The organism is uncultured Pseudoflavonifractor sp., assembly GCA_904419835.1.
Taxonomy (GTDB): domain Bacteria; phylum Bacillota; class Clostridia; order Oscillospirales; family Oscillospiraceae; genus Pseudoflavonifractor.
In genome coordinates this window covers 1-45,052 of record CAJFTA010000010.1, presented here as the reverse complement: position 1 = coordinate 45,052, position 45,052 = coordinate 1, and the positions used below count along the sequence as shown (strand labels likewise).

General features: G+C 64.5%; 42 protein-coding genes, 1 CRISPR repeat array and 2 riboswitches. Of the genes, 40 read left to right on the top strand and 2 right to left on the bottom strand.

What is annotated here, in order from left to right:
• Positions 1 to 11: 11 nt before the first annotated feature.
• From QZY67_RS11925 to QZY67_RS03055, 3 genes are all read left to right on the top strand, one after another.
• On the top strand, positions 12 to 161 hold the full coding sequence (locus QZY67_RS11925) for an IS3 family transposase (RefSeq protein ID WP_366448931.1): 150 nt from the start codon (positions 12 to 14) through the stop codon (positions 159 to 161).
• 70 nt (positions 162 to 231) lie between these two features.
• Positions 232 to 1,616: a CRISPR direct-repeat array (repeat unit 33 nt; unit sequence GTTGCAGACCCCGTGAGGGGAGCGGGTTGTATC).
• Positions 1,617 to 1,931: 315 nt separating this feature from the next.
• A complete protein-coding gene (locus QZY67_RS03060) occupies positions 1,932 to 3,848 on the top strand; it encodes a hypothetical protein (RefSeq protein WP_295368482.1) in 1,917 nt (638 codons plus the stop codon).
• A gap of 21 nt (positions 3,849 to 3,869) precedes the next feature.
• The gene (locus QZY67_RS03055; protein WP_295368480.1) at positions 3,870 to 4,727 is read left to right on the top strand and encodes a PP2C family serine/threonine-protein phosphatase; all 858 of its coding nucleotides are present in this window, start codon (positions 3,870 to 3,872) and stop codon (positions 4,725 to 4,727) included.
• Positions 4,728 to 4,867: 140 nt separating this feature from the next.
• Here the strand turns inward: QZY67_RS03055 and QZY67_RS03050 are convergent, their stop codons facing one another.
• Positions 4,868 to 6,307, bottom strand: coding sequence for a hypothetical protein (locus QZY67_RS03050; protein ID WP_295368479.1), 1,440 nt, complete (start codon positions 6,305 to 6,307; stop codon positions 4,868 to 4,870).
• A 163-nt stretch (positions 6,308 to 6,470) separates the two neighbouring features.
• On the opposite strand from QZY67_RS03050, the gene QZY67_RS03045 reads away from it, so the two are divergent.
• The 35 genes from QZY67_RS03045 to QZY67_RS02875 all read left to right on the top strand — a co-directional run bounded on the left by QZY67_RS03045 (position 6,471) and on the right by QZY67_RS02875 (position 43,002).
• Positions 6,471 to 8,141 (top strand): recombinase family protein, encoded by a 1,671-nt coding sequence (locus QZY67_RS03045; protein WP_295368478.1) that lies wholly within the window; start codon positions 6,471 to 6,473, stop codon positions 8,139 to 8,141.
• 224 nt (positions 8,142 to 8,365) lie between these two features.
• Positions 8,366 to 9,169, top strand: coding sequence for a histidinol-phosphatase HisJ family protein (locus QZY67_RS03040; RefSeq protein WP_294532471.1), 804 nt, complete (start codon positions 8,366 to 8,368; stop codon positions 9,167 to 9,169).
• Positions 9,170 to 9,226: 57 nt separating this feature from the next.
• On the top strand, positions 9,227 to 9,493 hold the full coding sequence (locus QZY67_RS03035; protein ID WP_294532474.1) for an HPr family phosphocarrier protein: 267 nt from the start codon (positions 9,227 to 9,229) through the stop codon (positions 9,491 to 9,493).
• A 160-nt stretch (positions 9,494 to 9,653) separates the two neighbouring features.
• A complete protein-coding gene (deoC, locus tag QZY67_RS03030; RefSeq protein ID WP_295368484.1) occupies positions 9,654 to 10,343 on the top strand; it encodes a deoxyribose-phosphate aldolase in 690 nt (229 codons plus the stop codon).
• Positions 10,344 to 10,655: 312 nt separating this feature from the next.
• Positions 10,656 to 10,839: riboswitch (cobalamin riboswitch) on the top strand.
• 86 nt (positions 10,840 to 10,925) lie between these two features.
• Positions 10,926 to 12,080 carry a cobalt-precorrin-5B (C(1))-methyltransferase CbiD gene (gene cbiD / locus QZY67_RS03025; protein WP_295368476.1) on the top strand — a complete coding sequence of 385 codons (1,155 nt, stop codon included), beginning with the start codon at positions 10,926 to 10,928 and terminating at the stop codon, positions 12,078 to 12,080.
• Positions 12,081 to 12,098: 18 nt separating this feature from the next.
• Positions 12,099 to 12,857, top strand: coding sequence for a precorrin-4 C(11)-methyltransferase (gene cobM, locus QZY67_RS03020; protein WP_295368475.1), 759 nt, complete (start codon positions 12,099 to 12,101; stop codon positions 12,855 to 12,857).
• Positions 12,854 to 13,882, top strand: coding sequence for a cobalamin biosynthesis protein (locus tag QZY67_RS03015; RefSeq protein ID WP_295368474.1), 1,029 nt, complete (start codon positions 12,854 to 12,856; stop codon positions 13,880 to 13,882). The genes cobM and QZY67_RS03015 overlap by 4 nt, the downstream gene beginning before the upstream one ends.
• A 42-nt stretch (positions 13,883 to 13,924) precedes the next feature.
• Positions 13,925 to 14,668, top strand: a complete 744-nt coding sequence (gene cobJ, locus QZY67_RS03010) for a precorrin-3B C(17)-methyltransferase (protein WP_295368473.1) — start codon at positions 13,925 to 13,927, stop codon at positions 14,666 to 14,668.
• 27 nt (positions 14,669 to 14,695) lie between these two features.
• A complete protein-coding gene (gene cobK, locus QZY67_RS03005; RefSeq protein WP_295368472.1) occupies positions 14,696 to 15,442 on the top strand; it encodes a precorrin-6A reductase in 747 nt (248 codons plus the stop codon).
• 26 nt (positions 15,443 to 15,468) lie between these two features.
• Positions 15,469 to 16,683: a precorrin-6y C5,15-methyltransferase (decarboxylating) subunit CbiE gene (gene cbiE, locus QZY67_RS03000; protein ID WP_295368471.1), complete on the top strand. Its 1,215-nt coding sequence runs from the start codon at positions 15,469 to 15,471 to the stop codon at positions 16,681 to 16,683.
• Entirely contained in the window at positions 16,680 to 18,056 is a 1,377-nt protein-coding gene (locus tag QZY67_RS02995) for a cobyrinate a,c-diamide synthase (RefSeq protein WP_295368470.1), read from the top strand. The genes cbiE and QZY67_RS02995 overlap by 4 nt, the downstream gene beginning before the upstream one ends.
• Positions 18,053 to 19,114 (top strand): nicotinate-nucleotide--dimethylbenzimidazole phosphoribosyltransferase, encoded by a 1,062-nt coding sequence (gene cobT, locus QZY67_RS02990; protein ID WP_295368469.1) that lies wholly within the window; start codon positions 18,053 to 18,055, stop codon positions 19,112 to 19,114. Before QZY67_RS02995 ends, cobT begins: the two co-directional genes overlap by 4 nt.
• 196 nt (positions 19,115 to 19,310) lie before the next feature.
• The gene (locus tag QZY67_RS02985; RefSeq protein ID WP_295368468.1) at positions 19,311 to 19,829 is read left to right on the top strand and encodes a bifunctional adenosylcobinamide kinase/adenosylcobinamide-phosphate guanylyltransferase; all 519 of its coding nucleotides are present in this window, start codon (positions 19,311 to 19,313) and stop codon (positions 19,827 to 19,829) included.
• Positions 19,826 to 20,596, top strand: coding sequence for an adenosylcobinamide-GDP ribazoletransferase (locus QZY67_RS02980; protein ID WP_295368467.1), 771 nt, complete (start codon positions 19,826 to 19,828; stop codon positions 20,594 to 20,596). Before QZY67_RS02985 ends, QZY67_RS02980 begins: the two co-directional genes overlap by 4 nt.
• Positions 20,593 to 20,973 carry a bifunctional adenosylcobinamide kinase/adenosylcobinamide-phosphate guanylyltransferase gene (locus tag QZY67_RS02975; RefSeq protein WP_295368466.1) on the top strand — a complete coding sequence of 127 codons (381 nt, stop codon included), beginning with the start codon at positions 20,593 to 20,595 and terminating at the stop codon, positions 20,971 to 20,973. The genes QZY67_RS02980 and QZY67_RS02975 overlap by 4 nt, the downstream gene beginning before the upstream one ends.
• Positions 20,964 to 21,545 (top strand): histidine phosphatase family protein, encoded by a 582-nt coding sequence (locus QZY67_RS02970; protein WP_295368465.1) that lies wholly within the window; start codon positions 20,964 to 20,966, stop codon positions 21,543 to 21,545. Before QZY67_RS02975 ends, QZY67_RS02970 begins: the two co-directional genes overlap by 10 nt.
• Entirely contained in the window at positions 21,542 to 22,516 is a 975-nt protein-coding gene (gene cbiB, locus QZY67_RS02965) for an adenosylcobinamide-phosphate synthase CbiB (protein ID WP_295368464.1), read from the top strand. The genes QZY67_RS02970 and cbiB overlap by 4 nt, the downstream gene beginning before the upstream one ends.
• A gap of 33 nt (positions 22,517 to 22,549) precedes the next feature.
• A complete protein-coding gene (gene cobD, locus QZY67_RS02960; protein ID WP_295368463.1) occupies positions 22,550 to 23,596 on the top strand; it encodes a threonine-phosphate decarboxylase CobD in 1,047 nt (348 codons plus the stop codon).
• A gap of 24 nt (positions 23,597 to 23,620) precedes the next feature.
• Positions 23,621 to 25,120 carry a cobyric acid synthase gene (locus QZY67_RS02955; RefSeq protein WP_295368462.1) on the top strand — a complete coding sequence of 500 codons (1,500 nt, stop codon included), beginning with the start codon at positions 23,621 to 23,623 and terminating at the stop codon, positions 25,118 to 25,120.
• Between the two features lie 2 nt (positions 25,121 to 25,122).
• Positions 25,123 to 25,767: a precorrin-8X methylmutase gene (locus QZY67_RS02950; RefSeq protein WP_295368461.1), complete on the top strand. Its 645-nt coding sequence runs from the start codon at positions 25,123 to 25,125 to the stop codon at positions 25,765 to 25,767.
• 11 nt (positions 25,768 to 25,778) lie between these two features.
• On the top strand, positions 25,779 to 26,570 hold the full coding sequence (locus QZY67_RS02945; protein ID WP_295368460.1) for a sirohydrochlorin cobaltochelatase: 792 nt from the start codon (positions 25,779 to 25,781) through the stop codon (positions 26,568 to 26,570).
• A riboswitch (cobalamin riboswitch) is annotated at positions 26,557 to 26,746 on the top strand. Its footprint overlaps the gene before it by 14 nt.
• Positions 26,747 to 26,793: 47 nt before the next feature.
• On the top strand, positions 26,794 to 27,501 hold the full coding sequence (locus QZY67_RS02940) for an energy-coupling factor ABC transporter permease (protein ID WP_295368483.1): 708 nt from the start codon (positions 26,794 to 26,796) through the stop codon (positions 27,499 to 27,501).
• Positions 27,502 to 27,514: 13 nt separating this feature from the next.
• A complete protein-coding gene (locus QZY67_RS02935; protein WP_295368459.1) occupies positions 27,515 to 27,817 on the top strand; it encodes an energy-coupling factor ABC transporter substrate-binding protein in 303 nt (100 codons plus the stop codon).
• Between the two features lie 2 nt (positions 27,818 to 27,819).
• Positions 27,820 to 28,599 (top strand): cobalt ECF transporter T component CbiQ, encoded by a 780-nt coding sequence (cbiQ, locus tag QZY67_RS02930; RefSeq protein WP_295368458.1) that lies wholly within the window; start codon positions 27,820 to 27,822, stop codon positions 28,597 to 28,599.
• Entirely contained in the window at positions 28,596 to 29,450 is an 855-nt protein-coding gene (locus tag QZY67_RS02925; protein ID WP_295368457.1) for an ATP-binding cassette domain-containing protein, read from the top strand. The genes cbiQ and QZY67_RS02925 overlap by 4 nt, the downstream gene beginning before the upstream one ends.
• On the top strand, positions 29,447 to 30,139 hold the full coding sequence (cobI, locus tag QZY67_RS02920) for a precorrin-2 C(20)-methyltransferase (RefSeq protein WP_295368456.1): 693 nt from the start codon (positions 29,447 to 29,449) through the stop codon (positions 30,137 to 30,139). The genes QZY67_RS02925 and cobI overlap by 4 nt, the downstream gene beginning before the upstream one ends.
• 36 nt (positions 30,140 to 30,175) lie before the next feature.
• A complete protein-coding gene (gene hemA, locus QZY67_RS02915) occupies positions 30,176 to 31,372 on the top strand; it encodes a glutamyl-tRNA reductase (protein WP_295368455.1) in 1,197 nt (398 codons plus the stop codon).
• Position 31,373: 1 nt separating this feature from the next.
• Positions 31,374 to 31,826, top strand: coding sequence for a bifunctional precorrin-2 dehydrogenase/sirohydrochlorin ferrochelatase (locus QZY67_RS02910; protein WP_295368454.1), 453 nt, complete (start codon positions 31,374 to 31,376; stop codon positions 31,824 to 31,826).
• Complete coding sequence (hemC, locus tag QZY67_RS02905; RefSeq protein WP_295368453.1) at positions 31,823 to 32,686, top strand: hydroxymethylbilane synthase; 864 nt, start codon at positions 31,823 to 31,825, stop codon at positions 32,684 to 32,686. Before QZY67_RS02910 ends, hemC begins: the two co-directional genes overlap by 4 nt.
• Positions 32,683 to 34,173 (top strand): uroporphyrinogen-III C-methyltransferase, encoded by a 1,491-nt coding sequence (gene cobA / locus QZY67_RS02900; RefSeq protein ID WP_295368452.1) that lies wholly within the window; start codon positions 32,683 to 32,685, stop codon positions 34,171 to 34,173. Before hemC ends, cobA begins: the two co-directional genes overlap by 4 nt.
• 51 nt (positions 34,174 to 34,224) lie before the next feature.
• The gene (hemB, locus tag QZY67_RS02895; protein WP_295368451.1) at positions 34,225 to 35,208 is read left to right on the top strand and encodes a porphobilinogen synthase; all 984 of its coding nucleotides are present in this window, start codon (positions 34,225 to 34,227) and stop codon (positions 35,206 to 35,208) included.
• Complete coding sequence (gene hemL, locus QZY67_RS02890; protein ID WP_295368450.1) at positions 35,208 to 36,491, top strand: glutamate-1-semialdehyde 2,1-aminomutase; 1,284 nt, start codon at positions 35,208 to 35,210, stop codon at positions 36,489 to 36,491. The genes hemB and hemL overlap by 1 nt, the downstream gene beginning before the upstream one ends.
• Positions 36,492 to 36,681: 190 nt before the next feature.
• The gene (locus QZY67_RS02885) at positions 36,682 to 39,090 is read left to right on the top strand and encodes a SpoIIE family protein phosphatase (protein ID WP_295368449.1); all 2,409 of its coding nucleotides are present in this window, start codon (positions 36,682 to 36,684) and stop codon (positions 39,088 to 39,090) included.
• 394 nt (positions 39,091 to 39,484) lie between these two features.
• On the top strand, positions 39,485 to 41,221 hold the full coding sequence (locus tag QZY67_RS02880; protein WP_295368448.1) for an ABC transporter ATP-binding protein: 1,737 nt from the start codon (positions 39,485 to 39,487) through the stop codon (positions 41,219 to 41,221).
• The gene (locus tag QZY67_RS02875) at positions 41,218 to 43,002 is read left to right on the top strand and encodes an ABC transporter ATP-binding protein (RefSeq protein ID WP_295368447.1); all 1,785 of its coding nucleotides are present in this window, start codon (positions 41,218 to 41,220) and stop codon (positions 43,000 to 43,002) included. The genes QZY67_RS02880 and QZY67_RS02875 overlap by 4 nt, the downstream gene beginning before the upstream one ends.
• 167 nt (positions 43,003 to 43,169) lie before the next feature.
• Here QZY67_RS02875 and QZY67_RS02870 read toward each other — a convergent pair whose 3' ends face one another.
• Positions 43,170 to 43,568 carry a hypothetical protein gene (locus QZY67_RS02870; RefSeq protein ID WP_294532541.1) on the bottom strand — a complete coding sequence of 133 codons (399 nt, stop codon included), beginning with the start codon at positions 43,566 to 43,568 and terminating at the stop codon, positions 43,170 to 43,172.
• Between the two features lie 229 nt (positions 43,569 to 43,797).
• On the opposite strand from QZY67_RS02870, the gene QZY67_RS02865 reads away from it, so the two are divergent.
• Together QZY67_RS02865 and rbr are read left to right on the top strand one after the other, a co-directional pair.
• The gene (locus tag QZY67_RS02865) at positions 43,798 to 44,184 is read left to right on the top strand and encodes a desulfoferrodoxin family protein (protein ID WP_295368446.1); all 387 of its coding nucleotides are present in this window, start codon (positions 43,798 to 43,800) and stop codon (positions 44,182 to 44,184) included.
• 45 nt (positions 44,185 to 44,229) lie between these two features.
• Positions 44,230 to 44,763, top strand: coding sequence for a rubrerythrin (rbr, locus tag QZY67_RS02860; RefSeq protein ID WP_295368445.1), 534 nt, complete (start codon positions 44,230 to 44,232; stop codon positions 44,761 to 44,763).
• The last annotated feature ends 289 nt before the right edge of the window (positions 44,764 to 45,052 follow it).

Below are 45,052 nucleotides of genomic sequence, written 5' to 3'. Positions count from 1 at the left end.
TCAAAAGTGAGCTGCTGTACCTGCAGAAATTCGATTCCCTGGAACACCTCAAGCAGGAACTGGTGGACTATCTGGATTACTACAATAACCGCAGAATCAGGATGAAACGAAAGGGCTTGCCGCCTGCTCTCCACAGACAACAAGCCCTTTCGGTTGCTTGAACAATTTCTTCAAAAATATTGTCTAACTTTTTGGGGTCACTTCAATAATCCGTGGTACCGGGGATTTTTTTCGTTTGACCCCGTGAGGGGAGTGGGTTGCATTCACATGGAAGGCATTCGCTGCTTCCGCAGAGGAAAGTTTCAGACCCCGTGAGGGGAGCGGGTTGTATCGGCCTGAGCGATATCTATACTCAGATTTATGACCCGTTGCAGACCCCGTGAGGGGAGCGGGTTGTATCAGAGGAGATCAACAAAGCCACTGGGCGCAAGCGCATGTTGCAGACCCCGTGAGGGGAGCGGGTTGTATCCCGGAAAAGAAATACGCCGTTATCTACGCCGACCCGTTGCAGACCCCGTGAGGGGAGCGGGTTGTATCACTTTTGCACACGATTTTACACACGGGGAAAAATGGTTGCAGACCCCGTGAGGGGAGCGGGTTGTATCCAATACTGTACTTGCGTCTGTAGAGAGTTTGGGGGGTTGCAGACCCCGTGAGGGGAGCGGGTTGTATCGCGCTAAACCTCTCACTAATGCAAGACCTGAATAGTTGCAGACCCCGTGAGGGGAGCGGGTTGTATCCTGCACATCCGATCTTTCTGTATTCTCCAAAGGATGGTTGCAGACCCCGTGAGGGGAGCGGGTTGTATCTTTGATGTCGGCAAGGATACGGCGGGCGCGCTTGGTTGCAGACCCCGTGAGGGGAGCGGGTTGTATCCAAGTCCGCTCTCATCGCCACCAGTCTGATGGAGTTGCAGACCCCGTGAGGGGAGCGGGTTGTATCATTATGGTTGTGTACTGCATCCAGGTAGTATGGGTTGCAGACCCCGTGAGGGGAGCGGGTTGTATCCTTCTGAGGTCATGTTTGCTATGGCTTGGAAAGGTTGCAGACCCCGTGAGGGGAGCGGGTTGTATCTTGTGGTCGATAGCTGGAATAACATCAAAAAGTATCGTTGCAGACCCCGTGAGGGGAGCGGGTTGTATCCGCATTGGCAATTTGTGCCGGGTGGGCCTCCCCCGTTGCAGACCCCGTGAGGGGAGCGGGTTGTATCGGCAGCGTGGAGAGCAACCGCCAGGCATTTTGAAGTTGCAGACCCCGTGAGGGGAGCGGGTTGTATCGGCTGGAGCGGGGGATGAATCCATCGACTTGTCCGAGTTGCAGACCCCGTGAGGGGAGCGGGTTGTATCCAAGGGCAACCGGTATCGTATAACTGGGGCTGTGTTGCAGACCCCGTGAGGGGAGCGGGTTGTATCGGTAAAGTCATCAAATCCAATGGATTCTTTATAAGTTGCAGACCCCGTGAGGGGAGCGGGTTGTATCGCCCCCTCGTGGTTGGAGTGGAAGCACACTGCGGTGTTGCAGACCCCGTGAGGGGAGCGGGTTGTATCGGTGACGGTGACCAGCATGATGTTCATGATGCCGATGTTGCAGACCCCGTGAGGGGAGCGGGTTGTATCGGCAAAAGCGTACAACCCGGTTGAAATTTTTTAGCGATGCTATACAACCCGTATGTTTTATCATAACACAATTTTTACCATATTACAAGGGGAAGTGAGCATACTCCACAAAATACGGAGCTGATTTTTGTGCCTGCTCCTGTGCGAACCCCCTGCGTGCAGGCACTGATTTCTTCCCCATTTTCAGAGGTTCGCACAAAATACGCTGTGAGCTCTGAATGGGCCGGATTCCGGGCAGAGAATGTAACACAGGGAGACAGCCCTGAAAAAATTTCAGCGCATCCCTGAACGCTCCGTCTCCGGGCAGGAGTAAATATGGAAGGAAGAAAACAGTCGGCCACCGGCCAAGAAAGCGAGGATTTTATGAAGTACTTTACCAAACTTGACCTGAGCACCGCCATGAACCTGACCCCTGAGGCGATGGACGTCCTCCTGCTCAGCTGCGGCATCTCCAGCACCCGGGAAAGCCTGAGCAAGGATGAGGTACGCGCCATTCAGCACTATCTCCAGCAGCAGAGCGACGGCCTGAGCGCCCAGGCCCAGGAGCGGCTGGAGCGCACGGTGGAGCAGTACACCGTCCTGGTGGACACCTGTTCGCTGCTCCACTACCAGTTTTCCGCCTGGATGGAGCACATGCTCCCCATACTGCGGCGCACCGGCAAGCAGCTCGTTATCCCGGGCAGCATTCTCCGGGAGATGGGGCAGCTGGCAGACAAAAAGCCGGAGCTGGCCCAGCCTGTCCGCACCGCCACCGGATGGCTGAACAGGCTGCACCGGGAGGGACTGCTGGCCGTCTACGGAGGCAACAGCGAGACCTTCGGCGACCACCAGCTTCTCGCTGCAGCCACCCAGTTCCATACCAAGAACCGCCTGCTGGTGGTCACGCAGGACAAGGACCTGGCCACCGACCTCATGGGGCTCAACCAGCTCAACTCCGTCCAGGGCAAAAAGGTGTTGGTGCTGCGCATCAACAAGTACGGCTACCTGTCCCGGTTCCACTCGGATGCCAGGCAGAGCGGCAGCAGCTGCAGCTTCTTTCCGCCCGCGCCGCTGGTGGAGGATGACCAGCAGATCCTGCCGCTGACCCAGCTGCCCACCACCGGAGACGAGGTGATCGGTACCTCCGGCACGCTGGTACTGGGGGACGTGCTGGGCCAGGGCGGAGAGGGCACTATCTACGACCTGGGAGACGGAACGGTGGCCAAGCTCTACCACCCGGAAAAGCGCACCGCCGCCCGCAGGGACAAGCTCCGGCTCATGGTGACCGCTCCCATCCGTGAGCAGGGGATCTGCTGGCCCCAGGAGCTGCTGTGCAACACGCAGGGGGAATTCGTGGGCTACCGGATGCTCAGAGCGGCCGGAACCTCCCTCCAGCGCTGCCTGCTGAACCAGAACAGCGTCCAGCGTTACTTCCCCAGCGGGCAGCGGGCGGAGCTGGCGAGGCTGGCCGTCACCATCCTGGAGAAGCTCCAGCTGCTCCACCGCTCCGGGGTGCTCCTGGGGGACATCAACCTGAACAACATCCTCATGGTGTCCCCCAGTGAGGTGTGGCTGGTGGACTGCGACAGCTACCAGGTGGGCGGCTACCCCTGCCCGGTGGGAAAGAGTCCGTTCCTCCCTCCGGAGCTGCTGGGCAAGCATCTCTCTCAGCAGCTGCGCACGCCGGGAAACGAGGCCTTTGCTGTGGCAACGCTGCTGTTCATGCTCATGCTGCCCGGCAAGGCGCCCTATGCCCAGCAGGGGGGCGACAGCATGGAGACCGCCATCCGGGAGGGAAATTTCCCCTATCCGTGCGGGGATAACCACGGCTGTGGTGTGCCGGAAGGCTCCTGGCGCTACCAGTGGAGCCATCTGCCCCTGTACATCAAGCAGTACTTCCACGGCACCTTCCAAAAGGAGGGGCGGTTCTACGCCGAGGAAAAGCGGCTGCCTGTCTCCACCTGGCTGTCCGTCTTCCGGCGGTACCTGGAGCTGCTGGAGACTGGGGCGCTCCAGGGGAAGGACGAGCAGTCGGGCAAAATCTACCCGAACCGCCTGAAGGAGGGCGGGAAACAGCCCCGGCAGGTGAGTCAGCGCCGCATCTGCCAGATGTGCGGGGAGGAGTTCGACCTGAGCCAGGGGGAGGAGAACTTTTACCGCTCCAAGGGGTTCTTTCTCCCCCAGACCTGCCCCAGATGCCGCCAGCTCAAGCGGATGCTGAACCAGAACAGCGCCGACAGCCAGATTGCCTGAGCGAAAAAGGAGGAACCTCACATGTGGAACACACTCATGGCAGCCTGCACCGGCAGAGGGCACCGGCTGCGCCAGCAGCTGGGACAGGACCGCACTGTCCGCCGGACGGAATACGGCGTCACCGCCATCGCACTGGCAGATGGCGCCGGCTCCGCTCCCCTCTCCCATCTGGGGGCGGAGTGTGCCGTTCAGACCGCCTGCCGCCTACTGTGCAGGGAATTTGAGACGCTGTACGCCTCCCCCACGCCCCAGGCCATGCGCCAGTGGATTGTGGAACAGGTACAGGAGGCCATCGCGGAAAAGGCCGCCCTCTACCGGGCGAAGCCTTCGGAACTTGCGTGCACCCTGCTGGCAGTGGCGGTGTGTGGTGACCGCTATCTGCTCTTCCATGTGGGAGACGGGGTGATTGCATACCAAAAGGCGGGGAAATTGCTGGTGGCTTCCCGCCCTTGCAACGGGGAGTTTACCAACACCACCGTCTTTGTCACCTCCCGCTCGGCAGCGCAGACGGCCCGGGTACTGAAAGGAACCCAGGCCGCTCTGGAGGGGTTCGTCCTCATGTCGGACGGCTGTGAGCAGGCGCTCTACCACAAGCGGACCGCCAGTGTGGCGCCTCTGCTGGGGCACATGCTCCAGTGGTCCGAGCTGCTGCAGCCGACTGTCAGCGGGGACATGCTTCACACGGTCCTGGAGCAGCACATTGCTGCCCGCACCACGGATGACTGCAGTTTGGCTGTGATGAGCCGGGCTGGTGAACACTTCGGCCGGTGGGAGCGTCTGACGCCCAGAGAGCAGAGCAGGATCTTCGGCGTTGCGACCCAAAACAAAAACCGCCGCCGCAGAGCATTGCGCCGTATCCGGAAGCAGTGGGGAAGATAGCGCAAATCCGCTCTCGCCAAACGGCAATACCATCCGTCACAAATGAAAAGCACATCCTGTACCGAAATCTGTGATTCTCCGGTACAGGATGTGCTTTTTTAACTGTGCTATATGAATGAAATACTGTGTACTGGCTTTATCTATACAGCCCAGGGTACAGGATATACTGGAGAATATTCGTTCTCTTGGACTTCGTCTTCTAAAGTGCGCTGCTCCTGAGACCAGGAATCTATCCATGTTTGGAGCCAATTATTTTCCTCAGACTTTATAAGAGATTTCTTGGAAAAGTTCTTTGCTCCATACATTACCATAAACCAGATGCTTAATGGATACAGGGAAGATTGTTTAAAAGAAGGCGCCTGCTCATCTAAGAGGGCATCGATTGCGTCCTTTTTTTTCTGATAATACTTTTTCAGCCTACTTTTTTGACGCCTATATTTGTCGCGGAACTTATACAGGGCCTTCCCAAAATACAGGAACCCAGATTTTATAATATCCGAATCGGGTAGTACAAAATCTTTTGGTACATGGATATTTATAACTAAACTATTGGGAATAGGGTTTTCTCCAACGCAAATGGGAACTGCATTTAAAAAGGGGTGGGTGTCCCACTTGCGAGATCGACTGCGTTTGTACTGCTCAAGATCCGTGATGGCTTCCTGTAATTGGGAGCTATTAATACGTTCCAACAAAAAAAGATAAGGTTCAGCGGCACCCGGTTTATCCCTTTCGTCGCTTCTTTTAAAGTAATTGGATGATCGGGATAGGGGCATTGTTATAATTGGATCTGTGCCTAGGCACTTTGTAAGATAGGAGGCCAGTTGTTCGGCAAAGTCTTTATATTTTCCAGGACATACATAGTTGATCATACAACATGGGATCTGTGTCTTTGGCAAGAGCGGCAAGTTCTGCATTAAATGAAGATAGGTGAGCAAGGGCCAAATAATCTTGTCATGCTGTGGATATTGGAGCGATTCGGCAGGTGTCTTGCTTTCGCCGTATTGAGATAACCGCTTGTAAAAGGGCTTTGCAAAATTGCTTGGTATAATATCAGCGATTTCATCCAAATCTTCCAAATTAGGTCGGAGCAGTTTATTCCACAGTTTTATCTGCAATTTGGCGTGGGCCCATTCCGTTGGATCCATGTCCAACAATTCAAACGGGCCATTCTTATGGAATGTGGGCAGATCCATCAGACAAGAAACAATGTGTCCGTCATAGTAGATCTCAAAATATGTGTACCGTTTGATAAAAGCTTTAGATTTGGGAATCAGATAGAGCTGCTTATATTCTACACAGATATAATCGCAGGCAATTTCCTGATCGCGGCGTGGAGCAAATGTGATCGCAGGTGGGTCATTGCTTAACGAACAGACGGTATTTGGCTGATGGGCTGAAAGGAATTCTAAAACTTTGTCTGTGGATGCAGTCCATTTGTAGACTCGAATCAATGCCTGGCGTGGTTTTTCACCTTGACATAATTTATAAAAACGAGAACATAGCTTCTCCAAACGAGATTCCATATCATACCAAAAGTTGGCGTCGTTAAGCGCAACTTTGGCCCGTACTAACCCATCCATCATATCCCTCCTTTTTCTCCATTATAGGGCTTCAGAACAAAACTACAAGGTAAATTTTAAAACTACCTGAAGCAGGAAAAGTGGTCCATGAATATCCGCTTGCCTTTTATATTTGATCAACTTATAATAAGAACATGATTAAACGAACTTCGGAGGATAACCCATGGACATCCACAGCGCGCGCCAGCAGCTCAGGACCCGCACCATCTACGATCTGCCTCTGCGGGTGACCTTCTATGCCCGCGTGTCCAGCGAGTCGGACGAGCAGCTCAACTCCCTGGGCAATCAGATTTCCTACTACCGGGACTACATCAGCCGCAATCCGGCCTGGACCTTTGTGGAGGGGTATATCGACGAGGGCCTGTCCGCCGCAACCACCAAGAAGCGGGAAAACTTTCACCGCATGGTGGAGGATGGAGAGAAGGGGCTGTTTGATTTGGTAATCACCAAGGAGATTACCCGCTTTGCCCGAAATACGCTGGACTCCATCCAGTACACCCGCCGCCTGCTGGCCGCCGGGGTGGGAGTGTTCTTCCAGAACGACAACATCAACACCCTGGACGAGGACAGCGAACTGCGGCTGACCATCATGTCGGGCATTGCCCAGGATGAACTGCGCAAGCTCTCCAGCCGTGTCAAATTCGGACATCAGCAGGCCATCAAAAACAGCGTGGTGCTGGGCAACAGCCGCATCTTCGGCTACCAGAAGGAGAAGGGCCGGCTGATCATTGACGAAGATGAGGCCCCTATGGTGCGGGAGCTGTTTGAACGCTATGCTACCGGTCAGTATTCCATGAAGCAGATTGAGACCCTGTTCTGGGAAAAGGGATACCGGAACCACAACGGAAAAAAGATTGCCCACACCACCATGTCGGGGATGATCTCCAATCCCAAGTACAAGGGCTACTATGTGGGCAACAAGGTGAAGGTCATCGACCTGTTCACCAAGAAACAGAAGTTCCTCCCGCCGGAGGAGTGGGTGATGTTCAAGGATGAGACGGGGGAGATCGTGCCTGCCATTGTCAGTGAGGAGCTGTGGGACCGGGCTAACGAGGTGCTCAAGCGCCGCAGTGAGGACGTGAAGAACCGCCAGGGGATCTGCAACCACCAGAACCTGCTCACCGGCAAGCTGTACTGCACCCACTGCGGAGCGGCCTACTACCGCCGGGACAGCGTGGACCGCAGCGGAAAGAAAAACAGCAAGTGGGTGTGCTCCGGTAAGATCAAGAACGGGGCGGCCTCCTGTCCCTCCTTTCCCATCTATGAGGAGGAACTCAAGCCTCTGCTGTTCTCAGTCTTTCAGGAGAACGAAGCCGACATCGATGCCCTTATTGAGGAGTATATCCAGATGTACCGCTCTCTGGACCAGGGGGGTGAACTGGACAGGCAGATCGCCGCGCTGGAGCAGACCATCGAGACGGTGGAAAAGAAGAAGCAGAAGCTGCTTACCTTCAACGCTCTGGGGGAGCTGTCGGACCAGGACTTTCTGTCCATGAACAAGCAGTGTGCCGCCGAGCTGGAGAAGGCCAGAGAGGAGCTGGCAGGGCTCACCTCCCAGCGGGAGTCGGCGGAGGACTTCCAGGCCCACATCGCCAAGCTCCGCAAGGTGCTGCGGGAGGCGTCCGCCCACGCGGCGGACGGGATGGTGACCAAGGAGTTTGTGGATACCTATGTGGACAAAATCTTTGCCACCCCCCAGGAGGACGGCTCTATGCTGCTCCAGATCAAGATTTTTACCGGGGAGACTACGGACAAATATCTGACCAGTCTCAGAGGTCGTGCGGGTCACACGTTTAAGAAGATGATCCAGGCCTACGAGAACGGCATGCAGTAATCCCGCACTGCTCCCATCCACAGCCGGGAAAAGAAGCATCCCATAAAAACCGGGCGCGCGGCTCAACGCCGCGTGCCCGGTTTTCGCCGTTGAGCACAAAAGAAGACCCGTAATCGGCTGCCTCTTCTGTTTGACGGAGGAGCGGAACATGCGGTATACTACCCTCTGACAGGAGTAAGAAATGTTATGGCGGTTTTTGTGCCGCCGAGAGGAGAATACAAGCCATGTTCCGACCTTACGATATGCATATGCATACCGTTTTTTCCACCGACTCTGAAACGCCCATGGAGGCGCTGGCCGAGGCGGCCATCAGCCGCGGCATCGCCGGCATTGCCATCACCGACCACTATAACCCGGACTACCCCAATCCGGTCCACCGGACCGGACAGCCCACACAGGCCTATCACCGGGCCATGGAGGGCCTGGCGGAGGCGTACGCCGGGCGGGTGGAGGTGCTCAAGGGCATTGAGATGGGCATTCTGCCGGGGGACACCATGGCCCGCTGTGAGGCGGCCGCCAGGGATTATGCCTATGATTTTATTCTGGCGTCCTTCCATGCCACGCCGGAGCGCACCTTTGATGACATGGCCCGGGACCCGGCCTGCAAGGTCGAGGCGGTGTTCCGGCAGTACTATGAGCAGGTTCTCTCCTGCATAAAGCGCTTTAAGGACTACGATGTGCTGGCGCATCTCAACCTGGTGGACCGCTACGCGCCCTACGTGCCGGACGACAGTCTGTACGGGGACTTGGTGGACGAGATCCTCCGCATCGCCGCGGCCGACGGCAAGGGCCTGGAGGTCAACACCGCCAGCTGGCGGTACGGCATGGGAGAGCGGACCACCCCCACCGCGGCCATTCTCCGGCGCTTCCGGGAGCTGGGCGGGGAATATGTCACCGTGGGCTCCGACGCCCACACTCCCAAGTGGCTGGGGGATCACCTGGACGAGGGGTGCCAGCTGCTGCGGGACTCAGGCTGGAAATACTGCACCGTGTACCGGCAGAGAAGACCCTGTCCCATCAGGCTGTGACCTGACGGCGGGACAGGGGCTCCATGATTGAAATAATGGGAGAAAGGGGACTGGGGCATGTACGCCAAACAGATTACCATCCAAAGCAAGAGCGGGCTTCACGCCCGGCCTGCCGCCGACTTTGTCAGCCAAGCTGGGAAGTTCAAGTCGCAGATTGGCATCCAGCGGGCCGGTGAAGCGAGCCGGGCGGACGGGAAATCCATCATTATGCTTCTCGCCCTGTGCCTGGCCCAGGGGGAAGAGGTGATCCTCTCGGCCGACGGCGAGGACGAGGAGGAGGCCGTGGAGACCCTGGCCCAGATTCTGACCGATTGCGGAAGATAAATTTCCGCAAATGGACGGCTGGCCTTGAAAGGAACGCCGGGGGTATGATATCCTTAAATAAAGTCAAACGTACGGGAAGCCGCCGCCTGGACAGCGGCGCGGCAGGCATTTCGTCGCAGGAAAGGAATGAATGGCAGTGGAAATGAACAAGCACAGCAATCTGGACCCCGCGTCCCTCGCCGCCTACATCGATCATACCCTTCTCAAGCCCGAGGCCTCCGCGGCGGACATCAAAAAGGTGTGCGACGAGGCCAAGGAGCACCGCTTTGCCAGTGTGTGCGTCAACCCATCCTACATCCGTTATGTGGCGGAGCAGCTTGCCGGCAGCGGCGTGACGCCCTGCTGCGTCATCGGCTTCCCCTTCGGCACCCAGACCCCCGAAGCCAAGGCTTTTGAGGCCAAGGACGCCGTGGCCAACGGCGCCCGCGAGGTGGACATGGTCATCAATGTGGGCGCCATCAAGTCGGGCGACTGGGACCTGGTGGAGCGGGACATTGCCGGCGTGGTGGAGGCTGCCGGAGGCAAGGCGGGGGTGAAGGTCATTCTGGAGACCTGCCTGCTCACCGACGAGGAGAAGGTGAAGGCCTGCACCGTCAGCAAGAAGGCGGGGGCGGCCTTTGTCAAGACCTCCACCGGCTACTCCAAGGGCGGCGCCACTGTGGAGGATGTGCGCCTCATGCGGCAGACCGTGGGCCCCGAGATGGGGGTGAAGGCCTCCGGCGGCATCCGCACCTATGAGGACGCGGTGGCCATGATTGAGGCCGGCGCCAACCGCCTGGGCGCCAGCGCGGGCATCAAGATTATCGCCGGCCCCTCCGCCGGGGAGAGCGCGGCCGGCGCCGGCTACTGAGCCGAAAAGAACATACAGCGCCGGTGGGGCGGGAGAGCTGTGAAAGCGCGGCTCTCCCGCTTTTTTGCCTGAAGCAGGCATCTCCGCCTCCGCCGAAGGACAGAGGGCTATATCTGGTAGAAAAAGAAGGGGTTTTGGTAAAAAGGGAGGATGGTCTTGCGTTGCGGGAGCGTTTGTGATATGCTAAAAAACAGGTGAGGACCGGAAGGAATTTTGTTTAGAAGGATGAAAGCGGGAACCGTTTTTATTCCTTCGGTTCCACGGCTGTCCCGCCTTGTTCCGCCCCACGGGGCGGATATCGGAACGAGTTGAATAGAACAGTTCGGACACGGTGCGGCGCAAGGCCGCCTAACAGGGAAGACCGGTGAAAATCCGGCGCAGTCTTACCTCTACTGTAAGCGCAGACGAGAGCGTCAGTCCATTGGCCCGGGGCCGAGAAGGGACGCTGGAGGATGAAGCGTAAGCCAGGAGACCTGCCGAAGTCTGGTACGTACTCTGAGGTGGAGGGTACTGGCATACGTCAAACGCGGGCCTTTCCATTGGGAAGGGCCCGTTTTTTGTCTGCCGGTCCCAGGAGGCGCTATGGCAAAGCTGGAACACTATATTGATGTGGGCGACAGGAAGCTGCGCTGCGGCTATACCACCGGCACCTGCGCGGCGGCGGCGGTCCGGGGGGCGGCGGAGCTGCTGCTCACAGGGCGGAGGCTGAGCGCCGTCCGGGTGGACACCCCGGCGGGCATCCCGGTGGAGGCCGAGCTGCTGGAGCTCTCCGCCGGGCCGGGCTGGGCGGCCTGCGCCGTCCGCAAGGACGGGGGCGACGACCCGGACATCACCGACGGCGCCCTGATTTTCGCCCGGGTGGAGCGGACAGGCATCCCCGGCGTGGAGATCGACGGCGGAGAGGGCGTGGGCCGGGTCACCAGGCCCGGCCTGGACCAGCCGGTGGGCGCGGCGGCCATCAACTCCACCCCCCGGCGGATGATCCGGGCGCAGGCCCAGGCCGCGCTGAGGGCGGCGGGCGCGTCCGGCGGGCTGCGGGCCGTCATCTCCGTACCCGAGGGCCGGCGGCTGGCGGGCGGCACCTTCAATCCCCGGCTGGGCATTGAGGGAGGCATCTCCATCCTGGGCACCAGCGGCATCGTCCGGCCCATGAGCGAGGAGGCCCTCATCCGCTCGGTCCGCCTGGAGCTGGATTTGGTGTACGCCGCCGGCGGGGAGGACGTGCTGGTCACCCCGGGCAACTACGGCGAGGACTTTGCCCGGGACGTGCTGGGCCTGAAGCTGGACCGCTGGGCGTTGTGCAGCAACTATGTGGGGGAGGCTATCGACCACGCCCGGGGGCTGGGGTTCCGATCCCTCCTGCTGGTGGGCCACCTGGGCAAGCTGGTGAAGGTGGCGGCGGGCATTATGAACACCCACTCCCGCACCGCCGACGGCCGGGGAGAGACCATGGCCGCCCACACCGCCCTGTGCGGCGGGGACCGGGCCCTGGTGGAGCGGGTCTTTGAGGCCCCCACCACCGACGGCGCGGCGGCGCTGCTGGAGGAGGCCGGCCTGCTGGAGGACGTGACGGCCTCTCTGGCGGCGGCTCTGGACCGGCGGCTCAAGGCCCGGGCGGGGACGGACATGGAGATCGAGGCCATTTTCTTTTCCAACCGGTTTGGCATTCTGGGACAGACCCCCGGCGCGGCGCGGCTGCTGGCGCGCCACCGGGCGGAGCAAAACGAGAGAACATAAAAACGGAGGCTCACTGATATGGTACACTTTATCGGCGCCGGTCCCGGCGCACCCGACCTCATCACCCTGCGGGGCGCCCGGCTGCTGGCCGAGGCCGACGTGATCATCTATGCCGGTTCCCTGGTGAACCCGGCGCTGCTGGAGGGCCGCAAGGAGGGCTGCGCCGTGTACGACAGCGCGTCCATGACACTGGAGGAGGTGCTCTCCGTTATGGAGCAGGCCGAGGGGGAGGGCAAGACCACCGTCCGGCTCCACACCGGCGACCCCTCCCTCTACGGCGCCATCCGGGAGCAGATGGACCAGCTGGACAGGATGGGCGTGTCCTACGACGTGACCCCCGGCGTGTCCTCCTTCTCCGGCGCCGCCGCGGCCCTCAACGCGGAGTATACGCTCCCTGATGTATCACAATCTGTTATCATCACCCGCATGGCGGGCCGCACCCCCGTACCCGAGGGCGAGGCCCTGGCCAAGATGGCCTCCCACGGCTGCACCATGGTGCTCTTCCTGTCCACCGGGCTGCTGGAGGATGTGGAGAGGGAGCTGATGAAGGGCGGCTATGCCCCCGACACCCCGGCGGCCATCGTGTACAAGGCCACCTGGCCCGACCAGAAGGTGTACCGCTGCACTGTGTCCACCCTGGCTGAGACCGCCAAAGCCAACCACGTCACCAAGACCGCCCTTATCACCGTGGGCGGCTTCCTGGGCACGGAGTACGAGCGCTCCAAGCTCTACGACCCCGCCTTCACCCACGGCTGCCGGAAGGGGACCGAGGGATGAAGCTGGCCATGGCCGCCTTCACCGCCCGGGGAGCAGCACTGGGGCGGCGGCTGGCGGCGGCGCTGGCGGCGGAGGGGGAGGAATGTACCCTGTCCGTCCCCGCCCGGCTGGCGGCGGAGCTGGACCTGCCCGCCATGGACAGCCTGGCGGACTGGACGGCCCGGGCATTTGCCCGGGCAGACGGCCTCATCTTCGTGGGGGCCTGCGGCATCGCCGTCCGGGCCATCGCCCCCCATGTGAAGGATAAGTTTACCGACCCGGCTGTGGCGGCGGTGGATGAGGCGGGACGCTGGGCGGTGCCCCTCCTGTCCGGCCACGTGGGGGGCGCCAACGACCTGGCCCGGCGCATCGCCGCCCTCACCGGCGGACAGGCGGCGGTGTCCACCGCCACCGACGTCAACGGCCTCTTCGCCGTGGACCAGTGGGCCGCCCGGCAGGGCTTCGCCATGGAGGACAGAGCGGCTGCCAAGGCGGTCTCCGCCGCTCTCCTTGCCGGGGAGAAGGTGGGCTTTGCCAGCGATTTCCCGGTGGACGGCCCTCTGCCCCGGGGCGTGACGGAGGGAGAAGCAAGCATCGGCTTTTCCGTCACCGCAAAGACGGACCCCCTGCCCTTTGGGAACGGGCTGCGGCTGGTACCCCGGGTGCTCCGGCTGGGCATCGGCTGCCGCCGGGGTACAACCGAGGAGGCCATTGCCGCCGCCGTGGACGCCGCCCTGGCGGAGCACGGGTTCTCCCCCAAAGCGGTGGCCGGAGTGGGTACCATCGACCTGAAGAAGGACGAGGCGGGGCTGCTGGCCTTCTGCGCCCGCCGGGGCTGGAAATTGAACTGCTACAGCCCGGAGGAGCTGCTCCGGGCGGAGGGAGACTTCACCCCCTCGGACTTCGTGAAGGGGGTCACCGGAGTGGACAACGTGTGCGAGCGCGCCGCCGTGCTGGGCGGCGGGCGGCTGGTCATCCCCAAGCGGGCGGCGGGCGGCGTCACCGTGGCGGCTGCCCTGCTGCCCCTGCGGCTGACATTTGATTAAAAAGAAAATGCCGCGCCCCAGGGCGCGTGTGGAGGTTTTTGGATGAAAGTGACCGTAATCGGCCTGGGCCCCGGCGCGGGCGCCGACCTGACCGGCCGGGCCAGAGCGGCTCTGGCCGCCTGCGACCTGGTGGTGGGGTACACCGCCTATGTGGCCCTGATTCAGGACGAGTTCCCCGACAAGGAGTACCGCTCCACCGGCATGCGCAAGGAAGTAGACCGGTGCCGGGCGGCGGTGGAGGCCGCCCTGGAGGGCCACGACGTGGCCATGGTGTGCTCCGGCGACTCCGGCGTGTACGGCATGGCGGGCCTTATCTACGAGGTGGCCCGGGACTATCCGCCGGTGGACATCGAGGTGGTGCCCGGCATCACCGCCGCCTGCGGCGGCGCCGCCGTGCTGGGCGCGCCCCTGACCCACGACTTTGCCGTGGTGTCCCTGTCCGACCTGCTCACCCCCTGGGAACGGATTGAAAAGCGGCTCACCTGCGCAGCCGAGGCGGATTTTGTCCTGTGCATCTACAACCCCATGAGCCACAGCCGCCCCGACCACCTGCGCCGGGCCTGCGACATCCTGCTGAAGGTCAAGGACCCGGGCACGGTGTGCGGCTGGGTGCGCAACATCGGCCGGGAGGGGGAGGAGAGCAAGCTCCTCACCCTGGCGGATCTGAGAGACGAGAAGGTGGACATGTTCACCACCGTGTTTGTGGGCAGCAGCGCCACCATGAACCTGAACGGCAGGATGGTCACCCCCCGGGGCTACCGGGGCGTGGGTTCCCGGGAGGAGTAAGCATCCCGGACAGAAGGAGGAATCAGCGTGGAAATTCTGCTCTTCGGCGGCACCACCGAGGGCCGCATGCTGGCCCAGTGGCTGGATGAGCGGGGAGACAAGGTGACCTACTGCGCCGCCACCGAGTACGGCGGCACCCTGGCCCCTGAGACCGAGGGTGTCACCGTCCATGTGGGACGGCTGGACCAGGCGGGCATGACAGCCCTGCTGGCGGCGGGTCATTTTGACTACGCGGTGGACGCCACCCACCCCTACGCCTCCGTGGTCAGCGCCAATCTGAAGGCGGCGGCGGGAGAGGCCGGTGTGCCCTATCTCCGGCTGGTGCGGGAGGGCCCGCCGGAGGACGAGGGCTGGATCCACGCCCCCGACGCCAAAACAGCGGCGGAGATGCTGCTGGACATGGAGGGCAACGTCCTCCTCACCACCGGCAGCAAGGAGCTGGACTGCTACGCAGTCCCCGGTCTGCGGGAGCGGGTATTTCCCCGTGTGCTGCCCGCTCCGGACTCCCTGAACCGCTGCCTGGAGCTGGGATTCCCCCCGGCCCACATCATCTGCATGCAGGGCCCCTTTTCCAAGGAGCTCAACACTGCCATGATGGAGCAATTTAACATCAGCGTGATGGTCACCAAGGCCAGCGGGGGGACCGGCGGCTTCTGGGAGAAGGCCGCCGCCGCCCGGGACGTGGGGGCGGCCCTGCTGGTCATCGACCGCCCCTGCCGGGAGACCGGATTGAGCCTGGAAGAGATGGAGGAATTTCTGTCCCGGGCATTTTAATGGAGAGATAAAGGAGAGAGACAGCCATGAAGAGCCCGGTTTATCTGATTGGCGTGGGCATGGGGGACGGCGGTACCCTGACCGCCGACGCCGCCGACGCCATTGACGCCTGCGACCTGCTCATCGGCGCGCCCCGTCTGCTGGAGTCCTGGCAGGACAAGGGTAAGCGGACGGAGGCCATTATCCCCGCCCAGGAGATCGCCGGCTGCATCCTCAGCCAGGACAGCCGCTGCACCGTGGGCGTGCTGCTGTCCGGCGACGTGGGCTTTTACAGCGGCGCCAAGAACCTCTACCCCCTCCTGGAGGAGGAGCGGGAGGTCATCGCCATCCCCGGAATCAGCAGTCTGGTGTACTTCTGCGCCCGGATTCACACCACCTGGCAGGACGTCCATCTGGTCAGCGCCCACGGCCGCAGCTGCGACGCCGCCGCCGAGGTGGGCCGGAACGCCAAGACCTTTTTCCTCACCGGCGGGGACAACGGCCCGGCGGAGCTGTGCGCCCGCCTGCGGGACCGGGGCCTGGGCCAGGTCAGCGTCTGGGTGGGGGAGCGGCTGTCCTATGAGGACGAGCGCATTACCTACGGCGCCGCCCAGGAGCTGGCGGAGGAGGAGTTCGACCCGCTGGCCGTGATGCTGGCGGTCAACCCCAGCCCCGACCGGGGCAGGGCCTATATCCCCTCCCTCACCGACGACGATTTCCTCCGGGGGGACGTGCCCATGACCAAGGAGGAGGTCCGGGCCCTGGCCCTGGTGAAGCTCCGCCTGGAGCCGGGCCAGAAGGTGTGGGACGTGGGCGCGGGCACCGGATCTGTATCGGTGGAGTGCGCCCGGTCCATCCCCGACGGCGACGTGTTCGCCATTGAGAAAAAGCAGGAGGCCCTGGAGCTTCTCTCCAAGAACAAGGCCAGGTTCGGCGTGTCCAACCTCCATCTGGTGGCCGGGGAGGCCCCGGGGGCCCTGGAGGGCCTGCCCGCCCCCGACCGGGTGTTCCTGGGGGGCACCTCGGGCAGCCTGGGGGAGATTCTGGGCATCGTGTTCCGCAGGAACCCCGCCGCCCGTGTGGTGGCCGCCGCCATCACCCTGGAGACCCTGGGGGAGGCCATGCGGTGCTTTGAGGGCATGGGCCTGGCCAACGTGGAGATCGCCCAGATTGCCGTCAGCAAGGCCAGAGCCGTGGGCCCCTACCACATGATGAACGCCCAGAACCCGGTGTGGCTCATCTCCGGGGAGGGGCAGGGATGAGCGGGGGAGCGCTGCCCCGGCTGCTCCTCTGCGCCCCCGCCAGCGGCGGAGGCAAGACAACCGTCACCTGCGCCCTGCTCCAGGCCCTGGTGAACCGGGGGCTGTCCCCCGCCTCCTTCAAGTGCGGCCCGGACTACATTGACCCCATGTTCCACAGCGAGATCATCGGGGCCAGGAGCCGCAATCTGGACCTGTTCTTCTGCGGGGAAAACCTGGCCCGCCAGCTCCTGTGGGAGAACGGCCGGGACTGCGGCGCGGCGGTCATCGAGGGAGTCATGGGGTACTACGACGGCGTGGCCATGGGCACCAGGGCCAGCGCCTACCACCTCTCCAAGGCCACAGGCACCCCCGCCGTGCTGGTGCTGGACGGCCGGGGCATGGGCCTCTCCGCCGCCGCGGCTGTGAAGGGCATCCGAGACTTCCGGAGCGACAGCGGGATTGCCGGGGTGATTCTCAACCGGATCTCCCCCACGCTCTACCCCCGGCTGAGGGATGCCATTGAGACGGAGACCGGTGTAAAGGTGTACGGCTTTCTCCCCGAGCGGAAGGACTGCGCCCTGGAGAGCCGCCACCTGGGGCTGGTTACCGCCGCAGAGGTGGCCAATCTGAAGGAGAAGCTGTCCGCTCTGGCCGCTCAGGCCGAGGAGACGGTGGACCTGGACGGCCTGCTGGCCCTGGCCCGGTCCGCCCCCGCCCTGGAATTTGAGGCGGAGCCTCTCCCGCCCCCTGTGCCCGGCAGGCCCCGCATCGCCGTGGCCAGGGACAGGGCCTTCTGCTTCTACTACGCCGACGGCCTGGACACCCTGGAGAAGCTGGGGGCGGAGCTGGTTCCCTTCTCCCCCCTGGAGGACAGAGGACTGCCGGCGGGCTGCTCCGGCCTCTACCTGGGCGGCGGTTACCCGGAGATTTTCGCCGGGGAACTGGCCAGGAATACGGAAATGTTAACCGCCATCCGCTCCGCCGTGGCGGGCGGCATGCCCACTGTGGCCGAGTGCGGCGGGTTCCTTTACTTACATGCGTACTTGCAGGACAGCGGGGGCGCGGAGCAGCCCCTGGCCGGGGTGTTCCCATGGACGGCCCGCAGCACCGGAAAGCTGGGCCGCTTCGGCTATGTGTCCCTGACGGCCCGGAAGGACGGCCTGCTGTGCCGGGCAGGGGAGGGCTTCCCGGCCCACGAGTTCCACTACTGGGACAGCGAGCAGCCCGGCGCGGATTTCCGCGCCCAGAAGCCCGGCGGCAGCCGGGGCTGGGACTGCGCCTGGCACACCCCCACCCTGTACGCAGGATTTCCCCATTTTCATTTCCGCGCCTGTCCCGAGGCGGCCCGCCGCTTCGTGTGGGCATGCGCCAGATATCAGGAGGAGCGTGTATGAGCATTCTGGAGGAGACACTTGCAGCCATTGTCCCTGCGGACCGGGCGGCCATGGACGCCGCCTGGCAGCGATGGGACTCCATCGCCAAGCCTCTGCGCAGCCTGGGCCTGCTGGAGGAGGCGGTGGTCCGCATCGCCGGCATGACCGGCACCCCCGCCGTGAAGCTGGGTAAGCGTGCCGTCATCGCCATGTGCGCCGACAACGGCGTGGTGGCCCAGGGGGTCACCCAGACCGGCCAGGAGGTGACCGCTATTGTCACCGAGAACATGTCCACCGGCGACACCAGCGTCTGCCGCATGGCGGCCGCCGCCGGGGCGGAGGTCATCCCCGTGGACATCGGTGTGGCCCGGCCGGTGGCGGGGGAGCGCATCCGGCAGTACAATGTCCGCCGGGGCACCGCCGACATGACCCAGGGTCCGGCCATGACCCGGGAGGAGGCCGTGCAGGCGGTGGAGACCGGCATAGAGATGGTGCGGGAGCTGAAGGGCAAGGGCTACGGCCTCATTGGCACCGGCGAGATGGGCATCGGCAACACCACCACCTCCAGCGCCCTGGCCTCCGTGTTCCTGAACCGCCCCCCCGAACAGGTGACGGGCCGGGGCGCGGGCCTCTCCAGCGCCGGACTGGAGCGGAAGATCAAGGCCATTGAGACCGCCATTCAGGTCAACAAGCCGGACCCCGCCGACCCGCTGGACGTGCTGAGCAAGGTGGGCGGCCTGGATCTGGCCGGGTTGTGCGGCGTGTTCCTGGGGGGCGCGGCCTGCCGCATCCCCGTGCTGGTGGACGGCTTTATCTCCTCCGCCGCGGCCCTCACCGCCGCCCGGCTGTGTCCCGCCGCGGTGGACTACATGCTGGGCAGCCACGCCTCCAACGAGCCCGCCGGGCGCATGGTGCTGGAGGAGCTGGGCCTGAAGCCCTTCCTCTACGCCAACATGTGCCTGGGCGAGGGCACCGGCGCGGCGGCGGTCATGCCCCTGCTGGACATGGCCCTGGCGGTGTACGACGGCATGACCACCTTTGCCGACGAGCAGATCGAGGCCTACCAGCCTTTGACGTAACTCCAGGGGGGAAAATCCCCCCTGGATACAAAACCGCCGCGCCGCCTTGGGCGGCACAACGGTTTTGATACCCCCCTCACCCCTGCACAGCGGGGGTGGTTTTGGCCGCTGCGGCCACAAGTTAGGGTGTGCTCCGCAGGCGCATGTCCTGCTGCGCACGGATTTTGATTTCATGAGGGGAATGGAGGAGACGGCAATGCTGATTCTGGTCTCCGGCGGGAGCGGCAGCGGGAAGTCGGCCTTTGCCGAGGATCTGATTACCGCCTCCGGACTGGAAACAAAGATATATGTGGCCACCATGCAGGTGTGGGATGCCGAGGGCGAGGCCCGGGTGGCCCGGCACCGGGCCATGCGGGCGGGCAAGGGGTTTGCCACCCTGGAATGCCCGGTGGATCTGAAAGGGGCCGGCGTGCCTGAGGGCTGTGCCCTGCTGCTGGAGGATCTGACCAACCTGGCGGCCAACGAGTGGTTCGGCGTGGGCCGCGCCGGGGCGGAGCAGCGGGTGCGCTCCGGGCTGAACAGGATAAAGGACCGCGCCGCCCTGGCGGTGGTGGTGGCCAACGAGCTGTTCTCCGACGGAATTGAGTACGACAAGGAGACGGCGGACTATCTCTCCTGCCTGGCCCGGCTCAACCGGGCGGCGGCTGAGCTGGCGGACCGGGTGTACGAGGTTGTGTGCGGCATCCCGGTGCGCTGGAAGGGGGAAGGGGAATGAAGAGCTTTTGGATCGCCCTGGCCATGTACTCCAAGCTGCCCGCGCGCCGGGTGGAGTGGGATAAAAAGAGCCTGTCCTGGGCCCTGTGCTGGTTCCCGGCGGTGGGCATCGCGGCGGGCGCGCTGCTGTTTTTCTGGCTGTGGCTGGCCCAGGCGCTGGGCCTGGGCGCGCCCCTGCGGGCGGCAGTGGCCCTGCTCATCCCCATCGCCGTCAGCGGCGGCATCCACGTGGATGGCTTCTGCGACACTGCCGACGCTCTGGGCTCCCACCAGACCAGAGAGAAGAAGCTGGAGATCCTCAAGGACTCCCATACCGGCGCCTTCGCCGTATTCTGCTGCGGAGTGTACCTGATTCTCTTCTTCGCCGCCTGGTGCCAGGTGGAGACGCCCTCCCTCGAGACCATGGGCGTCCTTGCCCTGACGCCGGTGCTCTCCCGCAGCCTGTCCGGCCTGGCGGCTGTCACCCAGCCCAACGCCCGGGGCAGCGGCCTGCTGGCCACCTTCACCGCCCCCATGGACTGCGCGAAGGCCCAGGTGGTGCTGGCGGTGTGGATTGGCTCCTGCGCCATTGCCATGGTGTGCCTCTCCCCCTGGACCGGGGGCGCTGCGGTGCTGGCCGCGGCGGGCAGCTTTTTCTACTATATCGCCATGTCCCGCCGACAGTTCGGCGGCGTCACCGGCGACCTGGCCGGATACTTCCTCCAGGTGTGCGAGTGCGCCATGGTGCTGCTGGCGGCCCTGGCCCAGCGGGCGGAGGTGCTGCTGTGAGGCTCATCATCGGGGGCGCGGGCCAGGGGAAGCTGGACTACGCGCTGAACAAGACGGGGGCGGACCCCGCCGCGGTGGCCCTTGACCCGGCCCAGGCGGCGGACAAGCCCATCCTGTACCACCTGGAGGCCTGGGTGAAGGCCAATCCGGCGGTTGACCATCTCGCCGCACTGGAAGAACTGCTGGCGGTCAACCCCGGCATCGTGATTCTCTGCGACGAGGTGGGATGCGGTGTGGTGCCCATCGCCCGGGAAGAACGGGCCTGGCGGGAGGCGGTGGGCCGCCTCTGCTGCGCCCTGGCCCAGCGGGCGGACGCCGTGGAGCGGATTTTCTGCGGCATTCCCATGACATTGAAGGGGGACTCGGCATGGAACTGATCCTGGTGCGCCACGGCATTACGCCGGGCAATCTGGAGCGGCGCTTTGTGGGGCGGCTGGACCAGCCCCTGGCCCCGGAAGGGGAGGCGCTGGCCCGTGAAGTGGCCCCCACGCTGCCGCCGGTGGAGCACATCTACCGCAGCCCCCTGCTCCGCTGCCGTCAGACGGCGGATATCCTGTGGCCCGGGGTGGAGCAGACCGTGGTGGACAACCTGAAGGAGACCGACTTCGGCCCCTACGAGGGCAAGTGCCACGCCGAACTGGACGGAGATCCGGTGTACCAGCGGTGGCTCAACGGAGAGCTGGAGATCGGTGAGCCCATTGAGAACTGCAACGCCCGTGCGGCCCAGGCCCTCCGGGACATCGCCGCCGATGTGGCCGAAAAGGGCTGGAAAAGGGCGGGAATTGTGGCCCATGGAGGCATTTTCATGAGCATGCTCGCTAAATTCGGCCTGCCGGAGCGGTCCTACTACGACTGGATGCTGCCCAACTGCAGCGGCTACCGGGCGGAGCTGGAGACCGATCCCCTGGCGCTGCGGGTCTTTGCAGCCGTAGGGAGGGCCAAGGTATGACGGTAACCCTGCGGCTCTTTGCCCTGCTGCTGGGCTTTTTCCTGGACCTGCTGCTGGGGGATCCCAGCTGGCTCCCCCACCCCATCCGGGCCATCGGCTCCCTCATCGCCGCTCTGGAGAAGACGCTGCGCAAGCTCTTTCCCAAGCGTCAGGGCGGCGAGCTGGCAGGAGGCGCGGCCCTGGTGATTCTGGTGCTGGCCCTGTCCGGCGGATTTACCCTGCTGGTGCTGTGGCTGTGCGGGCAGGTGGGGCTGTGGCTCCGGTTTTTGGCGGAGACGGTCCTGTGCTACCAGCTGCTGGCCACCCGCTCCCTCAAAGGGGAGAGCATGAAGGTGTACCAGGCCCTGAAGGCCGGCGACCTGGAGGGGGCCCGCCATGCGGTGTCCATGATTGTGGGCCGGGACACCCAGCGGCTGGACGAGGCGGGCGTGGCCCGGGCGGCGGTGGAGACCGTGGCGGAGAACGCCTCCGACGGCGTCATCGCCCCCCTGATCTTCCTGGCCATCGGCGGCGCGCCCCTGGGCATGGCCTACAAGGCGGTCAACACCATGGACTCCATGGTGGGCTACAAGAACGACCGCTACCTCTGGTTCGGCCGCTGCGCCGCCAAGCTGGACGACCTGGTGAACTTCATCCCCGCCCGGCTGGCGGGACTGCTCATGTGCCTGGGGGCGGGCTTCTCCGGCTTTGACGGACCCAACGCCCTGCGGATTTTCCGCCGGGACCGGAAGAACCACAAGTCCCCCAACTCCGCCCACACCGAGGCCGCCGCCGCCGGCGCCCTCCACATCCAGCTGGGCGGGCCCAACTACTACTTCGGCAAGCTGGTGGACAAGCCCGCCATCGGCGATGCCGACCACCCGGTGGAGCCCCTGGACATTGTCCGGGTGAACCGGCTCATGTACGCCACCGCCTTTCTCGCGCTGGTGCTGTGCTGCGGCGTGCCGCTGCTGGTGACCCTGGCGCTGTAGGGGCGGCCAACCCCAGAAGAGGAAGTGAACGCCATGCAGTACACCCACGGCGGCGATATCTGGAGCTGTCCCGCGCCGGTGCTGGACTTCTCCGCCAATCTCAACCCTCTGGGCATGCCCCCCGAGGTAAAGGCGGCGGCGGAGGCGGCCATCGCCGACGCAGTTCACTACCCCGACCCGGCCTGCCGCCGGCTCACCGCCGGCATCGCCGCCCGGGACGGGGTGAGGCCGGAGCAGGTGCTCTGCGGCGCGGGGGCGGCCGACCTCATCTTCCGGCTGGTGTGGGCCCAGCGGCCCCGCCGGGCCATGGTCACCGCCCCCACCTTCTCCGAGTACGGCCAGGCCCTCCGGGCCGCCGGGGCGGAGGTCATTTCCCACCGCCTGAGGAAAGAGGACGGCTTTGACCTGACGGAGGACATCCTCCGGCCCATTGGCCGCGATTTGGACATGCTCTTCCTCTGCACCCCCAACAACCCCACGGGGCGGACCATCCCCCCGGCGCTGCTGGAGGCCGTCGCCCGGCGGTGCGGGGAGATGGGGGTCCGGCTGGTGGTGGACGAGTGCTTTCTGGAGCTGACCGACGGCGCCCAGGGACTGGCCGGGCGGCTGGAGGAATTCCCCACCCTCATCCTCCTGCGGGCCTTCACCAAGAGCTACGCCATCCCCGGCCTGCGGCTGGGGTACTGCCTCACCGCCGATCGGGCGCTGCTGGAGCGGATGGAGGCCTGCGCCCCGGCCTGGGCAGTGTCGGTTCCGGCCCAGGCGGCGGGGCTGGCAGCCCTGGAACGGCCCGGCTGGCCGGAGCAGGCCCGGGCGGTCATCGGCCCGGCCCGGGAAGCGCTCTTGGCGGCCTTGCGCGGGCTGGGGCTGGAGGTGTGGCCCGGTCAGGCCAACTACCTGCTCTTCCGGGCAACCGGACAGTACGACCTGAAGGAGCGCATGGCGGCGCGGGGCATCCTCCTCCGCTCCTGCGCCAATTACGACGGCCTGGGCCCCGACTACTACCGGGCGGCGGTGCGCCTGCCCGGGGAGAACGAGCGGCTGATTTCCACACTCCGGGCGGTTCTGGTGGAAAACTGACGGTACAGGGAGGATACGACTGGAATGGCAAAGGCGATTATGATTCAGGGCACCGCCTCCAACGCGGGCAAGAGCCTGCTCTCGGCGGGGCTGTGCCGGGTGTTCCGGCAGGACGGCTGGCGGGTGGCCCCCTTCAAGGCCCAGAACATGGCCCTCAACTCCTTTATCACCGAGGAGGGGCTGGAGATGGGCCGGGCCCAGGTGGTCCAGGCTGAGGCGGCGGGGGTGGCCCCGTCGGTGCGGATGAACCCGGTGCTCCTCAAGCCCACCAACGACACCGGCTCCCAGGTCATCGTCAACGGGATTCCCCGGGGTACTATGCGGGCTTCTGAATACTACCAGTATAAGAAAAAACTGATTCCCGAGGTCCTGGCGGCCTACCAGTCCCTGGCGGAGGAGTACGACATTGTCGTCATCGAGGGGGCGGGCAGCCCGGCGGAGATCAACCTGCGGCAGGACGACTTTGTCAACATGGGCATGGCCAAGCTGGCCGGCGCGCCGGTGCTGCTGGTGGGGGACATCGACCGGGGGGGCGTGTTCGCCTCCCTGTACGGCACAGTGGCCCTGCTGGAGAGCGACGAGCAGGCGCGGATCAAGGGCTTTGTCATCAACAAATTCCGGGGGGATGTGGAGATTCTCCGCCCCGGCCTGAAGCAGCTGGAAGAGCTGACGGGCAAGCCGGTGCTGGGCGTGGTGCCCATGCTGAAGGTGGACGTGGACGACGAGGACTCCCTCTCTCAGCGCCTGGAGCCGGGGAAAAAGGTGGGCCTTATCGATATCGCGGTCATCCGCCTGCCCCGCCTGTCCAACTTTACCGACTTCAACCCCCTGGAGCGGCTGGAGGAGGTGACCCTCCGGTATGTGTCCTCACCCCGGGAGCTGGGCAGCCCGGATTTGATTCTCCTCCCCGGCACCAAGAACACCATGGGCGACCTGCGCTGGCTCCGCCAGAGCGGGCTGGAAAATGCCATCCTCAAGCACGCCGCCGCCGGCGGGTGCGTGGCGGGTATCTGCGGCGGCTATCAGATGGTGGGCCGCAGCGTCTCCGACCCCGGCGGGGTGGAGGGGGGCGGCAGCATGGCCGGACTGGGCCTGCTGCCCACCGAGACGGTGTTCTTCGGCGAAAAGACCCGCACCCGGGTCAGCGGCAAGTTTGATGCCTGCGGCGGGGACTTCGCCCCCATGGCGGGGGCGCCCTTTGAGGGCTACGAGATCCACATGGGCCGCACAACTCATACAGAGGGCGGCCCCATCCTCTCTTTCCGCACCCTGGACGGCGCGGCCCACACCGACGGCGCGGCGGCGGGCAATGTGTGGGGCTGCTACATCCACGGCATCTTTGACCGGGCGGAGTGCGCCGCGGCCCTGGTCAACTGCCTGCGCCGCCGCCGGGGGCTGGAGGCCTCCGCCGCCGCGGTGGACTGGAAGGTATATAAAGAACAGCAGTACGACGCCCTGGCCGACGGGGTGCGGTCTGCACTGGATATGGAGCGGATTTACCGCATCCTGAACGGGGAGGCATGAGCATGAAGGTGGAATTGCAGCGGGTGGCCCCCGCGGAGATTGAGCAGCGGAGCATGGAGATCATCACCGCCGAGCTGGGGGAACGGAGCTTCCCGCCGGAGGTGCTGCCGGTGGTAAAGCGGGTCATCCACACCACCGCCGACTTTGACTACGCCGGCAACCTGGTCTTTTCCCCCGGCGCGGTGGAGCGGGGCATCGAGGCCGTCAGGAACGGCTGCACCATTGTCACCGACACCCAGATGGCCTGGTCCGGGGTGAACAAGCGGGTGCTGGAGAAGTTCGGCGGCAGGGCGGTGTGCTTCATGTCCGACCCTGAGGTGGCCGCCCAGGCCAAGGCCCGGGGGGAGACCCGGGCCACCGTGTCCATGGAGCGGGCGGCGGAGCTGGAGGGACCCCTGGTGTTCGCCATCGGCAACGCCCCCACCGCCCTGGTGCGGCTGTGCCAGCTCATGGATGAGGGCAGGGTGAGCCCCGCCCTGGTCATCGGCGTGCCGGTGGGCTTTGTGAACGTGGTGGAGTCCAAGGAGCTGCTGCTCACCATGGACGCACCCCACATTGTGGCCCGGGGCCGGAAGGGCGGCAGCAACGTGGCCGCCGCCATCTGCAACGCCATTCTCTATCAGGCCTCCGGCAACGCCCGGGAGTAAGGAGGATATCCATGGACAAGAAAGCCATTCTGGCCGTCTCCTTCGGCACCAGCTATCAGGATACCCTGGAGCGGACCATCGGGGCCATTGAGCGGCAGCTCGCCGCCGCCTTCCCTGACCGGAGCCTGATCCGGGCCTTTACCAGCGGCATGATCTGCCGCAAGCTGAGGGAGCGGGACGGCATCGAGGTGCCCAGCCCCGCCCAGGCCCTGGAGCAGCTGCTGGGGGAGGGGGTGACCGACGTGGTCATCCAGCCCACTCACGTCATCAACGGCGCGGAGTACGACAAGCTCATGGCCCAGGCGGCGCCCTACCGGGACAAATTCGCCCGGCTGGCCGTGGGCAAGCCCCTGCTCACCTCCGTAGAGGATTATGAGGCGGTGGCCCAGGCCATCCTGGCGCAGCTGCCCGGGCAGCGGGCGGACACCGCCCATGTATTCATGGGCCACGGCACGGAGCACTATGTGAACCCGTCCTACACCCAGCTGGAGTACCTCTTCCATGACATGGGCCGGAAGGATATTGTCATCGGCACGGTGGAGGGCTATCCCGGCCTGGAGCAGGTGCTGCGGCGGCTCGCCGAGCGGCCGGAGGTGCGCAAGGCCGCGCTGCACCCCCTGATGGTGGTGGCCGGCGACCACGCCCGCAACGACCTGGCCGGGGAGGAGCCCGACTCCTGGAAAAACGCCCTGGAGCATGCGGGCTATGGGGTGGCGTGCGACCTGCGGGGCCTGGGGGAGTTCCCCGGCATCCAGCAGCTCTTTGCCGGCCACGCCCGGCAGGCGGCAGACAATCGGGACTGATCCCGTTCACATAGATGGAAGCGTGGGCCGGAAGAGGGAAGTCGGGTGAGAATCCCGCGCAGTCCCGCTGCCGTAAGAGAAGAGCCGCCGGACAACGGCCACTGGGCGCGCCTGGGAAGGCGTCCGGAGGCGGAGAGGCTCAAGCCGGAAAACCTGGCCGGCCCCCAATTCACCAACCTACGGACGATAGGAAAGGATGAAAAAACGTATGAAATCATGTACAATGAACCGATGGGTCAGGACGTGCGCCGTCCTGACCGTGCTGCTGGCCGCCCTCACCGCGGGGGCCTCCGCCATGCACATCGCCGAGGGCTACCTGCCGGTGGGCTGGGCCATCGGCTGGGGCGTGGTGTGCGTCCCTTTTGTGGCCGCCGGCCTGATCTCCATCAGGAAAAAGATTGAGCAGGCCCCCAGGACCAAGATCCTGCTGGCCATGTGCGGGGCCTTCGCTTTTGTGCTCTCCGCCCTGAAGCTGCCCTCCTTCAGCGGCTCCTGCTCCCACCCCACCGGCGTGGGCCTGGGCGCCATTCTCTTCGGGCCCGCCGCCATGGCCGTGCTGGGCCTCATCGTGCTGCTGTTCCAGGCCCTGCTGCTGGCCCACGGCGGCCTGACCACCCTGGGCGCCAACACCTTCTCCATGGCGGTGGCCGGTCCCATCGTGTCCTGGGCGGTGTACAAGCTGCTGCGCAGGGCGGGCGCCCCCGCCGCCGTGGCGGTCTTTGCCGCCGCCGCCCTGGGGGATCTGCTGACCTATGTGGTCACCTCCATCCAGCTGGCCCTGGCCACCGGGGACGGCATGCTCAAGTTCCTCACCATCTTCGCCGTGACCCAGATCCCCCTGGCCATTGCCGAGGGACTGCTGACCGTGGTGGTGTTCAACGTGCTGGAGAAGTACAGCAGGAGCGAGCTCCGGGCGCTCCGCGTGGTGTGAGGAGGGAAACGAGATGAAGGTATGGCAGAAAAACCTGATTTTGATTGCGCTGACTGTGCTGCTGGCGGCCATTCCCCTGTGGCTCCTGCCCAACGCCGAGTTTGGCGGCGCCGACGGCCAGGCCGAGGAGGCCATTCAGGAGCTCAACCCCGACTACGAGCCCTGGTTTGAGCCCATCCTGGAGCCTGCCAGCGGGGAGATTGAGTCACTGCTCTTTGCCCTTCAGGCGGCCGTCGGCGCCGGCGTGGTGGGCTTTGTGCTGGGCCGGATCACCAGACGGCCCGGAGAGGGGAAACAGGACGAGGGGGCAGACTGACCATGGGAACCGACCGTTACGCCTATCAGTCCCGGCTGCGGCGGGTGTCCCCCATGCCCAAGCTGCTGCTGACGGCGGTGAGCCTGGTGCTCTGCCTGTGCTGCGACAGCATCGCGGTGGGGCTGGCCACCCTGGCGGGCATGGGGGTGCTGACACGGCTGCTGGGCGGACTGTCGCCCCGGGTCTATCTCCACTTTCTCAAGATTCCCCTGGCATTTCTGCTTATCGGCAGCATTACCATACTGATTCACAGCTACCCGGAGGGGACCGCCGTTCTGGCGGCGGTCCCTGTGGGCGGGCGGCTGTGGGGCTTTGACGCCGCCGCACTCCAGCAGGCGTCCACCCTGTTCTGCAAGGCCATGGGCGCGGTGGCGTGCATGTACTTTCTCACATTGAACACCCCGGTCACCGACGTGACCATGGCTCTGGAGAAGCTCCGCGTACCCCGGCTGCTGGTGGAGCTGATGGAGCTCATCTACCGGTTTATCTTTGTGCTGTCTGAGACGGCCTCCAACATCCGCATCGCCCAGGAGTCCCGGCTGGGGTATCAGGGCCTGGGCCGGTCCCTCTCCTCCCTGGGGACGCTGATCTCCGTGGTGTTTCTGCGGGCCTGGCGCAAGGCGGATCGGGTGTACACCGCCCTGGAGTCCCGGGGCTACGCCAACCGCCTGGCCACCCTGTCCGGGGACTACCGGCCGGGGCGCTGGCTCTACCCCACTGCGGCCGGGGTGGCCCTGGGGCAGCTGCTGGTATTCTGTCTGGAGAGGAGGGTGGCAGGATGAACGCCGCCATTGAGACCAGGGACCTGTGTTATACCTATGAGGACGGCACCGTGGCCCTGGACCACATCTCCCTCAAGGCCCAAAAGGGGAAGATCACCGGCATTCTGGGGGCCAACGGCGCGGGCAAATCCACCCTGTTTCTCAACCTGAACGGGGTGCTGAGCCCCGCCTCCGGCCAGGTGCTGCTGGACGGGGCGCCGGTCCGCCGGGACCGGAAGGGCATCGCCGAGCTGCGCCGCCGGGTGGGCATCGTGTTCCAGGACCCGGACGACCAGCTCTTTTCCGCCGACGTGTACCGGGACATCTCCTTCGGCGCGGTGAACCTGGACCTGCCCGAGGCGGAGGTCCGCCGCCGGGTGGAGCTGGCCATGGAGCGCACCGGCGTGTCCGCCCTGCGGGACAAGCCCACCCACGCCCTGTCCTTTGGACAGAAGAAGCGGGTGGCCATCGCCGGCGTGCTGGTGATGGAGCCGGAGGTGCTCATTCTGGACGAGCCCACCGCCGGGCTGGACCCCCGCGGGGTCAGCGAGCTGATGCACCTGCTGTCAAGGCTGCGGGACAGCCTGGGCATGACCATTCTCCTGGCCACCCACGACATGGACGTGGTGCCCCTCTCCTGCGACTACGCCTACCTGCTGGGGCAGGGCCGGGTTCTGCTGGAGGGCACGCCGGGAGAGCTGTTCTCCAAACCGGAGGTGCTCCGGGCCAACCAGCTGCGCCTGCCCCGCATGGCCCACCTGATGGAGATCCTGCGGGAGCAGGACGGGCTGGACACCGACGTGTCCGCCGCCACCATCAGCGAGGTCCGGCGGGAGCTGCTGCGCCTATTGAAACAGGAGGGACCGACATGAACCGAGGAAAACTGTACGGCGTGGGGGTGGGCCCCGGAGACCCGGAGCTGCTCACCCTGAAGGCCCGGCGCATTCTGCTGGAGGCCGACGTGGTGGCCGTGCCCGACAAGGGCAGCGGGGAGAAGACCGCCCTGAACATTGTCAGGGACGTGGTGGAGGGCAAGACCCTCCTGCCCTGTCCCACCCCCATGGTGCGGGACAAGGCCCTGCTGGACGGCTGTTATGAGGAGATCGCCGGGCGGATCTGCGCCCTGCTGGACGAGGGGAAGACCGTGGCCTTCATCACCCTGGGGGACCCCACCCTCTACTCCACCTACATCTACGTCCACAGGAAGGTGCTCGCCCGGGGCTATGACGCCCAGCTCATCCCCGGCGTGCCCTCCATCTGCGCGGTGGCGGCCCGGCTGGGCGCCTCCCTGTGCGAGGGCGCGGAGCGGCTGCTGGTGGTGCCCGCCTCCTATGAGGGCGTGGACGACTGCCTGGACTTCCCGGCCAACAAGGCCTTCATGAAGGCGGGCAAAAGCCTGCCCGCCCTGCGGGACAAGCTGCGGGAGCGGGGCCTGGACGGGGAGATGGTGGCCAACTGCGGCATGGCGGGCGAGCGGGTGTACCGCAGCCTGGAGGAGCTGGAGGAGGGCGAGGGCTACTTCTCCGTGGTGCTGGTCAGGGAGCGCCGGAACGAGACATAAGCGGGGCGGCAAGCCCTTGATAAGGAAGTGCGACATATGAACCTATCCATGTCCGGCCTGGACTACGGCCTGGCCCCCATCGCCCTGCGGGAGCGGCTGTCCTTTACCCGCAGCCAGGCGGGGGAGCTGTCGGGGGAGATCAGGCGCAGCGTGCCCGGTGTGCAGGGCTGCGTCATCATCTCCACCTGCAACCGGACGGAGATCTACCTCTCCTGCCAGCCAGGGGTGAGCCCGGAGCCCGGCGCGGTGCTGTGCGCCGCCGCCGGCCAGGACTACGCACCCTTTGCCCAGGCCTTTGTCACCCGGCGGGACGAGGGAGCCGTCCGGCATCTGGCCCGGGTGGCCGCGGGGCTCCGGTCCCAGATCTGGGGCGAGGACCAGATCGTCACCCAGGTCAAGACGGCCATTGCCGCCGCCCGGGAGCAGGGGGGCGCCGACCCGGTGCTGGAGACCCTGTTCCGCACCGCCGTCTCCGCCTCCAAGGCGATCAAGACCAGGGCCCGGCTCACCGCCCTGCCCGCCTCCGCGGCCTCCCGGGCGGTGGAGGTGCTGGCGCGGGAGACCGGCGGCCTGGCCGGACGGAAAGCCCTGGTCATCGGCAACGGGGAGATGGGCCGCCTGGCGGCCTCCCTCCTGCGGGAGGCGGGCTGCGCCGTCACCGTGACTCTGCGGAGCTACCACCACGGGGAGACGGTGGTGCCCGCGGGCTGCGCCGTGGCCCCCTATGAGGCGCGCTACGCCGCCATGGAGGGGGCGGACATCCTCCTCTCCGCCACCACCAGCCCCCACTACACCGTCACCGCCCGGGAACTCGCCGCCCTCAGCACGCCCCCGGAGCTGCTGGTGGACCTGGCCATTCCCCGGGACATCCAGCCCGAGGCGGGGGACCTGCCCGGCGTGAAGCTCTTCAACGTGGACGCCCTGGGCGCCGCCCTCCAGCGGCAGGCGCCCCCCGAGGTGGAGGAGATCCTGGAGCGCCAGATCGCCCGCTTCTACCAGTGGGCGGACTACCGGGAGAGCCTGCCCCTGCTGGAGCGGCTCAAGGCGGACATCACCGACCGGGTGCTGGAGCGGCCCGACCTGGAGGAGCTGGACAGGGCCGAGGTGGCCGAGTACGCGGTGAGCCGGGCGGTGGAGCTGCTCTCCGGCGGGCTGAAGGACGTGCTCACCGCCGGACAGCTGGCCAGGTGCGAGGAGAAGATCCGCACCCGCAACGGCGGAAGGATGGCGTGACATGGAGCAGAAGGAGATTCGCTTTCCCCTCTTCATCGACCTCAACGGCCGGAAGGCCGTTGTGGTGGGGGGCGGGGCCATCGCCTGCCGCCGGGCCGGGGTGCTGAGGGCCTTCGGCGCCCGGGTGACCCTCGTCGCCCCGGAGTGGAAGGAGCATATAGAGGGCGTCAGCTGGCTTCAGCGGCCCTATCAGTCCGGCGATCTGGCCGGCGCGGTTCTGGCCGTGGCCGCCACAGACGACCGGGCGGTGAACCGCCTGGTGGGGGAGGACGCCCGGGCCCTGGGCATCCCCGTCAGCGTGGCCGACCGGCGGGAGGAGTGCACCTTCCTCTTTCCGGCGGTGTGCCTGGGGGAGGAGCTGGTGGCCGGCGTGGTGTCCGCCAATAACGACCATAAGGCGGTGGCCAGAGCGGCCGCCGCCATCCGGGAGACCCTGAAGGAGGGGAAAGGATGAAGCTGCGCATCGGAAGCCGGGAGAGCGTCCTGGCTGTGAAACAGTCCCAGCTGGTGATGGAGGCCATCCGGGCCTTTGACCCCGGTATTGAGCTGGAGCTGGTGACCATGAAGACCACCGGCGACAAAATTCTGGACCGCACCCTGGACAAGGTGGGGGGCAAGGGCCTCTTTGTCCGGGAGCTGGACGCGGCCCTGCTGGAGGGGCGGGTGGACATCACCGTCCACTCCTGCAAGGACCTGCCCATGGAGACCGACCCCCGGCTGCCCCTGGCGGCCTTCTCCAAGCGGGAGGACCCCCGGGACGCCCTGGTGCTGCCCGCGGGAAAGACGGAGCTGGAAGCGTCCCTGCCCATCGGCTGTGCCTCCCGCCGCCGTGCCATCCAGCTGGCGGCGCTGTATCCCGATATGGAGGTGGCCCCGGTGCGGGGCAACGTGCTCACCCGCCTGCGGAAGCTGGATGAGGGGCAGTACGCCGCCCTGGTGCTGGCCTCCGCCGGACTGAAGCGGCTGGGCCTGGAGGGGCGCATCGCCCGGTACTTTACGGCGGAGGAGATCATCCCCGCCGCCGGACAGGGCATTCTGGCCGTCCAGACCCGGGCGGGGGAGGACTACCCCTGCCTGGCCGCTGTGACCGACCGGGAGGGGACCGTCTGCGCCCTGGCCGAGCGGGCCTTTGTCCGGGTGCTGGACGGGGGCTGCTCCTCGCCGGTGGCGGCCCACGGCGTGGTGGACGGGGACACGCTGGTACTCACCGGAATGGATGAAAACGGACGGCGGGACCGGATTTCCGGTCCTGTGACGGAGGCGGAGCAGCTGGGCGAGACCCTGGCCCGCAGGATGAAGGAGGCGGCGGAATGAGCGGTATGGTAACGCTGGTGGGGGCCGGTCCGGGGGACCCGGGCCTGCTGACCCGCAAGGGCCTGGAGGCCCTGGAGCGGGCGGAAGTGGTGGTGTACGACCGGCTGGTGGCCCCGGAGATTCTGGCCCTCATCCCGGAGGGGGCCGAGGCCATCGACGTGGGCAAGCAGGCATCCCGCCACCCGGTGCCCCAGGACCAGATCAACCGCATCCTCCTGGATAAGGCCAGAGAAGGGAAGAACGTGGTGCGGCTGAAGGGGGGCGACCCCTTCCTCTTCGGCCGGGGCGGCGAGGAGCTGGAGCTGCTGGCGGAGCACGGTGTCCCCTTCCAGGAGGTGCCCGGCGTGACCTCCGCCATCGCCGTGCCAGCCTACGGGGGCATCCCGGTGACCCACCGGGACTTCACCTCATCCCTCCACATCATCACCGGCCACGCCCGGGCGGGCAAGGCCCTGGACATCGACTTTGAGGCCCTGGTACACACCAGGGGCACCCTGGTGTTCCTCATGGGGGTGAGCAGCCTGCCCGCCATCTGCGCCGGCCTCACCGCCGCCGGCATGGACCCGGACACCCCTGCCGCCATCGTGGAGCGGGGCACCACCCCCGGCCAGCGCCGCATTAACGCCACCGCCGCCACCCTGGCCCAGGCGGCGGTGGAGCACCATATCGAGAGCCCCGCCATCAGCATCTTCGGCCCGGTGTGCGCCCTGGCGGACAAGTTCGACTGGTTCGACGCGCTGCCCCTCAAGGGCCGCACCGTGGTGGTGACCCGGCCCAAAGAGCGCGCCGGCACCCTGGCGGCCCGGCTGCGGGCCCTGGGGGCCCAGGTGGTGGAGTACCCCTGCATCGAGACCGCGCCCATCCTGCCCTGCCCCGCCATGGAGGCGGCCCTGAACGCCATCTCCGGCTATGAGTGGCTGGTGTTCACCAGCGCCGCCGGGGTGGAGACCGTCTGGCACACCCTGGAGGCCATGGGCAGGGACGCACGGGCCTTGGGGAGCGTGAAGCTGGCGGCCATCGGACCCGGCACCGCCAGGGCCCTGCTGGAGCGCGGCCTGCGGGCCGACTACGTGCCCGAGGTATACGACGCGGCCCATCTGGGCGAGGGCCTGGCCGGCCTGGCCCGGGGCAAGGTGCTCCTGCTCCGGGCGGAGCTGGGCTCCAAAGCCTTGACGGACGCCCTGGATGGGGCTAAAATTTCCTATGACGACATCCCGGTCTACCGCACGGTGTACGACAACCCCCGCTCTGAGGAGCTGCGGGACCGGCTGCTGGCGGAGGAGGGCGCCCTGGTCACCTTCACCAGCGCCTCTACGGTCAGGGGCTTTGTGTCCACCGTGGGGGAGGACTTCCCCTTTGGGCGCGTCACCGGCGTGTGCATCGGGGAGCAGACCGCCGCTCAGGCCAGGGACTACGGCATTCCCGTGGTGGTGGCCGAGCGTGCCACCATTGACGCCTTGGTGGAGAAAATCAGAGGCATGTTCTAAAAAACAGGAACAATCCGGGCGGAACACCGCCCATGGAAAGGAAGCAGCATGATGGAACTCATTCAGCGTCCCCGCCGTCTGCGGGGGAACGACAGCATCCGGCGGATGTGCCGGGAGACCCGCATGTCCCCCGACAGCCTGATCTACCCCATCTTTGTGGACGAGACCCTGAAGGGCCGCCGCCCCATCCCCGCCCTGGAGGGCCAGTACCACTATGGTCTGGACACCGTGTGTGAGGCGGTGCGGGAGTGCCTGGACGCCGGCGTGGGCCGGTGCATCCTCTTCGGCCTGCCTGCGAAAAAGGACGCCCTGGGCTCCTCCGCCTGGGACGAGCACGGCGTGGTGCAGGAGGCCATCCGGGTCATCAAGAAGGAGTTCCCCGATTTCTATGTGGTCACCGACGTGTGCATGTGCGAGTACACCGACCACGGCCACTGCGGCGCCCTGCGGGGCCACGAGGTGGACAATGACGCCACTCTGGAGCTGCTGGCCAAAACCGCTCTCTCCCACGCACGGGCAGGGGCGGACATGGTGGCCCCCAGCGACATGATGGACGGCCGCATCGGCGCCATCCGGGCGGCCCTGGACGGCGAGGAGTACCGGAACGTGCCCATCATGTCCTACTCGGCCAAGTACGCCTCCGCCTTCTACGGCCCCTTCCGGGAGGCGGCGGGCTCCGCGCCCTCCTTCGGCGACCGGAAGGGCTACCAGATGGACCCCCACAACCGCCGGGAGGCCATCAAGGAGTGCGCCCTGGACGTGGAGGAGGGGGCGGACATCCTGATGGTCAAGCCCGCCCTGGCCTACCTGGACGTGATCCGGGAGTGCAGGGACGCCTTTGACCTGCCGCTGGCGGCCTATTCGGTGTCCGGCGAGTACGCCATGGTAAAGGCCGCTGCCGCCGCCGGGCTCATCGACGAGTACCGCATTATGTGCGAGAGCGCCGTCTCCGTGTTCCGGGCCGGGGCGGACATTCTCATCACCTACTACGCCAAGGAATTGGCGCAGGCCATGAAGAAGGGGGATATCGGCTGATGGACCGCAGCGAACAGCTCTTTGAACAGGCGAAGCGTGTACTGCCCGGCGGGGTCAACTCCCCGGTGCGGGCCTTCCGGGCCGTGGGCATGGCCCCCCGGTTCATCACCCGGGCCGACGGCGCCTATCTCTGGGACGAGGACGGCAGAAAATATCTGGACTACGTGGGCTCCTGGGGCCCCATGATCCTGGGCCACAACCACCCGGTCATCCGGGAGGCGGTGGAGAAGGCGGTGAAGGACGGCCTGTCCTTCGGCGCGCCCACCGCCCGGGAGGTGGAGATCGCAGAGCTGATGATTGAGCTGGTGCCCAACATCGAGATGGTGCGTATGGTCAATTCGGGTACCGAGGCGGTCATGTCCGCCCTGCGGCTGGCCCGGGGGGCCACCGGCCGGGACAAGCTCATCAAGTTTGAGGGCTGCTACCACGGCCACTCCGACTGCCTCCTGGTGGGGGCGGGCTCCTCCGCCCTGGCGGGGGGACACCCCACCTCCGCCGGTGTGCCCCAGGTGGTGGTGCAGGACACCCTCACCGCCCAGTTCAACGACCTGAAGAGCGTGGAGGCCCTGCTGGAGCAGAATCCCGGCCAGGTTGCCGCCGTCATTGTGGAGCCGGTGGCCGCCAACATGGGCGTGGTGGGCCCCGCCCCCGGCTTTCTGGAGGGCCTGCGGGCCCTGTGCGACAAGTACGGCGCCCTCCTCATCTTTGACGAGGTCATCACCGGCTTCCGCCTGGCCCTGGGCGGCGCCCAGGAATACTACGGCGTGAAAGCGGACATTGTCACCTTCGGCAAGATCATCGGCGGCGGCATGCCCGTGGGCGCCTACTGCGCCAGCCGGGCCCTGATGGAGCAGGTGGCACCCTGCGGCCCGGTCTATCAGGCGGGCACCCTCAGCGGCAACCCGGTGGCCATGGCCGCAGGCCTTGCCCAGCTGCGCTACCTGAAGGACCACCCGGAGGTGTACACCCAGATCGGGGACTACGCCGCGCAGCTCTCCGGCGGCCTGCGGGCGGCGGCGGAGCGCACCGGCGCGGGAGTCCACATCAACCAGGTGGGTTCCCTGCTGGCCCCCTTCTTCACACCCGCCGACGTGAACACCTTCACCGATGCCAAGGGCAGCGACGTGGCCATGTACGCCCGGTACTTCGCCGGCATGCTGGACCGGGGCATCTACCTGGCCCCCGCCCAGTTTGAGGCCATGTTCGTCTCCGCCGCCCACAGCCATGAGGACCTGAGCCGCACCCTGGAGGCCGCCGGGGCCGTGCTGAGCAGCCTGACCTGAGATTTTTCAGAAATTTATGACAGAAAGCGCCGTTTTCTCTTTGCTAAATAGAGAGAACGGCGCTTTTTTGCAACTTATTTATTTTCTAACCCTGTCTGTTTCCGACTGAGTTTTTCCATATAATGGATTATACTGTCTCCGATGCACCTCCCTGTGGGACAAGCCGGGAGGAAAAAGGAGACGTGCGAACATGGCGACGAAAGAAAAGCTGAAAACCCGGGCCGCCCGGGCCAGGGAGGAGATGCGGGACACCGGCCGTCTGGTGCTCCGGGCCCCGGCGCTGGTACGCACGGCGGAGTGCGTGATCCGGCTCCTGCTGGGGGCCATGCTGTCGGGAGCGGAGATCTTCGGCGGCTGCGCTCCCTTCGGGCTGGCCATGGTGGGGGCCTCCGGCTCCGGGCTGGACGGCTTTTCCGCCCTGCTGGGGGCCTGCTTCGGGTACCTCTCCTTTCAGGGCTTTACCCAGGGACTTCGGTATGTGGCGGCGGCCATCCTCATCTTTTCTGTGTCCTTTGCCTTCTATGATGTGAAGGTGTACCGGTCGGCCTGGTTCATGCCCGCCGTGTCGGCCGCCATGAACTTTGTCACCGGCTTTGTGTACCTGTCCAAGCGGGGCTGGCTGACGGTGGACACCATCTTTTTTGCCACCGAGCTGATTCTCACCGCCGGAGCGGTCTATTTCTACCGCATTGTCTTCTCCCCCTGGAAGCGGAAGGAGGACGGCGGCGAGCTGACCATGCGGCAGATGGTCAGCTTTCTTATCCTGGGGGGCACGGTGCTCATCACCATGAGCAAGATCACCCTCTTTGACGGCACCATCTCTCTGGGCCGGTTCTCCGCCGCCCTGGCGGTGATGATAGCCGGGTACCAGTGCGGCATCGGCGTGGGGGCGGCGACGGGCGTGGCCGCCGGACTGGCCATGGATGTGGCCGCCGGAGGCGCACCCTTTTACAGCATGGCCTTTGGCTTCGCCGGGCTGATCACCGGCGTGTTCCGGCGGCAGGGCAAGCTGTTCGCCGCTCTGGCCTATGTCATCGCCAACGCGGTGGCGGTGCTGTGGACCTGGGACAACGGCCTCCAGATCTCCATCCTCTATGAGGTCTTTATCGCCTCCGTCATCTTTATGGTGCTGCCTCAGCGGGCTTTCCGGTGGGCGGCGGCTCTCTCGGTGCCCGAGCGGCGGCGGGATACCACGGCCAAGGCCCAGGAGTACCTGCGGGACCGTCTGGACGGGGCGGCGGGGGCCTTCCGGTCCCTCCAGGAGTCCCTGCGGCAGAGCCTGGGAGGCGCCGCCCCCAACGACAATGACGCCGCCGCCATCTTTGACCGGGCGGCCAACCGGGTGTGCCGCAAATGCGCCCTCCAGGCGGCCTGCTGGCAGCGGGACTATATTGCCACCTTCAACGCCCTCAACGACGCCCTTCCCGCCATGCTGGACCGGGGCAGGGGAGAGCCGGAGGACTTTCCGCCCCACTTCTCCAACCGGTGCCTCCGGTTTTCCGCCTTTTTGGCGGCGGCCAATGAGGAGCTGGTGGGCCTGCTCTACCGGCGGCAGTACGCCGCCCGCCTGAGGGACAACCGGTCGGCGGTGTGCCGGGAGTACGGCGCCCTGGCCGAGGTGCTGGGGACGGCGGCGGCGGAGTTCGGCCGGGAGCTGGTGCCCGACCCGGTGCGGGAGAAGCGCATCCGCCAGCACCTGACCGCCCTGGGACTGGAGGGGGAGACCGCCGCCTTTTACGACCAGGCGGGCCGCCTGCGGGTGGAGATCGAGGGCCGTGGGCTGGACAGCCTGCGGACCCCCGAGGAGCTGAAAAAACTCTCCGCCCTGGCGGGCGTGCCTCTCCGCTCCGCCGGCGAGGAGGAGGGGAAGCGGCTGAACAAGCTGGTCTTCGCCCAGGCGGAGCCCTTTATGGCGGTGGCCGGCGTGGCGGCACGGAAGAAGGACGGCCAGACCGTCAGCGGGGACACAGGGGCCTGGTTTAAGCTGGACGACGGCAGCCTGTACGTGCTCCTGTGCGACGGCATGGGCAGCGGCGCGGCGGCGGAGAAGGACTCCTCCCTGGCGGTGCGGCTGCTGGAGCAGTTCCTCCGGGCGGGCATCCCGCCGGAGACCGCCCTGAGAACCATCAGCTCCGCCCTTGCCCTCCGGGGGGAGAGCTCCGGCGGCTTTACCACCATCGATCTGCTGCGGCTGGACCTGTTCACCGGCGCTATGTGGGTCTATAAGTACGGCGCGGCTCCCACCTATGTGCGGAAGGGAAAGGCCGTGACCCGCATCACCGGCGCGTCCCTGCCCGCCGGTCTCTCCGTGGGAGAGGGCGGCGCGCCCGATGTGACCACCCTCAGGCTTGAGCCGGGAGACATGGTACTGCTGGTCAGCGACGGGGTGGCCGGCGGCGGTGAGGATCAGTGGCTCCGGGACATGTTCTCCGCCTTTGAAGGGGACAGCCCCAAGGACCTGGCCTGCGCCCTCATTGACGGGAGCGACGGCAAGGAGGTTGGCCCGGACGACCGCACCGCGCTGGTCCTCCGGTTTTCCAGGCAGACGCAGCAATCCGGAAAGGAAAGGGCCGCGTCTCATGGCGAGGTCCCGCAATAAAGGACAGGGGAGGCGGTGCAGGTTCTGCCGGCATCGCCTCCCCTGTCCTTTCCTGCTGCGCGGGACCGGGAGAGGATACATAATACAGCGGGATGGCACACATATCGCTCCAGCAAAACGCGGTCAGCGACAAGCCGTAAAACCACAAAGAATTTTTTGTAAAAGAGCTTGACAAATGGAAGGCGTCCGTATATACTTCCAAAAGTCCGATTTCATACAAATAGACCTGGAGGCTCCCGGACGGAAGGAGAAAGGGCCGCAAAATTCAATACTGATATTCATCGGAAGGTTAACAGCCGCAGCTGCAAAAACCGGAAAAGATGTCGAGTGCGCTCGGTTATTTGAAAGAATAACCGGGCGCTTTTTTAACAAAGGGAAAAGGACTGATAACAGCATGAAGCTCATTCTGCAATTTATAAAACCACACTGGAAATTATGTGCGGCAACCATCCTGCTCCTGATTGCGGATGTAACGGGCGCCCTGATCATCTCCACCTTTGCCGCAGAGATGCTCAATCTGGGGACCTCCGGCGCGACCTTTGAAGTGCTGCTCAGCACGGGGATGAAGATGGCGGCCGCATCGCTGATTTCCGGCGTCTGCGCCATTCTGGGCGGCTACAGCTGCGCCGCTCTGTCCGCGCGGGTGGGCAAGGACATGCGGGTAGCCCTCTATAAGAAATCCCTCAAGCTCTCCATCTACGACTTCCGGCACTTCGGCACCGCATCCATTACCACCCGGACGGTGTCCGACATCACCACCATCCAGTTCGCGCTGACCAGCTTTATTCAGATGGTGCTGCCCGTTCCGGTGATCTTTGTCGTCGCCCTGACGCTGGCCTTCCGCCTGGATATCCAGATGGGATTTATTCTGCTGGCTGTGGTAGCAGTCGTTTTTGTGCTGGCGCTGTTTATTATGAAAAGCGCCTCCCCGCTGTTCAAAAGGCTGCAGAAGCTGCTGGACCGGATGACCACTATTTTACTGGAGAATCTTACCGGCGTTCGGGTGGTCCGGGCCTTTAACAACGAGGCCAGGGAAGAAAAACGTATGAGCGAGGCTTTCGCCGATTATGCCGCGACATCGATTAAGGCGAACCGGCGCTTTGCCAATCTGGACGGCCTCTCCTTCCTGTTCGTCAACCTTTTCGTCGTGATTGTCTACTGGACCAGCGGCGGGCGGATCAGCACCGGGAACCTGCAGATCGGTGACATTACCGCTGTCATTGGGTACGCGATGATGGTGCTCTATTTCCTGATGATGGCCCAGATGGTGATTCTGACCATGCCCCGCGCCCTGGAGTGCTGCGGACGTGTGCAGGCGGTTCTGGAGCATACGCCGGAAATTCAGGATATGGTCTCTGAAGATCCCCAGGCGTCCGGCGGGCGGGGCGATGAGATCCTGGCCTTCCAGGACGTGTCCTTCCGCTTTGCCGACGCGGAGGAGGATACCCTCAGCCACCTGAATTTTGTATGCAGGCGGGGGGAGACCACCGCCATTATCGGCGGTACCGGCAGCGGAAAATCCACCGTTGCGTCGCTGATTCTCCGGTTCCACGATGTGACCGGCGGCTCTGTGAGCCTGAACGGCACCGATATCCGGCAGATGACCCAGCGCTGTCTGCGGGATCATCTGGCCTATGTGCAGCAGAAGGCCTGGCTGTTTTCCGGCACCATAGCCAGCAATCTGCGTTACAGCAGCAAGAATGCCAGTGAAGAGGAATTGATGCATGCGGCCGATGTGGCCCAGGCGGGCGACTTCATCCGCTCGCTGCCGGACGGACTCAATTCCTTTGTGGCCCAGGGGGGCACCAACTTCTCCGGCGGGCAGAAGCAGCGCCTGTCCATCGCCAGGGCCCTGGTAAAAAAGCCGGAGCTCTACATCTTTGACGACAGCTTCTCGGCGCTGGACTTCAAAACCGACGCGGCGCTGCGAAAGACGCTGGCGAGAGAGACAAAAGACGCCGCTGTGCTGATCATTGCCCAGCGGGTCAGCACCATTCAGCATGCCAGCCAGATCGTCGTCCTGCACGAGGGACGGATGGTCGGTATCGGCACCCACGACGAGCTGCTGCAAAACTGCCCGGTCTATCGGGAAATCTATGAATCGCAGACAAAGGAGGCGCAGGAAGCATGAGCCGGACGATGAAAAGCCCGAACAGCCGGAGCACTGTGGCGCGGCTGTTCGGCCAGCTGAAGAGACAGCGCGCCCGCCTTGCTGTTGTCGCCGTTTCCATCGTGATCTATGTGGGCCTGAGCATCTATACCCCGATGTTCAGCGCGGTGGTCGTCGACCACCTCTGGCAGAGCATACAGGCCGCCTGGAGGGACGGCGTTCCGTTTTCCATCACCTGGACCAATATGGGACAGGAACTGACACAGCTGAGCATTCAGTATTGCTTTACCTGGATGTTCTACTATCTGCAGTCCTACCTGATGGCAAATGTGGCGGAGAGCCTGAACCTGGAACTGCGAAACCAGATCGCCCGAAAGCTCAACCGGCTTCCCCTCCGCTTCTTTGACCAGAACAAAGCCGGTGAGATCCTCAGCCGTGTCACCAGCGACCTGGATAAAATATCCGAGGTGCTCCAGACCGGTCTGCTGAAGCTGGTGGTGGCCATAGGCACGATCATCGGCTCTCTGTCCGTCATGCTCTATTACAGCGCTTTTCTGACCTGCATTTTTCTGGCCTTCATGGCCGTCAGCGTGGTGATTACCCAGATTGTGGCCAAAAAGAACCTGCTCTGCGCGGCTGAACGCCAGGAGACAATCGGTGAGCTGACCGGCATTGTGGAGGAATACTATAACGGGCGGAATGTCATCAAGGCATATAACCACGAGGAGGAGAGCCTTGCCCATGTCACTGCGGCCGCGGAGAAAAACCGCGCCGCCAACCAGAAGGCGGACTTTTTGACCAACTGCGTCAACCCCCTTATCCGCCTGCTGAACCGGTTTGCCAATGTGGTAATTGCCATTATCGCAGGCAAGGCCATGCTGGACGGAGCCATGACGGTGGGCGTTGTGCAGGCGTTTTTCCAGTATGTCAACCAGACGGCGGAGCCCCTGACAGAGGCGTCCTTCATGATCAACTCGCTGCAGTCCGCGCTGGCCTCCGCCAGGCGCACCTTTGAGCTGCTGGACAGCGAGGAGGAGATCCCCGACCCGGCGGAACCCGCTGTTTTGGAACATGCAAACGGCAACATCGCCTTTGAACACGTCAGCTTTGGATACAGCCCGGATCACCTGCTGATGAAGGATATCAGCTTTGCCGCCAGGCCCGGCCAGAAAATCGCCGTGGTGGGCAGCACCGGCGCGGGCAAGACCACGCTGGTCAATCTGCTGATGCGGTTCTACGAGGTAAACAGCGGAAAAATTACTGTGGACGGCGTGAGCGCCGCCGAAATGACCCGCAGCGGCCTGCGCAAAAACTTCGGCATGGTGCTCCAGGACACCTGGCTGTTCAGCGGCACGGTGGCCGAAAATATCGCGTACAGCAAGCCGGATGCGACCCGCGAGGAGATCATTGCGGCGGCAAAGGCGGCCAAGGTGGACTACTTTATCCGCACCATGCCCCAGGGCTACGACACCATGCTGGACAACGAGGCGGCCAACCTGTCCGCCGGACAGCGCCAGCTCATCACCATAGCCAGGGTGTTCCTCTGCAACCCGCCTATTATTATTCTGGACGAGGCCACCTCCAGCGTGGATACCCGCACGGAAGTGGAGATCGGCAAGGCGATGAAGAAGCTGATGAGCGGGCGGACCAGCTTCGTGATTGCGCACCGCCTCTCCACGATTCGGGACGCGGATATGATTCTGTACATGGAACACGGAAATATCATTGAGCAGGGCAGCCATAAGGAGCTGCTGGCGAAAAAAGGCGCCTATGCCGCGCTCTATTACAGTCAGTTTGAATAAAAGGGATATGATATTGAGCGCAATCGCTTTGATACCATGCCCGCTGGCCCCCAAACGGCACAGCGGCGCTGCAGCCTGGCTGCAGCGCCGCTGTGCATATGCGTTCTTTCGCCATCGCGCCCCGGTGAAGGAGCGGCATTTTCTCCGTGGAGGCAATGGGGCTTAAATTATTTTACTGCCCGCTCCACACCTTTCCCGATGTCCTCAACGCCTCTTCCAATATCCTCCACGGCCCGGCCGGCGCCGTCAATGACATCCCTGGCGGCATTGCCCGCATCGTCCACGGCGTCTCTGGCGGCATCGCCCGCGTTGTCCATATTGTTCTGGGCGTCGCCCTCCACATGGCCGTTCTCGTCGGAGTAGTAGCTGCCATCGCTGGCAGAGGGGGCGGGCATGGCGGAGGGCGTCGCCGAGGGCGCCTGACTGCTGTGGGTACCGTCAGGCATGTCGGGGGAAACGACGGGCGTGGGCGTGGGGGTCACGTCAGGCATTTTTTGTGAAGAACAGCCCGTGGCGCCAAGCGCCACCGTCAAGCTCAGAATAAAGAGCGCAAAAGTTCGTTTCATTGTGTTCCTCCTGTCAATTTGCATTTCTGGCTGGTGCTCCATCCGTCTCGTAGTATGTGCCGGAATACTGAGATTAGAAGCGGTAAAAATTTTTTTCGAAATAGCTTGCTTTTTTCAGGGAAGTCTGATAGTATAATATCAGTAATCATTACTGTTAATTAAAGGAAATATTTTTGCTTGCATAAGATATTAAGACCTGATATTCTGTAACCGAGAGGGAGGAAAAAAGATGGAACTGAAGCTGTACCGCTGCGCGCACTGCGGCAACATCGTGTTCAAGGTGGTGGATAAGGGGGTGCCCCTGTTCTGCTGCGGCGAGAAGATGGAGGAGCTGGCGCCCAACACCACGGACGGCGCCATGGAGAAGCATGTTCCCGTGGTGGAAAAGGCCGCCCACGGCCATGGCTACTCCGTCACCGTCAAGGTGGGCGAGGTGGAGCACCCCATGCTTGACGAGCACTACATCCCCCTGATTGCCGCCGTCAGCGGCGACACCGTCACCATGAAATTCCCCAAGCCCGGCGACAAGCCGGAACTGCGCACCTTCAGCGCCGACGGCGAAGTGAAGGCCTATGAAATCTGCAATCTCCACGGCTACTGGAAGAGCGCGGACTGAGTCCGATTCAACACAGAAGACCAACATCAGAAAGGAGTTTTTGCAATGGAACTGAAGGGCAGCAAGACGGAGGCCAATCTCTGGAAGGCATTTGCGGGCGAGAGCATGGCCCGGAACAAGTACACCTACTTTGCCAGCAAGGCCAAGAAGGAGGGCTTCGAGCAGATCGCGGCCATCTTTGAGGAGACCGCCGGCAACGAGAAGGAGCACGCCAAGCTGTGGTTCAAGGAGCTGGGCGGCATCGGCGACACCGCGGCCAACCTGAAGGCCGCCGCCGCCGGCGAGAACGAGGAGTGGACCCAGATGTACAAGGAGATGGCCGAGACGGCCAAGGAGGAGGGCTTTGAGCGTCTGGCCTTCCTGTTCTCCGGCGTGGGCAAGATTGAGAAGGAGCACGAGGAGCGCTACCTGACCCTCCTGAAGAATCTGGAGGAGGGCGTGGTCTTTAAGCGCGGCGAGGAGTACATCTGGAAGTGCCGCAACTGCGGCCACATCCACGTGGGCAAGGAGGCCCCCGGGGTCTGCCCTGTGTGCGCCCATCCCCAGGCCTATTTTGAGCTCCAGGCCAAGAATTATTAAATGCCAGCCCGCCGGGACTTCCCCGCGCCGGGCGTGTCAGAGGGCCTGCGGCACTTTGCCGCGGGCCCTCTTCTATCTTCGCAGTTTCCAGCACGGACTGGGCATGCAGTGCGCCGCCAGACCGCCGGCTGAACGCAGCGCACAGAAAAAACCGCCTTCCGATAGGAGATCGGAAGGCGGTTTTTCAGCGTGTCAAAAAACCTTGGTTGAACAGAATCGGGCTGTGTCGGGGCGGGGGAGCGCGAGGGGGCAGCCGCCCGCCTCGCGTGGAATCGAATGCCCCGGAAGC

Coding starts and splice junctions, on each gene's coding strand:
- QZY67_RS03060 (WP_295368482.1), top strand. CDS start 1,932: ATGGAAGGAAGAAAACAGTCGGCCACCGGCCAAGAAAGCGAGGATTTT.
- QZY67_RS03055 (WP_295368480.1), top strand. CDS start 3,870: ATGTGGAACACACTCATGGCAGCCTGCACCGGCAGAGGGCACCGGCTG.
- QZY67_RS03050 (WP_295368479.1), bottom strand. CDS start 6,307: ATGGATGGGTTAGTACGGGCCAAAGTTGCGCTTAACGACGCCAACTTT.
- QZY67_RS03045 (WP_295368478.1), top strand. CDS start 6,471: ATGGACATCCACAGCGCGCGCCAGCAGCTCAGGACCCGCACCATCTAC.
- QZY67_RS03040 (WP_294532471.1), top strand. CDS start 8,366: ATGTTCCGACCTTACGATATGCATATGCATACCGTTTTTTCCACCGAC.
- QZY67_RS03035 (WP_294532474.1), top strand. CDS start 9,227: ATGTACGCCAAACAGATTACCATCCAAAGCAAGAGCGGGCTTCACGCC.
- cbiD (WP_295368476.1), top strand. CDS start 10,926: ATGGCAAAGCTGGAACACTATATTGATGTGGGCGACAGGAAGCTGCGC.
- cobM (WP_295368475.1), top strand. CDS start 12,099: ATGGTACACTTTATCGGCGCCGGTCCCGGCGCACCCGACCTCATCACC.
- QZY67_RS03015 (WP_295368474.1), top strand. CDS start 12,854: ATGAAGCTGGCCATGGCCGCCTTCACCGCCCGGGGAGCAGCACTGGGG.
- cobJ (WP_295368473.1), top strand. CDS start 13,925: ATGAAAGTGACCGTAATCGGCCTGGGCCCCGGCGCGGGCGCCGACCTG.
- cbiE (WP_295368471.1), top strand. CDS start 15,469: ATGAAGAGCCCGGTTTATCTGATTGGCGTGGGCATGGGGGACGGCGGT.
- QZY67_RS02995 (WP_295368470.1), top strand. CDS start 16,680: ATGAGCGGGGGAGCGCTGCCCCGGCTGCTCCTCTGCGCCCCCGCCAGC.
- cobT (WP_295368469.1), top strand. CDS start 18,053: ATGAGCATTCTGGAGGAGACACTTGCAGCCATTGTCCCTGCGGACCGG.
- QZY67_RS02985 (WP_295368468.1), top strand. CDS start 19,311: ATGCTGATTCTGGTCTCCGGCGGGAGCGGCAGCGGGAAGTCGGCCTTT.
- QZY67_RS02980 (WP_295368467.1), top strand. CDS start 19,826: ATGAAGAGCTTTTGGATCGCCCTGGCCATGTACTCCAAGCTGCCCGCG.
- QZY67_RS02970 (WP_295368465.1), top strand. CDS start 20,964: ATGGAACTGATCCTGGTGCGCCACGGCATTACGCCGGGCAATCTGGAG.
- cbiB (WP_295368464.1), top strand. CDS start 21,542: ATGACGGTAACCCTGCGGCTCTTTGCCCTGCTGCTGGGCTTTTTCCTG.
- cobD (WP_295368463.1), top strand. CDS start 22,550: ATGCAGTACACCCACGGCGGCGATATCTGGAGCTGTCCCGCGCCGGTG.
- QZY67_RS02955 (WP_295368462.1), top strand. CDS start 23,621: ATGGCAAAGGCGATTATGATTCAGGGCACCGCCTCCAACGCGGGCAAG.
- QZY67_RS02950 (WP_295368461.1), top strand. CDS start 25,123: ATGAAGGTGGAATTGCAGCGGGTGGCCCCCGCGGAGATTGAGCAGCGG.
- QZY67_RS02945 (WP_295368460.1), top strand. CDS start 25,779: ATGGACAAGAAAGCCATTCTGGCCGTCTCCTTCGGCACCAGCTATCAG.
- QZY67_RS02940 (WP_295368483.1), top strand. CDS start 26,794: ATGAACCGATGGGTCAGGACGTGCGCCGTCCTGACCGTGCTGCTGGCC.
- QZY67_RS02935 (WP_295368459.1), top strand. CDS start 27,515: ATGAAGGTATGGCAGAAAAACCTGATTTTGATTGCGCTGACTGTGCTG.
- cbiQ (WP_295368458.1), top strand. CDS start 27,820: ATGGGAACCGACCGTTACGCCTATCAGTCCCGGCTGCGGCGGGTGTCC.
- QZY67_RS02925 (WP_295368457.1), top strand. CDS start 28,596: ATGAACGCCGCCATTGAGACCAGGGACCTGTGTTATACCTATGAGGAC.
- cobI (WP_295368456.1), top strand. CDS start 29,447: ATGAACCGAGGAAAACTGTACGGCGTGGGGGTGGGCCCCGGAGACCCG.
- hemA (WP_295368455.1), top strand. CDS start 30,176: ATGAACCTATCCATGTCCGGCCTGGACTACGGCCTGGCCCCCATCGCC.
- QZY67_RS02910 (WP_295368454.1), top strand. CDS start 31,374: ATGGAGCAGAAGGAGATTCGCTTTCCCCTCTTCATCGACCTCAACGGC.
- hemC (WP_295368453.1), top strand. CDS start 31,823: ATGAAGCTGCGCATCGGAAGCCGGGAGAGCGTCCTGGCTGTGAAACAG.
- cobA (WP_295368452.1), top strand. CDS start 32,683: ATGAGCGGTATGGTAACGCTGGTGGGGGCCGGTCCGGGGGACCCGGGC.
- hemB (WP_295368451.1), top strand. CDS start 34,225: ATGGAACTCATTCAGCGTCCCCGCCGTCTGCGGGGGAACGACAGCATC.
- hemL (WP_295368450.1), top strand. CDS start 35,208: ATGGACCGCAGCGAACAGCTCTTTGAACAGGCGAAGCGTGTACTGCCC.
- QZY67_RS02885 (WP_295368449.1), top strand. CDS start 36,682: ATGGCGACGAAAGAAAAGCTGAAAACCCGGGCCGCCCGGGCCAGGGAG.
- QZY67_RS02880 (WP_295368448.1), top strand. CDS start 39,485: ATGAAGCTCATTCTGCAATTTATAAAACCACACTGGAAATTATGTGCG.
- QZY67_RS02875 (WP_295368447.1), top strand. CDS start 41,218: ATGAGCCGGACGATGAAAAGCCCGAACAGCCGGAGCACTGTGGCGCGG.
- QZY67_RS02870 (WP_294532541.1), bottom strand. CDS start 43,568: ATGAAACGAACTTTTGCGCTCTTTATTCTGAGCTTGACGGTGGCGCTT.
- QZY67_RS02865 (WP_295368446.1), top strand. CDS start 43,798: ATGGAACTGAAGCTGTACCGCTGCGCGCACTGCGGCAACATCGTGTTC.
- rbr (WP_295368445.1), top strand. CDS start 44,230: ATGGAACTGAAGGGCAGCAAGACGGAGGCCAATCTCTGGAAGGCATTT.